Here is a 55,023-nt window from a genome sequence, read left to right on the forward strand (position 1 = left end):
GCGCCCACGCGGTAGCTGCTGCTGCTGTCGCCGGAAAGCCCCAGCCACTGCACGCCGAACTCGGAGGCCTTGGCCGACGTCACTTCGACGATCAGCGCCTCGATGTAGACCTGGGCGCGGCGCACGTCGAGCTGGTCGATCACGGCGCGCAGGTTGCGGTAGACGGCCTCGTTGCACGTCAGGATCAGGGTATTGGTGGAGGCGTCGGCCTGGATGAAGCCTGCCGCGCCGCCCGAGGACAGCTGCTGCGGCCCGTTGCTCAGCGAAGCGCCGCCCGTGGTGCCGCTTTGCGTATTGCCGCCCAGGCCAGTGGTGTTCATGCCGCCGCCCTGGTTGTTCTGGTTATTCGTATTCAGGCTGTTGTTGCCCGGCTGCTGCGCCGAAGCGGCCGTGCCGTCCGACGTCACCACCGAGCGCAGGGTCTGCGCCAGCTTGGTGGCGTCCGCATTTTTGAGGTACACCACGTGCACGTTGCCCAGCTGCGTGGTGGGCTGGTCCAGCTTGGAAATGAGCGACTTGGCCAGGTTGGCGCGCGCCGCCGACGGCGCGCGCAGCACCAGCGAATTGGTGCGCGGGTCGGCCAGCACGGATACCTTGCCCGCGTCGGCCCCTGCGGCGCCGCCCGCATTGCCGCCTTCCATCAGTTTATTCACCATCGAGGCCAGGTCGGAAGCGATGGCATAGCGCACGGGGATCACATCCAGGTCCGTCGAGGCGGGCACGTCGAGCGCGGCGATGATCTTCGCCAGGCGCTTGAGGTTATCCGCGTAATCGGTGATCACCAGCGAGTTGTTGCCCGGGTTGGCATTGATCGTGTTGTTCGGCGAAATCAGGGGGCGCAGCACGGCCAGCAGGTTGGCCGACGATTCGTAGTTCAGGTAAAACACCTGGGTGGCGATCTGGTCGCCCTTCACCTGGCTGCTGCCGTTGCCCACCTGGGTCGGCACGGATTGCAGCTTGGCGTCCGCTTCCGGCACCACTTTCGCATAGCCGTCGCCGGAAACCACCGCATAGCCCTGCAGGCGCAGGGCCGAGGCCAGCAGCGCGAAGGCTTGCGTCTTGCTGATCGATTTTTCCGACACCAGCGTGATCGTGCCCTTGACGCGCGGGTCGATGACGAAATTGATGTTGGTGTAATGGCCCACGGCCTTGATCACGGATTCGATGTCGGCGCCGACGAAATTGAGCGCCGCTTCATCGCCGGGCGCGGCCCAGACGGGCGCCGGCATGCCGGCCACGGAACAGCACAGCAAGGCGGCGGCCGACAGGCGGCGCAGCGAAAAGGAGAAGGTATGGGGGCTCACGGATGGTTTTTTCATTGTCTGAACTCTAAGGCGATGATGTTTTTTTCGCTATTGCTACGGCGCTGTCCCAGCAAATTCAACAAACTCGCCAAGGTCTCTTCATATCCTGCTGCGGCCTGGGCCTGGCCGGAAAACTGCATGCGCCCCTGTTGCAGGCTGCCGCTGCCGTCGAGCAGCAGCGGTCCTTTGATGGAGCGCAAGGTCAACGTCGCCTGCTGCCCCTGCCAATCGAAATCGAGCTCGTAACTGCCCAGCGGACGCAAGGACGACAGGCGCGAAGCCATGTCCGTCATCTGCAGGGTCGTGCGGCCGATGGCGGAAAACTGCTGTTTTTCCAGCGCCAGCTGCAAGGTGCTCCACGACAGGCGCATGCTGCCCGTCGGCGCCACGGTATTCAAGGGCGCGCCCAGGCCGCCCAGGCCGTCGGCCGGCAGCAGCAGGGCCGCCGGGCTGACTTGCCAGTGCGACCACGAGCCGCGCAAATTGACGGCCTGCGACAGCGCCTGCGCATTCTGCAATTCCACGTCCACCGATCCCCACAGCACGGACGGCGAAATGCGCCAGCTGAAGCGCCCCGGCAGCAGCGGCGTCACGGCGCCATTCGCGCTGGCCGCTCCGCCGATAAAGGCCGAGCCGCGCCACAGGGTACCTTGCGCGTCGCCCAAGGTCAAACGTCCGCCCGTCTGCTTTTCCACGAGACTGGCGACCCAGCCGGCCGGGAAAAACACCAGCAGGGTGACGCAGACGCTGACGATGATGGCCAGCAGCCAGCCTAGCAGGCGCATCATCGCGCCGCGCCCGGGCTCTGGTGCAGGGTCAGGCTGGCGTCGACCAGCCCCGCCTTGCCCTGCGCCGTGATCTTCGCTTCCTGCACCGCCACGCGGCCTTCGCGGCGCAAGCCGTCCAGCCACAGCATGACGCTGGCGAACGGCACGCCGTTCAATTGCACGCGCGCGTACTCTCCCGTCAGCGACAGCGATTGCGGCGCCAGGCCGCGCGCCTTCAGGGACGCGTCGAGGCTGTCACGGCTCATGCTTGCCACCTGCACGGGCGCCTGGCGCGCCAGCTCGCCCGCTTCACGGGCCAGCGCCTGCAGCTGGGCCGCGTTCTGGCGCAGCTCGGGCAAGCTCTTTTGCAAGGCGATGCGGCCCGTCCAGGCCGGCTCGAAGAATACGGCGTAGACGAGGGCCAGCCCCGCCACCACGCCGCCGATGCTCAAGAGCTTGCGCTCCTGCGGCGTGCGCTCGGCCCAGAAGGCCTGCACGGCCTGCTGCTGCCCCGCCCACACGGCGCGCGCCTTGTTGACTGCTGTACTCATGTTTTTGCTCCCGTGGCCGGCGTGATCTTCCACACGCCCGGCGCCGTTTCATTCAAGGCCAGCTTGCGCGCGGCCAGGCCGTCGCGCACCTGCGCCTGGGCGCTGGCGTCGACCATGTCCGGTTTCAGCTTGACGATCAGGCTGCGCTCGCGGTATTCCAGCGAGGCCACCACGCCGCGCCCGGCCAGGCCGCCCAGCGCCTCGCCCAGCGCCGCGCTCATGCTGGTGAAGTCATCCATGCTCGCTTGCCCGCCCTGCAGGCGGGCGGCGGCGATATTGCGCCGCATCTGCTCTGCTTCCAGGCCATACACGGGCGTTTCGTTCGGATACGCGGCCTTGAAGGTTTGCTGCATCGAGGTGCGCACGGTGGCGGCCTCGCGCTTCAAGCGCATCCATTCGATATTCATGCCGGCCAGGTTGACGATCACGGCCAGCAGCGCCAGGCGCAGCGGCCAGCGCCAGCGGCGCCATTCGGTGGCCGAGCCCGTCGCCGTACCCAGGGAAACGGCCAGGTCCAGTCCCGCGCCTTTGGCGCCGGCGATCCAGTGCGCCCAGTGGTCCGCTTCCACCGTCACGCCGTCCATGCCGGCGGCCAGTTGTTGATATTGCGCAAGCTCGGCCTGCGCCACGTAGACCGTCAGGGGCACATCGCCGGCAAACGCGCGCGTCGTCAGCAAGGCCTGCTGCGGCTGGGCCGGCAACACCAGCCCCAGGCCCTCTTGCGGCGCCTGGCGCAAGGCCAGTTCCAGGCCATCGCCGCTGGCTTGCAGGGCAGCCGTCACGCTGCCCGGCTGCAAGGGCAGGCACAGCTGCGATGGCAGCAGCGCCACCTTGCGCGCACCCTGCGCCAGCAAGGCTTTCACGAGTACCTCGGCCCAGGCGCGCTGCGCCACGGCCACCGTGCGCATGCCGGCAGCGTCGGGCGCGCCGGCGGCCAGCAGGCAATCCTGGGTGTCGCCGAGAATGTGTTCTTCCACCAGGCCCGGCAAGGCCGCGCGCAAGCGGGCGCCGGCCAGCGGCGGCGTTTTCAGGCGCAGCAGGGTCACGTCGGCCGCCGCCAGCAGCAGCACCACCTGCTTCGCGCCGGCGATCAGCTGGCCCAGGCTGCCCAGCGGCGCGCTGCCCTGCTGCAACAGGGCGCCGCCGTCGCCGGCCAGCACGAAGGAGCAGGCCGGCGCGCTGTCGGTGGAGGCCTTGGCCGGGTGACGGATATACAATATTGTCAAAGTGACTCGCTTTCAGCTGTTAATTTTCCCGCAACCAGACCAGGCTGGTGGTGCGCTGCGGATCCGTTTTTCGATTGATGAGCGCCACGGCATCAAGGGCGGCACGATCCAGCCGCACGCGGATGACGGTAAGGAAATAGCGGCTCTTCACGTCAAGCTCGATACCTTCAATCACTTGCTTCGCATCAATATTATTCTTGAAGTTTGCCAAATCAACAAATTTTTTGCGCGGATTGCTCAAAGTCAGGGCGCTGGCCTCGGACAGCGACATCATCGTCACGGCCGCCAGCACCTCGGCCGGCGCCGTGTTCACGTTGACCCCCGTGATTTCGGGCAAGATGATGACGACATCGCGCAGCTGCTCGATCATTTGCGGCGTATAGCCGGGCACGGCCAGCAAATCCTCGACTTGCGTGAACGCCACCGGCTCGCTGCTGCCACCCGTGGCGGGCGTGGCAGCGGGCGTCTTGCCGTCGGTGCCGCTGGCGGTACGCGGCTTCGGCCGCGCACGCAGCACGGCATCGGCCGTCGCTTGCGCCAGGCCGCTGTCGAGCTTCATGTTGGACAATAAACGCTGGTAGGCCAGCACCTGCTTCGGATTGATGGCGCCCGTGACGTCGACCAGGTTGGTGATATTGAAGCGCGCCTGCGCATCGAGCGCGCGGCCCGAGACGGTGGCGTCGAATTTTTCCGTGTCGACCTTTTCGCGGTCCACGTAATCGTCGAGCCGCGCTTCCTCGATGGGCGTGGCCCATACGCCATCAAGCGCCGTCAGCATGGGATTGTCCTGGCGCAACCAGAAGCGGGCGAAGTCGACCATGCCACGCATGGCCCACTGCGTCTGCAGGCGCAGGCGCTGGTTTTCCATCGAGCGCACCTGCACCTGCTGCTGCCAGAACAGGCTGGCGACGACGGTGATGGCCAGCGCCGTCAGCAGCAAGGCCGTGATGACGGCCACGCCGCGCTGGCGCGAGGGGAACTTGAAGCGCGTCATCCCGGTCCCAATAAAAAGACTTTGGACAGGCCCGCGTCCTGGCCCGGCATTTGCAAGGTCACTTCCAGGCCCGGCACCTGGGTGGAGATGGTGGCGCCCGCCGTCAGCACGTTCCAGGCGCCATTGCTCCAGCCGCGCATGACCATGCTGTCGACGCCCTGCATCAGGGCCACGTCGGCGCTGGAGGTATCGGTATCGTCGCGCGCCGCCTGCCACAGGGTGTCGAGCACGGCCAGGTCGCGCGTGCCGTTCGACTCGCGCCGCGTCAGCACGCCGCCGCGCAGCCGGTAAGTGACCACTTGCAACTGTTGCGGCTCCTGTTCCGAGGCGGCCAGGCGCACCAGGGTCAGGCGGTCGTTTTCCGCCGACAGGTTGATGCGGCCGTTCAGCAGGCTGTTGTTCAGCCCGGCGCCGGCCAGGTGGTCGCAATCGCTCTGCATCTGGGCAAACGCCAGCTGCATGCCGCGCGCCTGCTCCAGCTGGCTGGTCAGCACTTCGCGCGAGCGCATGATGCTGTCCAGGCCGCGCCAGCCCAGCACGGCGACCATGGCCAGGATGCCGATCGCCACGAGCAGCTCGATCAGGGTAAAACCCGCGGCAGGGAGAGGACGGCGCGCCATCAGTCGTTAAAGGAAAGCAAGACCAGGCGCACGATGCGCCGGGCCGGGTACTGTGCGTCATACACGTTGACGCGCACTTGGCGGATGCGGGGATTCGGCGTGGCCACCACTTCCTCCTCGCAAATGAGTTTTAAATCGCCCTGCGGGCAGTCGACCGTGCGCTTGCCCGTCTGCGGGAACGTCTTTGCCAGGCGCAGCCGCACCAAATGGTTTTCCGCCGACCAGGTGGCCATCATGGCGCTGCGCAAGCCGTCGCTGTTCTGCGTCAGGCTGCCGACGGCGCGCAAGGACGCGCCCAGGGCCGTGCCGACGATGACGAGGGCGACCAGGACTTCCAGCAAAGTGAAGCCGCGCTGGCGGCCATGACGTGGGAGCCGCATCATTGCTCGACCGTGAAGTGGCCGATGCCGTCGGCGCGGATGGCCACGCTGCGCTCGCCGCTGGCCAGGGTCAGGACAAAAGGCTTGTCGACCGGTTCGCGGCCGAAGATGATGCGCAGCGGCTGGGCCACGCTGTTCGAGGGCTGCACGCTGAGCAGCATGGGCGTGTTGGCAAACGCGCGCTCGCGCAGCAAATCGTCCTGCGTCACGGGTTGCCACAGCTTTTCATTGAGGACCAGGAAACGGTATTGATTTTCGTCAGCCTCGAACGCCACCTGCCGGCTGCGCACGATGGCTTCATCGCGCGCCAGCTGCAGCAGCAGGGCGATGCGTTCGGCTTCCTTTTGCAAGGCTTGCTGGCCATTCGGCATGGCGTTCAGCGACACCAGGCCCAGGGTCACGCCGATGATGACCATCACCACCAGCAATTCGATCAGCGTGAAGCCGCTGGCGCGTGGCCGGGGCGGTGCGCGACCGGTGGTCATGGCTGGCATGCAATGGAAAACTTACAGTTCCCAGGAACCGATATCGGCATCGTCGCCGCTACCGCCAGGCTGGCCGTCGGCGCCCAGCGAAATGATGTCGACTTCGCCTTTCACGCCCGGCGACAGGAACTGGTACGGGTTGCCCCATGGGTCCTTCGGCATCTTTTCCAGGTAACCGCCCGCCTTCCAGCCATTCGCGGCCGGTCCCGTGGTCGGTTTCTCGATCAGCGCCTGCAAGCCCTGTTCCGTGGTCGGGTAGCGCTGGTTATCCAGGCGATACAGTTTCAAGGCTTGCATCACGGTAGCGATATCGACTTTCGCCGCCGCCACTTTCGACTCGCCCGTGCGGGCGATCAGCTTGGGCACCACCAGCGACGCGAGGATACCCATGATCACCACCACGACCATGATTTCGATCAAAGTGAAGCCGCGCGCGCGGCGCTGGCGTATCGGATGGTTTGCTGCGTTTTGCATAAGAAAGAGAGAAGAAGGTGAGTAATGAGTGCAGAGTATAAAGCGGAAATATGACAAAGCCTGTCATATAGGGAAAAATTTGTGCGGGGGCTGTCAGGCCGGCAAGACCACTTCGCCGCAAACGGCGCAGCCGGGGTCGCGCGCGACGCGCATGCTGCTCCATTCCATGTGCAAGCCGTCGAGCAGCAGCAGCCGTCCGGCCAAGGACTCTCCCACGCCCATGATCAGTTTCAGCGCTTCGGCCGCCTGCATGGCGCCCACCACGCCCACCAGCGGCGCGAACACGCCCATGGTCGAGCACGCCTCGTCCGTGAACTGCTGTTCCTGCGGAAACAGGCAGGAATAGCACGGTTGCGTGCCCGTGCGCGGGTCGAACACGCTCACTTGCCCGTCGAAACGGATCACGGCGCCCGACACCAGCGGCACCCTGGCCGCCACGCAGGCGCGGTTGACGGCGTGGCGCGTGGCGAAGTTGTCGGTGCAGTCGAGCACCACCGTGGCAGAGCAGACCAGTTCGGCCAGGCGCGCGCCGTCGAGGCGCTCCTGCAAGGCGACAATATCGATCTCGGGATTGATCCCGGTCAAGGTTTCGCGCGCCGACAGCACTTTCGGCTGGCCCACGCGCTGCGTGGTGTGGGCGATCTGGCGCTGCAGATTGGTCAGGTCGACCGTGTCGTCATCGACCAGGGTCAGCTTGCCGACGCCGCTGGCGGCCAGGTACATGGCCGCGGGCGAGCCGAGTCCGCCCGCGCCGATCACCAGCACATGCGCGTCGAGCAAGGCTTGCTGGCCTTCGATGCCGATCTGGTCCAGCAGGATGTGGCGCGAATAGCGCAGCAGCTGATTGTCGTTCATGGCGGCGACTACGGTTTTTGCACAGGAATCTTCTTGTCGTCCGCCTTGATGTCGGAAGCGATTTCCGGCTTGGCGCCGATCTTCTCCACCTTCGCATCGACCTTGGCCAGCTGCACCGGCAAGCCCTGGAAGTGGTTCAAGGCTTGCTGCAGCTGGAAATCGTCCTTGGCGCCGTATTCGAGCGGCTTGCGCTTTTTCGCCGTGGCGATCAGGCGCTGCTCTTCTTCCAGCTGATCCTGCATGCCTTCCATCGTCGGCTTGGCCGCTTCCGGCTTGCCATCGTTGCTGCTCAAGTGTTTTTCCAGGTCCGCCTCGCGGATGCGCAGGCTGTTCCAGCCATCGCCTTCGGCCGTTTCATCGACCAGCAAGTCGGGCACGATGCCGCGCGCCTGGATGGCCCGGCCTTTCGGCGTGTAGTAGCGGGCCGTCGTCAGCTTGACGGCCGTGTCGGCCGTGATCTGGCGCAAGGTTTGCACGGAACCCTTGCCAAACGTCTGCGTGCCGATGACGGTGGCGCGCTGGTAATCCTGCAGGGCGCCGGCGACGATTTCCGAGGCGGACGCGGAACCGGCGTTGACCAGCACCACCAGCGGCACGGTTTTCAGCGCGGCCGGCAACTTGGCCAGCGGGTCGGCCTTGACGCCGGGCGCCGCATAGAATTCGCGGCGGCCATAAAACACCTGTTTCGACTCGGGCAACTGGCCCTTGGTGGAAACGATCACGGAATTGCCCGGAAGAAACGCTGTCGCCACGCCGATGGCGCCCGGCACGACGCCACCGGGATCGTTGCGCAAGTCCAGCACCAGGCCCTTGAGCTTGGGGTCTTGCGCATACAGCGCGTTGATCTTTTTGACCATGTCATCGACGGTCGGTTCCTGGAACTGGGCGATGCGCAGCCAGGCATAGCCGGGCGCGACCATCTTGGCCTTCACGCTTTGCACGCGGATTTCCTCGCGCACGATGGGAAAGACCAGCGGCTTGCTTTCGCCCTTGCGCGACATCGTCAGCACCAGCTTGGTGCCCGGCTGGCCACGCATCTTCTTGATGACCTCTTCCAGCTGCAAGCCTTTCAGCGGGATATTGTCGAGGCGGGTGATCAGGTCGCCCGTTAGGATGCCGGCCTTGGCGGCAGGGCTGTCCTCGATGGGCGAGACGACTTTCACGTAGCCGTCTTCCATGCTCACTTCGATGCCGATGCCGACAAACTTGCCTTGCACGCTTTCGCGCATTTCCTTGAAGGCATTTTTATCCAGGTACACGGAGTGCGGGTCCAGGGACGAGACCATGCCGGAAATGGCTTCCGTCAAGAGTTTCTTGTCTTCCACCTTCTCGACGTAATCGGACTTGATCAAGCCGAAGACGTCGGACAACTGGCGCAGCTCGTCGAGCGGCAGCGGGGCATTCGTGATTTTTTGCGCCACGGCCGGGAACTGCAGCGACATGCCGATGCCGGCCAGGACGCCCAGACCGATCAGGCCGATACTTTTGACTTTGATACCCATGTATTCTTCGCAATCTACAAATTCGCTGCCGCAGCAATGGTGGGAACTGAATTAAAACTTCACCCAGGTGGCGGGGTCGAAGGCGCGGCCCTGATGACGCAATTCAAAGTATAGCCCTGATTCCTCGTTGCCGCCGCTGTTGCCCGCGCTGGCAATGGCCTCGCCGCCCTTGACGGCATCGCCCACGCGTTTCAGCAGCGACTGGTTATTGCCATAAATACTCATGTACTGGCCGCCGTGGTCGACGATGATCAGATTGCCGAAACCGCGCAGCCAGTCGGAAAACACGACCCGGCCGCCGGCGATGGCGTGGATTTCGCTGCCTTCGCCCGTGCGGATGAACACGCCCTTCCAGCTGGGGCCGTCACCGCGCTTGCTGCCGAAGCGGGCGGCGATCTTGCCCGCCACGGGGGCGCGCAGCTGCCCTTTCATGCTGGCAAAGGCGCCGACCGGCGCGGCCGGGCCCAGGCTCGGGCGGTCCGGCTCAGGTTCCGGCTTGGGTTCCGGTTTCGGCGTCACCTTGGCCACTTGCGGCGGCTCGTCGTCGTCGATCGGTTCCAGTTTCACGGGCGGCGGTGGCGGCGTTTGCGGCTTGATCTTGCCCGATTTGTTTTGTTGTTCTTTCGCAAGACGTTCGCGCTCGGCCTGCGCCTGGGCGGCCTTGGCGCGCGCGGCCAGCAGGCGTTCGCGTTTTTCCGCCGCGATCTTGGCGTCGGCGGCCGCTTTCGCGGCGGCGCGTTGCTCGGCCAGCAATTGCTGGCGTTTCTTTTCGGCCGCGGCGGCGGCGGCCTGCTCTTCGATCAGTTTTGCCAGCTTGTCGACCAGGTTGCCCATGCGCTGTTCGTCGCGCTCGACATTGCCCACTTCCTTGCGCTGCGCCACCAGGCGCTGCGACAAGCTCGTCAGCAAGGCGGCGCGGCGCGCCTTTTCCTGCACCAGCAAGGCCTTCTGGTCGCGCTCTTCCTGCGCGATTTCTTCCAGCTCATCCTTGGCGTTCTGCACCTCCGCCTGGTTTTTCTCCACGGCCAGCAAGTTGGCGCGCAAGGCTTCCAGCAGGCGCGCCTGCGCCTGCGACACATACGCCATCAATTGCAAGTCGCGGTTGATGCGGTTCGGGTTATCACCCGACAAGAGCAGCTTGATGCGGTCTTCGTTGCCGGCAACATATTGTTCACGCAGCAACTTTGACAGCTGCGTCTTCTGTTTCTCGACGGTGGCCGTCAATTGCTGGTGCTCTTGTCCCAGCGCATTGAGTTTCACGCCCGTCTCGCTTTGCTCCTGCGCCAGGTCGCGCAAGGCGCGGTTGGCGTTGGAAATCGCCTCTTCCGACTCGGCCAGGGTATCGGCCGCGTCATCCTTGGCGCTTTCCGTGCGGCTGATGTCGCGCTTGAGCGCCGTCAGCTTTTGTTGCAATCCAGCACGTTGTGCTTCCGCGGCCGCCTTCTGCTTGCTGCGTTCGGTGGGCTTGGCGCCCTGCGCGGCACCGCTGGAAAGCAGCAGCGCCAGGCACAGCATGGCACCGGCGCGCCACGCCGGCAGGGGTCGTTCAGCAGAGGGGGCGATGGCTGTGCCGCGGAAGAAAGACGACAAGTTACTTGGCCTTCCCTTGGTTCGCCACGGCAGCTTGCGCTGCCGCAATCGCTGCCGGGTCGCCCAGGTAGTAATGACGGATCGGTTTCAGGTCGGCGTCCAGTTCATACACGAGCGGCTGGCCGTTCGGGATGTTCAGGCCGACGATATCGCTGTCGCTGATGCCGTCGAGCATCTTGATCAGCGCGCGCAAGCTGTTGCCGTGGGCCGAAATGATGATTTTCTTGCCGGCGCGGATGGCCGGGGCGATTTCCTCGTCCCAGGCCGGCATCACGCGCGCCACGGTGTCTTTCAGGCATTCGGTCAGGGGAATCGATGCTTGCGGCAAGCCGGCGTAGCGCGGATCGTTGAACGAGGCGCGGTCATCGTTCGCTTCCAGCGGAGGCGGCGGGGTATCGTAGCTACGGCGCCATACCAATACTTGCTCGTCGCCATACTTAGCGGCTGTCTCGCCCTTGTCCAGGCCTTGCAGGGCGCCGTAGTGGCGCTCGTTCAAGCGCCAGTCGTTCTTGATCGGCAAATACATCATGTCCATCTCGTCGAGCGCCAGCCACAGGGTGCGGATGGCGCGCTTCAGGACGGAAGTGTAGGCCACGTCGAACGTAAAACCTTCCTGCTTGAGGATCTGGCCGGCGGCCTTGGCTTCGTTGACGCCCTTTTCCGTCAGATCGACGTCGGTCCAGCCGGTGAAGCGGTTATCGAGGTTCCAGGTGGACTCGCCGTGACGCATGAAAACGATTTTGTACATAGTTCTATCTTCTCAAGGGGTTCAAATCAAAAAAGCAAAACGTAAAAAGACCTCGTCCAGCTTCTATTTTATAATGCGCGGATTGACTTAAACCATTGGACCCTACGTGAAATTCATTATCGACCACATTTTTCTGTTTGCCATCGTCATTATTTCCGGCGGCGCCCTCCTCTGGCCACTGCTGTCGATGCGCGGCAAGCGCGCGACCGTGCTGGAAGTCACGCAACTGATCAACCGTGGCAAGACTGTCATCGTCGACGTGCGCAACGCGGAAGAATTCGCCACGGGCCACTTGCCTGACGCAAAAAATATTCCGCTGCCGGAACTGGCAAAACGCGTGGGCGAGCTGGAAAAATTCAAAACGCGCCCCATTGTAGTGGTTTGCCAGAAAGGTTCGCGTTCGGCAACCGCCGTCGGCCTGCTGGGCAAAGCCGGTTTCGCTGAGGCAACAAGCCTGGAAGGCGGCCTCGACGAATGGAAAAAGCAAGGTTTGCCATTGAAAACCTTGTCGCTGGCGAAATAAGCCGGCCTTAACTGAAGGAATCATCATGACCGTACCAGTAATTGTCTATAGCACCGCCGTGTGCCCGTATTGCGTGCGCGCCGAGCGCCTGTTGGAAGCCAAGGGCGTCGCCGTGCAAAAGATCCGCGTCGACCTCGACCCGGAAGAGCGCATCAAGATGATGGAACGCACGGGCCGCCGCACGGTGCCGCAGATCTATGTGGGCGATACCCACGTGGGCGGATTCGACGATTTGTATGCGCTCGATCAAGCTGGCAAGCTGGACCCCTTGTTAAATGGCACGGCAGCCTGATATAAAGCGGGTTCGAGAAATTGCTTGGTTTTTTGTCGTATTGTTTTGATACAATTGCCCTCGCACCTGATCTGGCCGCGCCTATCCGGCGCGGTTTGAATACCGCAAGCACCATATTTGAACGGTGTGCCGTTCTTGTCCTTTACAACGAAAGCGTTCCATGTCTGACGAAAATCTGCAACCAGTCTTCCAAATCCAACGCGTCTACCTGAAAGACATGTCGCTGGAACAACCAAATTCCCCAGCTATTTTCCTGGAACAAGAAGCACCAGCCATCGAAGTGGCACTGGATGTGGGCGCTGCGCCTCTGGCCGACGGCATCTTCGAAGCCACCGTGACCATCACCGTCACCGCCAAAGTCGGCGAAAAAGTCGCTTTCCTGGTTGAAGGCAAGCAAGCCGGTATCTTCGAAGCACGCAACATTCCTGCTGATCAACTCGATCCACTGCTGGGAATCGGCTGCCCGAACATCATCTACCCTTACCTGCGCGCCAACATCGCCGACGTGATCACCCGTGCCGGCTTCCCGCCAGTGCACCTGGCCGAGATCAACTTCGAAGTGTTCTACCAACAACGTCTGCAAGCTATTGCTGACGCCGCAGCAGCTGCCCCGGCAGCCGACGCGACGACGCACTAAGCTTCAGGCAAGACCCCGCCAGCCGTCAAGGCTGGCCTGACACGGCGGCCTGGCCGCCGTGTTTCGTTAAGGTTCAAAAATATCATGTTGAAAAGTGCGCTCTTGAGCAAGTTCCGCTGGATGGCCGGCGCCGTGCTGCTGCTGGCGACCGCCGCCAGCCACGCCGTCGATTTCAAAACGGTGGGCGCGGCTCCCGTGATCCTGTACGACGCGCCATCCGCCAAGGGCGGCAAGCTGTACGTGGCGCCACGCGGCATGCCGCTGGAAATCGTGCTCAGCTACGGCGAATGGGTCAAGGTACGCGACGCCAGCGGCGAAATGGCCTGGACGGAAGCCAAGGGCCTGTCCGCCAAGCGCAACGTCGTGGCGCGCGCCGCGAACCTCAAGGTTCGCGCCAGCCCCGACGACACCGCCTCCCCCATCATCCTCGTCGACAAGGGCGTGCTGCTGGAAATGAGCGAGCAGCCGAGCTCCAACTGGGTCAAGGTCCGCCACAAGGATGGCCAGAGCGGCTACGTCAAGACCAGCGAAGTGTGGGGCCTGTAAGCACCGCCAGATTCATCCGGGCAGCGGCCAGCCGCGCCGCGCCCCTCCCCCTGCCAGACTGAGGTCGCATGCAAGTTTCTCCCGATACATCTCCCGCCGCCACGGCGCTCCCCCGCAAGATCACCATCCTCGGCGCCGGCGCCTGGGGCACGGCCGTGGCCATGGCCCTGGCCGGCCGCCACGACGTGCTGCTGTGGGGCCGCAACGGCGACGCCATGGCCGCCATGGCCGCCAGCGGCGAAAACAGCTATCTGCCCGGCTTCCCCTTGCCGCCGCAACTGCGCATCAGCGCCGATTTCGACGCCGCCGTCGCGCATGCCGGTGGCGAACACGGCATTTTGATCGCCGCCTGCCCCGTGGCCGGCTTGCGGCCCATGCTGCAGCAATTGAAAGACAAGGCCATCGGCAACCTGGTGTGGCTGTGCAAAGGCTTTGAAGGCGGCACGGGCTTGTTGCCGCACCAGATCGTGCAGGAAGTGCTGGGCGACAATATCCCCGGCGGCGCCCTGTCCGGCCCCTCGTTCGCGCAGGAAGTGGCGCGCGGCTTGCCGTGCGCGCTGACCATCGCCTCGCACAGCGCGGCCTTGCGCGGCGCCGTCGTCTCGGCCTTGCATGGCGGCACCATCCGCGTGTATGCGAGCGACGACCTGGTGGGCGTGGAAGTGGGCGGCGCCGTCAAGAACGTGCTGGCGATCGCCACGGGCGTGGCCGACGGCCTGGGCCTGGGCTTGAATGCGCGCGCCGCGCTGATCACGCGTGGCCTGGCGGAAATCACGCGCCTGGGCACGGCCCTCGGTGGCCAGACGGAAACGTTCATGGGCTTGACGGGCATGGGCGACCTGATTCTGACGTGCACGGGCGACCTGTCGCGCAACCGCCGCGTCGGCCTTGGCCTGGCGCAAGGCAAGGCGCTGGACACCATCGTGGCCGAGCTGGGTCATGTGGCCGAAGGCGTGCCGTGCGCCAAGGCCGTGCGCGAACTGGCGCGCCGCATGGGCGTCGAGATGCCGATCACCAACGCGGTGGCCGGCGTGCTGTTCGACGGCGATTTGCCGCACGTGATGGTGCAGCAGCTGCTGTCGCGCGATCCGCGCGCCGAAGCGGCTTGAGCGCCAGAAAAAACCTAGCGTCCCGCCTTGTGCATGAGTATGGTCAGTAATAACAGGCTGTCTTCGCGCGCTTCCAAAGCGTGCGCCTGGCCGCCGAGCAGGTACAGCATCTGCCCCGGCCCCAGTAGATGCACGCCGCCATGCGCCGTCACCGCCACCTGCCCTTGCAGGCACAGCAAGGTGATTTCGCCGAGCACATGATGCTCGGGCATGGTCTTGCCCTTGGGCATGCACATGCGGATCAGTTCCAGCTCATCCGTCTTGGCCAGCGCGATGGCGGAAAACTGCGACAGGTCGTCGCCGTCCCTGCGCAGCACCTCGATCACCTGTCCTGAACTTGCGTGTTCCAGTGCCATCATGTGCTCCTTCCGCAATTACTCGGTGACTTCCTCCGGCTCTTTCGCGCCGCGCATCCACTCGACCAGCGGCCACGCATCCTTCAAGCCTTCCGCCAGGGTCGGCAGCAGTTTCTCGGGGTCGTTCACGGGCAGCGGTATTTCGGTCCAGACAAAAAAGCTCTTCAGCTTGATGAATTCGATATGTTCGGCGTCCGCCTCGAAGCCCTTGGGCGGGCGCTGCAGCTTGCCCTCGTTCTGGATGGTGCCGAAACGGGCTTTCAAACGCTTATTTTTCAACACTTTGGAAAACCCTGGCGCGTCGTTGACCATGTGTTCGCGCAGCGCCTTCAGGCGGCCTGGCGGCGGCATGTATTCGCCGGCGCCGAACAGCAAGTTGCCCTGGCCATCGATCTGCAGGTAATACGTGGGACCGCCCGCCTTGCTGGGACGGCGCATGTCGTTCGGCGCGATGGCGGCCGAAAAGCGCGTCTTATACGGGCTTTTATCGTGGGCGAAACGCACGTCGCGGTTGATGCGGAACAAGGCCTTCTTCGGATTGCAGTACTTCACGGCCGGGTCGAACTTGCCCAGCTCAGCAATGAGTGACGTCACCAGTGCGAGAAATTCCTCGCGCAGGATGTCGTAGCGGGGCTTGTTCATGACAAACCAGGGACGGTTGTTGTTGTCGCTCAGTTCACGTAAAAATTGGGTCAAATCACGCACATGCATGTGTCAAATTCCGATCAGCAACTATTTGGAAAGCTCTTTCGGGATGGGGCGCTTGCCCACCATCACGTCGAGCGCCGCTTCGCGATTCTTGCGCAGCACCGTCATTTTAGCTTTTCCGCCGGGCGGCAGTTGGGCGATCAGGTTCAGCATTTCCGTCGTGTCGCCCACGGGCTTGCCTTCCACCGTCAGCAGGATGTCGCCGGGCACGATGCCCGCCTTGTCGGCCGGGCCGTTGCGCACCACGCCGGCGATGATGGCGCCGCTGCTGCGCTGCAAGTTGAAGCTTTGCGCCAGCTCGGGCGTGATGTCCTGCGTTTCCACGCCGATCCAGCCGCGCACCACGTGGCCATCCTTGATGATGGCTTCCATCACGGTTTTCGCCGTCGAGACGGGAATGGCGAAGCCGATGCCGACGGAGCCGCCGCTTTGCGAGTAAATCGCCGTATTGATGCCGATCAAGTTGCCGCGCGTATCGACCAGGGCGCCGCCCGAATTGCCGAAGTTAATCGCCGCATCCGTCTGGATGAAATTTTCAAAGCTGTTGATGTGCAGGTTGTTGCGCCCCAGGGCGGAGATGATGCCCATGGTCACCGTCTGGCCCACGCCGAAGGGGTTGCCGATGGCCAGCACCACGTCGCCCACGCGCGCCAGTTCCGACTGGCCCAGCACGATGACGGGCAGCTTGTCGAGGTTGATCTTGATCACGGCCAGATCCGTTTCCGGGTCCAGGCCCACCACCTTGGCAGGCGCCTTGCGGCCATCCGTGAGCACGACTTCGATTTCGTCAGCGCCTTCGACCACGTGGTTGTTGGTCAGCACATAGCCTTCATGGCTGACGATGACGCCCGAACCGAGGCTGTTTTTCAAGTCGTCGTCATCCTCGCCGTCCGGGTCGCGGTCGCCGAAGAAACGCTTGAAGAAGGGATCGCGCGCCAGCGGATGGGCGCCGCGCTTGGGTACTTGCAGGGTGAGGATGTTGACGACGGCGGGCATGGCGCGCGCCGCCGCGTCGCGGTAGGAACCGGGCGCCAGGCTGCTGGACGCCGTTTCCACCACGGGCACCGGTTTAGTCGGAGAGCCCAGTTGCTGTACCCGGCTGGCCGGGCGCAGCGCGCCGTACACAAAGTACAGCGCCAACGCGATCGTCACGGTTTGCGCAAACAATAACCAGAATCGTCGCATAACACTCCACCCAGGTCAGCCGGCCGGTGCCGGAACGACTTATTTTGCCAGATCGTTGCTATTCTGTCCGTTCTGCTGCAGGGAGTCGCGGATTTCACGCAGCAGCACGATGTCTTCCGGCGTGGCCGGTGCCGGCGCCGGCGCGACCGGTTCGCTGCGGCGGGCCTTGTTCATCAGGCGCACCATCTGGAAGATGATGAAAGCCAGAATGACGAAATTGAGCAAAATGGTGAGGAAATTGCCGTAGGCCAGCACGGCGCCCGCCTTTTTCGCTTCCACCAGGGTCAGGGTCGTCGCCTGGCCATTCAGGGGCAGGTAGTAATTGGCGAAATCGAGGCCGCCGAAAATGCGGCCGATGGGCGGCATGATCACGTCTTGCACCAGGGAATCGACAATCTTGCCGAAGGCACCACCGATAATGACACCGACCGCCAGATCGACGACGTTACCCTTCATTGCAAATTCTTTAAATTCTTGCATCATTGCCATGAAATTTCTCCTTCGGATATGTATAAAAAACATGCCGATCATACTATTGATTCCCGGGCACACCAACTTGTGGTTGCCGGCGAGACCAATTCCGGCACAGCCGGGCGCATCTAGTTCGAAAGAACTAGCCACCTCCTGCAAAAGTATATAAATTATGGTACAAGCAACGTTTTTGTTTTATTCGTTGTTTGCTTCACTTATAATTTGCGGTTGCCAGAAGCGGCTTTTTCGCTTCCGGATAATCAACAAGAAACTGGCATGGGCTGCGCCATAGTCCGAAGTTCCGCAGGGATGTTGCCACTTTACCGTACAAAGATGCGGGTTGCGGCAATCAGTGGGAAAGAGCTTCGGCGACGGGTTTTTCGCGGCTGCCACTCATAATAAAGATTCGCATTTTGACTGATTGGGGTTTGCATGAGTAACGAAAAGCAGGTCGATTCAGGCCGTCGCGGCTTGCTCGTCGCCACGTGCGCGGCGGGCAGTGTAGTTGGATTGGCAACCGCGGGAGCCTTGGTAAGCACCTTCCAGCCGTCGGAGCGCGCGAAAGCGGCTGGCGCGCCGGTCGAAGTAGACATCACCACCTTGCAACCCGGCGAAATGCGCACCGTCGAATGGCGCGGCAAGCCGGTCTGGATCCTGAAGCGCACGCCGGAAATGATCGCGTCGCTCAAGCAAACCGATGGCAAGGTCGCCGATGCCAATTCCCAACGCAATCCCGCCGAATTCACGCCCGAATACTGCATGAACGAGGCGCGTTCCATCAAGCCTGAAATTCTCGTCGCCGTCGGCATCTGCACCCACCTGGGCTGCTCCCCTTCCTCGAAATTTACCCCCGGCCCGCAACCGTCGCTGCCCGATGACTGGGAAGGCGGCTTCCTGTGCCCTTGCCACGGCTCCACCTTCGACATGGCTGGCCGCGTGTTCAAGAACAAGCCGGCGCCGGACAACCTGCAAGTGCCGCGCCATATGTACCTGAGCGACACCAAATTGCTGATAGGTAAAGACGAGAAAGGCGAGGCTTGATCATGGCTGCTTTCAAAGAAACGAAATTCCCGGCAGACGCTCCCGTCGCCGAAAAAGCGCTGGGCTGGGTCGATGACCGCTTTCCCCTGACCAAGCTGTGGAACGACCAATGGGGCAAGTACTACGCCCCGAAAAACTTCAACTTCTGGTACATCTTCGGTTCGCTGGCCATGCTGGTGCTGGTACTGCAGATCGTCACCGGCATCTTCCTGACCATGCACTACAAACCGGATGCGGCCCTGGCCTTCAATTCCGTCGAGTACATCATGCGCGAAGTACCGTGGGGCTGGCTGGTGCGCTACATGCACTCGACGGGCGCCTCGGCCTTCTTCATCATCGTCTACCTGCACATGACGCGCGGCCTGCTGTACGGCTCGTACCGCAAGCCACGTGAACTGATCTGGCTGTTCGGTTTCGCCATCTTCCTGTGCCTGATGGCCGAAGCGTTCTTCGGCTACCTGTTGCCATGGGGCCAGATGTCGTACTGGGGCGCACAAGTAATCGTCAACCTGTTTGGCGCCATCCCGCTGATCGGCCCTGACCTGTCGCTGTGGATCCGCGGCGACTACGTCGTTTCCGACGCGACCCTGAACCGCTTCTTCGCCTTCCACGTGATCGCCATCCCGCTGGTACTGCTGGGCCTGGTTGCAGCGCACTTGATCGCCCTGCATGAAGTCGGTTCGAGCAATCCGGACGGCATCGAAGTGAAGGAAAACCTGGGCGCCGACGGCCACCCGGTCGATTCGATTCCTTCGCACCCGTACTACACCGTGCACGATTTGTTCGGCGTCTCGATCTTCCTCGTCATTTTCAGCGCCGTCGTCTTCTTTGCGCCGGAAATGGGCGGTTATTTCCTGGAATACAACAATTTCCTGCCAGGCGATTCGCTGAAGACCCCGCTGCACATCGCGCCAACCTGGTACTTCACGCCGTTCTACTCGGTGCTGCGCGCCACCACGGCCGACTTCATGTACGTGCTGATGGGTGTCGTGGCTGCCTACGTGGTGTTCATCTGGCTCAAGTCGCGCCTGTCGACGACGGTCAAGTCTGCCATCGCCGGCATCGCCATCGTCGCCATCATCGGCATGCTGCCGCAGGTGCTGGACGCGAAATTCTGGGGCGTGGTGTTCTTCGGCGGTTCCGTCGTGATCCTGGCCTTCCTGCCATGGCTCGACCATTCCCCGGTGAAATCGATCCGCTACCGTCCGAACTGGCACAAATATGTGTACGCCATCTTCGGCCTGTCGTTCCTGATCCTCGGCTACCTCGGGACCCAGGCGCCAACGGATACGAAGACCATCGTGTCGCAAGTGTGCACCCTGATTTACTTCAGCTTCTTCCTGTTGATGCCATGGTGGAGTGCAATGGGCAAGTTCAAGACCGTGCCGTCGCGTGTGACGTTTCACCCGCACTAAGCCGCTCTCACGCCACGCTCAAAGGACATACATCATATGAAGATTGCAAAAAAACTGCTCGCCATCCTGGCCCTCGTGCCCGCCATGGCTCTCGCCAGCGAAGGCGGCTTTCCGCTGGACAAGGCTCCTGACCGCCAGACCAACATGGCAGCGCTGCAGCATGGCGCCAAATTGTTCGTCAATTATTGCCTGAATTGCCACGCCGCCGTATCGATGCGCTACAACCGCCTGCGCGACCTGGGCTTGACGGAAGACCAGATCAAGCAGAATCTGTTGTTCTCCGGCGATAAAGTCGGCGACTTGATGACGACGAGCCTGGCACCGCAGGACGCCAAGGCCTTCTTTGGCGTCGTACCGCCGGATTTGTCGGTAATTTCGCGCGCGAAATCATCTTCCGCTGGCACAGGCGGCGACTACCTGTATACTTACCTGCGTACGTTCTATAAAGACGACACTCGTCCGACCGGCTGGAACAACATGGTCGTGCCGAATGTTGCCATGCCGCATGTATTATGGGAATTGCAAGGTGTCCAGTCTGCCAAGTTCGTGGAAGAGAATGATCCGCACGAAGCTGGCAAGAAGATCCACAAATTTGCCGGCTTCGAGCAGGTCAAGCCAGGTACGTTGAACAAGATCGAGTATGACAATGCGGTAGCCGACCTGGTCGGCTACATGGAGTGGATGGCCGAACCGGCACAGCAAACACGCAAGCGCCTGGGCGTGTGGGTGCTGCTGTTCCTGTCGGTCTTTGCTCTGCTGGCATGGCGCCTTAACGCGTCGTTCTGGAAGGAAGTCAAATAAGTGAGGCGCCGGCCATAGGCCGGTTTATGCCTGTTTCTGCGTTGTCCGCATGAGTGGACAAGCGACCTGGGGTGAGCCGTTCGCGGCTTCACCCCCTTTGTTTCTAAGGAACTATAAAAAATGATGGTTCTCTATTCGGGTACAACCTGCCCATTTTCGCAACGCTGCCGCCTGGTCCTGTTTGAAAAAGGCATGGACTTCGAAGTGCGCGACGTCGACCTGTTCAACAAACCGGAAGACATTTCGACCATGAATCCGTATGGCCAGGTGCCTATCCTGGTCGAACGCGAACTGATCCTGTATGAATCGAACATCATCAACGAGTACATCGATGAGCGCTTCCCGCATCCGCAACTGATGCCGGCCGATCCGCTGATGCGCGCCCGCGCGCGCCTGATGCTGTTCAATTTCGAAAAAGAACTGTTCGTGCACGTGCACGTGCTGGAAAGCGAACGCGCCAAGAGCAACGACAAGGCCCACGACAAGGCACGCGCGGAAATCCGCGACCGCCTGACGACCCTGGCGCCGCTGTTCCTGAAAAACAAGTACATGCTGGGCGACGAATTCTCGATGCTCGACGTGGCTGTCGCGCCGCTGCTGTGGCGCCTGGACCACTACGGCATCGAACTGTCGAAGACGGCCGCACCGCTGATGAAATACGCCGAACGCATCTTCTCGCGTCCTGCGTACATCGAGGCATTGACCCCTTCCGAAAAAGTCATGCGCCGCTAAAGATAATCCCGGCAGGCCGCGCCTGCCGGGATATCTTGGGGCATATGTTAAAGTTGCTTTTTGCGCTGTCCCAGTCTTTTGAACTACCGGTGCGCCCGCCTCATGCTGACGGGGGCGCTCCCGCCTCACCGTGCCTACCATGTCTGAAATCTCAACCAAACCTTATATGCTGCGCGCCATCTACGAGTGGTGCACCGACAGCGGCTACACGCCTTATCTCGCGGTCAAAGTCGATTCGCGCACCACGGTACCGATGGAATACGTGAAAAAGGGCGAAATCGTGCTCAACATCAGCTTCGGCGCCACCAGCGGCCTGAAGATGGACAACGACGCCATCCGCTTCCACGCCCGCTTTGGCGGCGTCTCGCGCGAAATCTACGTGCCGGTCGACAACGTGATGGCCATCTACGCCAACGAAAACGGCCAGGGCATGGCCTTCGAGCCCGTGCTGGGCAACGATGATCCGGATGCGCAACCGACGGACAGCCCCGCCTCCGCCGACGTCCCGCCGCCCGTGCTCGCCCCCGCCGCCAGCGGTCCCACCCTGTCGTCCGTGCCGACCGGCTCCCCCGAACAACGCGACAGCGCCACGCCCGGCGACGACGAGCCACCAAAAAAAGGCGGCCGTCCGACCCTGACACGCATTAAATAGCGTATAATTCGCAACGCGCAGTTTTTGCCGACTTAGCTCATTTGGTAGAGCAGTTGATTTGTAATCATCAGGTGGCCAGTTCGAAACCGGCAGTCGGCACCAGAATTCAGCAGTAAATCAAAGGGTTACCCGCTTCGGCTGGTAGCCCTTTTTTCTTTTCCCACGCCTGCGGAAGCCATCCGGAACACGGACACGCATCGTCATCCAGGCTGATGCATTGCTGCACCGCGCCATGACGTCCCGCACATTTAGGCGCAAGATGAGCACGTGCTTGCGCAAAGCAGGCTCCCGATGTCTGGCTTGCCTACCTGGGGAAATATCATGTCCGCACACACTTACAAGCTGATCGAACTGGTCGGCACGTCGACCGAGAGCAGCGATCAGGCGATACGCGATGCCATTGCCAAGGCGGCGCTGACGGTCAAGCACATGGACTGGTATGAAGTGACCGATTCGCGCGGCCATATCGTCGATGGCAAGGTGGCGCACTTCCAGGTCACGCTGAAGGTCGGCTTCCGGCTCGAATAAAGGGATCGAGTAAAAGGATCGAGTAAAGCGAGCGGCGCGCTCAGCGCCGTCCGGCCGCTCCCCGGCTCTCCAGCCACTCCCGGCCGCCGGCCTCCAGCGCGGTCTCGATGACCTTGTCCGGCAAGCTGTAGACGGTCGCCCAGCTGGCGCGGCCATCCTGCGTGTTGGCGGGAAAACTGTGCGTTTCGATCGGCCAGTGGTATTTGCGTTTCAATGCCTTGACGATGGCGGCCAGCGAGACGCGGCCTTGCAGCGGTTCGGCGCCGGACTGGTCGCGGTTCGACAGCAGCACGGCCAGGACCTGGCCGCGGCCCGTGCGCGCGCCGGGGAAGGTGGGGGTTTTGTTTGCCATGGCCTATTTTACCGGGCAATGATCGGACGAGAGGCGATGTGCCGCACCTTTGATACGGCGCAAGCGCCGCAGCGGCTTTGCGTCCACGATGGGCATTTCGCCAGGCGTGCCGGCGCCCCTCCGGCAGCCTGGGCCTATCATCATGGGGCACAGGAGCCTATCATGCACAGCCTGAACATCCACGCCATGCAATGGCAACCCGTCGCCGATATTTCCGCCGTCAATCCGCTGCTGCCCGACGATCTCGCCTGCTTTCGCGAGCTGCGCGACGTGCTGCAACGCTACGGCGCGCTCGACCGCTTCGGCATTTCCCTGATCCACCGCCATTTCGACATCGCCGACGACGAAGAGCTGATGGAGTACACGGATGCGGAAGCACGCATCTTGACGGTCAAACCTGTCAAGAAAAGCGACATCGACTGGAACCACACGACGATTACCAACTGGAAATTGACGGAAGGCGAGGAAGTGGCGCGCATCGGTTGCGGTTGCGCACGCAATTCGGGCGGCCACCTGGGCTATCACCGGGGCACCTGAGGCGGGCCGACGGCGCCCGCCAAGCGGCGTCGGCCTTTCTTACACTTCACTTCATCCAGCTCAGTCCGCTTTGCGCAAGCACTTGATTTCTTGTGATATTTTTGTGTGGCACGCAAGCTGCTTATCCCTGTCTACGAGATGAATCCAGGCAAGTCATTCTGGATTCTTTGTCCCCCGGATTTTCCGAGACTGACCACGACAAGAGGCTGCGATGAACGTTGATCACACACGAAGCAAGACCCTGGGCTGGCTGGGCGCACTGGCGGCGGCGAGCCTGCTGGCCAGCGGCCAGGCACAGGCCGGCGCGTACGGCCTGGCCGTCAATGAGTTGAACAATTTCCGCATCACCACCAGCGCCGGTGCGCTGTCGCTGGCCGGCGCCAACCGCAATGCCAGCGACAGCGCTTTTTTCGAAGGCGGCGTAGCCGTCAATCCGCGCGCCGTCAATACGGGCCCGGCCGCCAACGCCGACGTGCTGCAAGTGTGCTCGGGCGGCGGCTGCAGCGGCTTGCCGCAAAACCACTACGCGCCCAGCCCCAGTTCCACCCTGGAATTTGCCCGCGGCGATGCGCATGCCTTCGGCAACATGCTCAATGGCGGCGCCAGCGTGAGCGCCGTGGCGGAAGCACAGCGCAACACGATCGGCGCCGCCACGGCCACGGCCGGCGACACGCTGACCGGCTCCGTCAACCTGACCCTGTCGAGCGCCGGCTTCATCACCTTCAGCTTCATGGGACGGCGCGACCTGCGCACCAGCGTGACGACCATGGGCGACAAGTCGAACGTGTCGATCATGGATATCTTCAATATCTCGTGCAACAGTTCCAGCCCCGCCGGCTGCCTGTCGCACGCGAACGCCGATGGCGTGATCTTCCAGTTCGCGCCCGATGGCGATGCCAACAATGGCAGCGACATCAATGGCAACCATGGCGCCGGCAGCCTCGACCCGTTCAGCCTGAACATGACGGCCGGCACCAACGACCCCGCCACGGGGCGCGCCTTCACGAATGGCTTCGCGATGTTTTCCCTGACCTCGAATTTCGCCCTGCCGGCCGGCAGTTACACCCTGAATTTTTCCAAGTCCACGCGCACCGATATCGTCGTCATCGATCCGCCGCTTGCGGTACCGGAGCCGGGCACGCTGTTCCTGCTGGGCATGGGATTGGCGGCCCTGGCTTTTACGCGGCGCCGCCAGCCGTAATCATCCGCAGCATGAAAAACACGCGGCGCCCGCCAAGGCGCCGCGTTTTTCTATGCCGCTCAAGACGTTTTAACCGAGCCGTGCCAGCGCCTGGCGCGCCAGCTGCAATTGCTGCACATAGTAACGGTGCAGCATGGCCGGATCGCTCAAATCGCGCCCCAGTACCAGGCGCAGCTCGCTGGCGGGGCAGTCGCCGGCCTGGGTTTCTACTTGGGTTTGCACCTGCGTTCCCAACTGGCGCGCCAGCTGGCGCGCCGCCTGCTCCTGCGCGGGCCGGTACTCGACGCGCGTGCGCGCCACCTGGAAGCCGGTTTCATTGGCCAGGCGCACCACTTGCACGGGAGCGCCGGCCAAGCTGCGCGCCAGGGCGGCGGCCAGGCCAGGCACGCCGTTGCCATTCACAATTTCCAGGCGCGGGCGGGGCGAGACAGGAGCCGGCATGGACCGCCCGGCCGTGACAGCGGGCACGCTGCGCACGGCGGCCGGCACGCGCTGCAAGCGGGCCATGCCGTCGCCTTGCGTGATCTCGATGCGCGCCATGGCGGGCGCATCCGGCAGCGGCGCGGCCGCGGCCGCGGGCGCGCCCGGCGGCGGCGCCGCGTTGCGCAAGACGGCCATGTCGCTCCGTAAATCATGTTCCTGCAGGCTCTGCGCCTGGCGCCGCATGACGGCCGCGCGCGCGTGCTGTCCCAGCCGTTCGAGCACTTGCGCCAGGTGCTGCCAGGCCAGCGCATTGAGCGGATCGAGCAGACACGCCTGTTCCAGCGCAGTCAACGCTTGCGCATCGCGCCCGCGCAAATAGTAGGCGCGACCGAGATTGCTGAACAGATACGCCTGTTGCGGCTGCGGCGCACCGGCTTCCTGCGTCAGGGCCAGCCATTGGGCGATCGCCGCGTCGTGCTCGCCCCGCTGCGCGTACAGCACGGCCAGGCCGTTGCGCGCATTCACATGGCGCGGCGCGGCGCGCAAGGCTTGCGCATAGGCCGCTTGCGCGGCCGGCAAGTCCCCCCGCTCGAAATGCTGGCGCCCCGCCGCATAGGCGGCATCGGCGTCCGGCCACTGCGGCAGCGGCGCGTGGGCCGGCGGCGTGGTACAGGCGGCCAAGCCCAGGCAGGCGCAGGCGGTGGCCAGGCGGGAAATCGTCAAGCGCATGGTAGCTCCTTTCAGCGGTTGGCCATGGCCGGCACGAGCACGCGATAGACTTCGATCACGGCCGGCCCCATGAGCACCAGCATGAGGGTGGGAAAGACGCAAAAGATCAGCGGGAACAGCAGTTTCAAGGCGATCTTCGCGGCAGCCTCCTCGGCCAGCAGGCTGCGCTTGCCGCGCAGGTTTTCCGAGTGCACGCGCAGCGAATCGCCCATGCTGGTGCCGAAGCGTTCCGACTGGATCAGCATGGCGACGAGGGTGTCGACATCTTCCACGCCGCTGCGCAAGGCCAGGTTGCGCAGCGCCTTTTCCTTGGAAAAGCCGGCGCGCATTTCCATCAGCACCAGTTGCAATTCCTGCGCCAGCACCACGCTTTTGATGTGGATTTCGCCCGACACCTTCACCAGCGCGCGCTCCAGGCTCAGGCCCGCTTCCACGCACACGGTCAGCAAGTCGAGCGCGTCGGGGATGTTTTCGAAGATGTCGCGCTGGCGCCGCTTGGCCGTGCTGGCCAGCACCAGGTTCGGCAGGTAATAGCCGACGGTGGCGCTGACGCACAGCAGCAACAGCAGCACGCTGCGCAGCTGCGCCGCCATGGCGCTGGCCGCATACAGCCCCAGCACGGTGGGGAACAGCAGGGCCAGCACGGTCTTCGCGGCGAAGTACAGGCCCGGCGCGCTGGCCTGGCGCCAGCCCGCGTTCATGAAGCGCGTGCGCAGCGGCGAGCGCTCCCAGCCCTCTTCCGGCAGCGACAGCTTGCTGAACGGCTGCGCCACGCGCGCCACGCGCTCCACCCAGCCCGTGTCGGCCACCGCCTCGCTGGCGGCCGGCGCCATGGCACCGAACAGGCGCTGGCGCAAGGCGCCGGGAAAGAAGATCAGCCACGCCAGCAGGGCCAGCGCCACCACCACGGCGAAGACGATCAACAGGAACAGCAGTTGCGGGCCAGTCATGGCATTTCCTCCGATTGATCGACTGACAAAACGTTCAGGGCTAGGCGTGTCGCCGAAGGCAGTACGACAGTACGACAAGGCGACGCAACAACGCCATGGACTTTTTTTCAGGCGATCTCTTAGATGCGGATGCGGATGACGTTGCGCATCCAGACGACACCCAGCGCCACCATGCCGGCCGCATACCACAGCAGCTTGATGCCGCTGGGATCCGTCCACAGCAGGCTGATGTATTGCGGGTTGACCAGCGCCATTACGCCGATCATCACCACCGGCATCAGCCCCAGCACCCAGGCCGACATGCGCCCCTCGGCCGACAGCACGCGCACCTGCCCCAGCAGCTTCAGACGGGCGCGGATGATGCGCGCGATGCTGACCAGCACTTCGGCCAGATTACCGCCCGATTCGCGCTGCACCAGCACGGCAATGACGAGGTAGCGCAAATCCGTCAGCGGAATGCGCGCGGCCAGGTTTTGCAGCGCCTCGTTCATCGGCACGCCGTAATTGATCTCTTCGTGCGCCATCTTGAATTCGCCGCTGATCGGCTCATTGAGCTCATCGCCCACCATCTGCAGCACGTTCGAAAACGAGTGCCCGGCGCGCAGCGCGCGGGCCAGGAAATCGGCCGCTTCCGGCAATTGCGCCTCGATCTTTTTCAGCCGCGCCGCGCGCGCGCGCAGCACGACCATGCACGGCCCGCCGCCCGCCACGCCCAGCAGCAGCAAGGCGCCCGGCAGCGGCATGGGCCAGATGGCCAGCCACAGCAGCGCCAGCAGCAGCAAGCCGCCCGCGCCGCCCAGGAACTGCGCCACCGACCAGGACAAGCCCGATTGCAGCAGCAGGTGGTCGAGCTTTGCCGCCTGCGGCAGGCGCCGCAGCCAGCGCTCCAGGCCAGGCGAGCGCGCATAGCGGCGCTGCTTGAGGATGGAAACCCGCTCGCCGCCGGCCTCGCCGCGCGCCGCCATCAGCCGCAAGCGCCGGTTGATGCGCCGCGCCGCGCTGCCGTGCGTGCCCGCCCACCACAGCCAGGCGCCTTCCACCATCAGGATGCAGGCGGCGAACAGCAGCACGGCAAAGCCGTAGAACACCAGGTCCATGATGCTTCCTTTATTCGTAGATGCGGTCGGGATCAAACACCGTATCGGGCACCGGCGCGCCGAACATGCGCAAGCGTTCCGTGAAACGGGGCCGCACGCCGGTGGCGCAAAAGTGGCCCAGCACCTTGCCTGCGGCATCGACGCCCGTCTGCTCGAAGCGGAAGATTTCATGCATGGCGATGATGTCGCCCTCCATGCCCGTCACTTCCTGCAGGCTGACCAGCTTGCGCGCGCCGTCCGTCAGGCGCGACACTTGCATCACCACCGTCACGGCCGAACAGATCTGCTGGCGCGTGGCGCGCGGCGTCAGGTTCACGCTGGCCATGCCGACCATGTTTTCCAGCCGCGCCAGCGCGTCGCGCGCCGTGTTCGAGTGGATGGTCGCCAGCGAACCCTCATGCCCCGTGTTCATCGCCTGCAGCATGTCGAGCGCCTCGGCGCCGCGCACCTCGCCCAGGATGATGCGGTCGGGCCGCATGCGCAGCGCGTTGCGCACCAGCGCGCGCTGGCTCACTTCTCCCTTGCCCTCGATATTCGGCGGGCGCGTTTCCAGGCGCACCACGTGCGGCTGGCGCAGCGCCAGTTCGGCCGCATCCTCGATGGTGACGATGCGCTCGCTGCCAGGAATGAAGCCGGACAGCACGTTGAGCAGGGTCGTCTTGCCGCTGCCCGTGCCGCCCGAGATCAGGATGTTGACCTTGGCCTGCCCCAGCGCCTGCAGCACCTGCACCATGGGCGGCGTCAGGCTTTTATAGTCGAGCAGATTGGCGATGCTCAAAGGCTGCACGGCAAAGCGCCGGATAGACAGGATCGGGCCATCGACGGCCAGCGGCGGAATGATGGCGTTCACACGCGAGCCGTCCGGCAGGCGCGCGTCGACCATCGGGCTCGATTCGTCGACCCGCCGTCCCACGCGCGAGACGATCTTTTCGATGATCTTCATCAGGTGCGCATTGTCGTGGAAGGTCACGTCCGTCAACTGCAGCCGCCCGCCCCGCTCCACATACACCTTGTCGCAGGTATTGACGAGGATATCGGACACGCTGGCATCGGCCAGCAACGGTTCCAGCGGGCCGAAGCCCAGCATCTCGTGCTGGATGTCGAGCACCAGGCTATGCCGCTCGTGCTGGTTCAGGACGATGCGCTCTTCCTCGATCACGCGCTGCACCAGCAGCGCCAGCTCGTGCTTGAACTGTTCGGCCGTCAGGCGTTTCAGGCGCTCCAGGTCGATACGGTCGAGTATCGTCTGGTGCATGGTCTTTTTCAGTTCCTGGTAGGCGTGCAGCGCCAGCGCCCCTTGTCCATTCGTGGCGGGGCGCACCGTTTCATTCGCCGCCAGGCGTTCGCGTAAAGTCATCTCGGCTCCCATGATGGCTCCCGGCGGGAGCCTTGACATCCATCCCCGTCCTAAGCCTCGCTGCGGCTGAACAGGCGGTCGAACAGGCCGCGGCTTTCCGTCACGCGGCGCGCCGTCACCAGTTCCACCAGTTCGGCCAGGCTGCGCGCCACGGCGCTGGTGCGCGACAGCTGCAGCAGCGGAATGCCCTGGTTGACGGAATCGGTGGCGGCGATGTAATCGTTGGGCACCGTGTGCACCACTTCCGCGCCCAGCGCCTGCTCCAGGTCCGCCAGGCGCAGGCGCCCGCCCTTTTCATAGCGGTTGACGATCAGGCGCAAGCGCTCGCCCGGATAGCCGAGCGAACGGAAGATATCGAGCAGGCGGCGCCCGTCGCGGATGTCGGGCAAGGCCAGCTGCAGCACCGGATAGATGGCGTCGGCGTTGTCGAGCGCGCGCAGCGACAGCGCATCGATCTGGCGTCCCACGTCGAGCACGATGTAATCGTAGTGCTGGCGCGCCACGGCCAGGATGCGGTCCATGTGCTCGGGCTGCATGTCGACCTTGTGCGCCGGGTCGTCGGCCGCCGCCAGCACGCCGAAGTTCGGCGTGATGTGCACCAGGCACGAAGCGAGGAAGGCGCCGTCCATGCGCGCGATCTGCGCGCAGATGTCGGACAGGGTCATGGCTGGCTTCTGATCCGAGACATACAGGGTGGCGTCGCCGAACTGGCCGTGCAGGTCGATCAGCAGCACCTTGCAGCCGGCCAGGCTGGCCAGCGCGTAGGAAAAATTCGTCGACAGGAAGGTGGCGCCGCTGCCGCCCTTGCACGAGATGAAGGCGAGCACTTTGCCGTCGCGCATCTGCGTCACGCCGGCCTGGATATCGACCCGGTCCATCGCTTCGTGGAAGGCCTTGTGCACCAGCGGCAGCTGCAGCACTTCGCGCATGCCGGCGCGCATGGCGCGGATCAGCACATCCTGCTGCTGGCCGCGCGTGAGCAGCATCAGCACGGCCAGCGGATACTGGCGCGCCAGGCGCTCGAGCAGGTCGGCTTCGTCGGCATCGATGCCGCTGGCGTCGACGATCACCAGCTCGGGCGCTTCGGGCAGCATGCGCTCGACGGCGTCGCGCAAGCCGCTGCGCCGGTCCAGCAGCCGCAGCACGGGCATGCGGGCCGCGCCTTGCGCCGCGATTTCATCGTGCAGGCCGGCATCGCGGGTAATCATCAAGGCTTTCATCCCCCCTCCTTCATTCAAGGCACTACATTCGGCTGCGCCGACGCACTGGCGCTCATGGACAAAAGCCGGGATTGTCCGCATAGCCCAGCGACTCGGCCACCGCCATGGTGGTCCCGCTGGGCAAACGTATGGCGCCTGCGCCGGAGGGAAACATCATCCCCAGCAGCGGCAGGATGGGCCGGTACGGCACGCGCTCGCAGCGCGCGCCGACGCCGGGCTGGCACAGGCGCGCGCGCACGAAGCGGATGCAGCTGGCGCCGTGCGGATCGTCCAAGCAATTGATGCGGTTGCGCTGCGGGCAACCCGGCAGCACCGTCACCGGCAGTGCCGCCAGCGCGGCGCCGCCACCGCTCTCCGACAAATAATCGATGCGCACATGCGCGTCGCCGAGGCCGCCGCCCAGCGGCAGCGTGCCCGGCGTGGCGCGCAGCACGGCGTGCGTGCGCACGGCTTGCAAGGCGCCGGCATTGCTGAAATCGGTGACGGCGGCCGCGCGCGCCGCGCGCCGGGTAATTTCATGCACCATGTTCCACATGTACACGGCGCGCGCCATTTCCAGCATGGCGAACAGGAACAGGAAGAACAGCAGCGCCAGCATGGCGAATTCGACGGCGAAGACGCCGCGCTGGCGCTGCCGGCGGAGGCGCGGGTTAATGGACATAGCGCAACGTCGCGTTGGCCCGCAGCGGGATCGGCGCCAGTTGCGGCAGCCACTTGCGGGTCAGCCCCGGCAGGAAATCGACCGGCATGTCGGCGGTGACCTTGATGCGCACCTGCAGCGGCGCCGTCGCGTAGCTGCCGCAGGCATAGGAATCGTCGGCATACACGCATTCCACGTTGACCCACGCGGGATTGATGCCCGGCCAGCTTTCCGCCATCGCCTCGGCCACCATCTCCCGGGCCAGCGCGGCGCCCTGGCTCGCCGCGTCGAACTTGCCCATCTGCGGCAGCGGCATGGTCGCCATGTAGCGCGCCGCATCGTGCGCGCTTTTTTGCAGGGCCGTGTACACCAGCAGCGCGCGGCCGAACAGCAGCACGAAGGGCAGCAGCGCCATGAAAAACAGCAGGATCAGCGCCAGCTCGATGGCGGCGACGCCGCCCTGGCGGCGCGCAGCGCGGCGGAGCGGCCTCATTGCAGCAGCTCCGCGGGGCCGGCCAGCGCGCCCTCGTCCACCAGTCCGGCAAATTCGGCGCTCAATACGCCATTGCTGGCCGGCGCCGTCATGAAGAAGCGGCCGATGCCGCGCACCCGCGCCAGCACGTCGCTGCCGGCCGGCACGGGACAAGCCAGCAGGGGAATATGCAGCAGGCGGCGCTGCGCCACGCCCGTGTTGCTGGCCGGCGCCGTCTGGAAGCCCAGCGTCTGGTAGGGCGGCGTGGCTGGGTAGCCGGACTTGGCGGCCGGCGCGGCCGGGCTGGCCGGATACAGCCTGGGCCAGTCGCTGGTGGCAAACGGCAGATAGCCGCCGGCCGGCTTCGGGTTGCTGTACCTGGCCGCCCGGGAAAACGACCACAGCGGTCCATAGCTGCCGACGGCGGGCGGCGTCGCGTTCGATTCCGGATCGGCCACGGACAGCAGCGGATTGCCCGTGCTCAGGGCGCTCGGCGCGTCGGGCATGTTCATCATCCACCAGCTCGCGGCCGTATTCGGATAGGCGCGGATATTCGTGTCGGGCGGCGCCGTGACGGCATGGCAGCCGCTGCCCGCATGCTGGTTGAAGCGCGCGTTGAAGGCCGTCCACAGCGCGGCGGGAAAAGGCCGGTGCACATGCACCTGGGCGCCGCCGATGCGCGGATACAGCACCGTGCCGCTGCAGACAAACGGCAGCACGCTCGCTTCGCCGACCTGCTGCGACGACCCCAGCACGCCCGGCTGGCCCAGCGGATTGAGCACGAAGTGTTCGGCCGCGGGGCCATGCGGGTTGAGTTTTAACAGGTTATACGCCACGCCGCGGCGAAAGCCATATTCCAGCAACTCGACGGCCGGCAGCAGCGCCGCATTCGTGCGCGGGCTGGCCGCGCTGGCCGACAGCGCGCAGATGGCCAGCGGCGTCAGATACAAGCTGGTGCGCCCCGCCACGGCCCGCGCGCCCGTCTCCAGGCTGCGCAGCGCCGGCGACCAGGCACCGAGGAACGCCGTCGCCACCCGTCCCAGCGAGGGGGTACTGGCTTGCGTATCGACGCGCACGAACAGCGCCGTGGCGGCGTCGGGCACGGCGCCAGCCGCATGCCAGCCGCTGGCAGGCGCGTCGGGCGCGCTGGCGAAGCGGATGCTGGCGTCCGACAAAGTCGCGCCCTGCATGCGGCGGCGCCATGCGCTGCGGTCGGCCGCACTGCCCTTGGCTTTTTCCACGGCGACGAGCAAGCCCTCGGGCGTGCCCACCAGTTCCGCGGCCGCCGCCATCGCCGCATTGTCGGCCAGGTTCTGCAGCTCCGTCTTGCGGCCGATGACTTGCCCCACATCGAGCGCCAGGCCGACAAAGCCCAGCACCACGATGAGCAGGATGGAAAAGGCGATCAGCATCGCCCCGCGCTGGTGCTGGCGTCTATTTACCACTGCCGCCTCCCAGCATGAATTGCACCGGCTGCGGCGCCTGGGCATTCGGTTCGGCGAACGAGGCGCGGTAGCGCTGCATGACGGCGTGCGCACTGGGTCCGTCGAGACCATCGGCCGGCGTGCGATTGACGGCAGCGGCCGGATCGCGCACCTGCTGCGCCATGGACAGGCGCACGGCGTCGCCGAAGCGCCGGTCCAGCTGCGGCGTGCTGCCGTGCGCGCAGGCGGCCAGCTGCAAGGCCAGGGCCAGGGCGGCGCAGCGCCGCAGCGACGTCAAGAACGAGTTCGGCATGGCGTATCTCCCCGTCTCATTTCAACTCGAAACCGTTGGCCGCGCGCGGCGGCGGCACGGACGGCGGCGTGCCTTCCATCTTGCCGCCCAACATCAAGTCCATGCGCGAAGGCGGCGCCAGCTGCGCCGTCGGCAGCACGGCATCGGCCGGCAAGGGTTTGACCAGGTGCGCGGTAATGACGAACAGCAATTCCGTGCGGTCGTGCTGGAAATCCGTGCTGCGGAACAGCGCACCGAGGATGGGCACTTCGCTGAGCCAGGGCACGCCCGTGATGTTGCTCACCTGGTTATTCTTGATCAAGCCGCCGATGGCGTAGCTCTGGCCGTCGTACAGCTGCACCGTGGTCGAGGCGCGCCGCGTGGTGATGACAGGCAAGATCGAACGCCCGCTGACGCCGGCCGCGGAAATGCCCACGCCCTCGCGCGACAGTTCCGACACTTCCGGCGCCACCTTCAGATTGATGCGCCCGCCCGACAGCACGGTGGGCGTGAAGCGCAGGCCGACGCCGTATTCGCGCTCTTCCAGCGTGATCTTGTTGTTGTCCTGGCCGACGGGAATGAAGATCTTGCCGCCGGCCAGAAAACTGCCTTCCTGCCCGCTGATCGCCATCACCGTCGGTTCGGCCAGGATGCGCACCAGGCCATCCTGTTTCTGCGCCTCGATGGTCAGCTGCTGGCGGCCATTCGACTTGCGCACGTCGAGCAAGCCATTCGCCGTGCCGCTGAGGAAGTTCGACAGCAAGGTGGTGGCCCAGCTGCCGGACGCGAGGCGCAGGGTGGCGCCCACTTCCAGCCGCTCCAGCAGGGACTTCGACACTTCGGCAATTTGCACGGCCAGCATCACCTGCTGCGGCGCGCTGACGTCGAGCATGTTGATGATGCGGCTGTGCGCGCCGCCCGCGCCGCTGGCGGGCGCCGTGGCGGCGGGCGGCATGGCGGCGCCATCGGCGGGCTTGGGCAGCGCCAGCGCGACCGTGGCGCGGCGCACGTAGGCGTGCGCCAGCTCGACGGCGCGCAGCACGGCGCCCGCATCTTGCACCGTACCCGACAGTACAAGAGTGTCGGCCACGGCCGTGACGCGGATGGCTTTTTCTTCCGGCATCAGCGCCGCCAGGGTCGTTTGCAGGCCGGCCGGGTCCATGCTGACGCTGACATTCACCACGCTGCACACGCCGCTTCGTCCCTGGATGATCATATTCGTGCTGCCCACGTCGACGCCGACCACGTACAAGGTGTCGGGCGCGACCAGCATGGCTTGCACCACGGCCGGATTGCCGACGCTGCGCTGCTGCACCGCCTCGGGCAAGCGCAGCATGCTCGACTTGCCCACCTGCAGCTGCAAGTGGCCGGGCGAGGCCGCTTCGCCGCCGCAGCGCGGGCCAGGATCGGCCGCCGCGCCGGCAAGCGGCGACAGCAGGCAGAACAGTATCAGCAGGGCGCGGTTCATGAGCGTGTCCATGGTTGAGCAAGGCAAAGGCCAAAAGGCTAAAAACATTCGCGCGACTGGCGCGTCCCGTCGATGACGCCGCTGCACAGGCGCTGCGGTTCCGGCGGCGCCTTCGCCACGCGCACGGGACGCGGCGCGGCGGCCAGCACGGGCGCGGCGGCAGGAGGGGCCGGCTCGGCGTCATGCGGTCCGCCCAGCAGGGTCAGCTTGGTGGCGCCCGCCGTCACGCCCGGCTGCGGGTCGACCTGGTTGCGCAGCACCAGCGACAGGCTGCCCACGCTGCGCGCCAGGTCCAGGTTTTCCGCCTGTTCCGGCGTCACTTCCAGGGTCACGGCATTGACCACGCGCGGCTTGGTCTCGTCGCGCCCCACTTCCTGCGCCACGGCCAGCACGAGGATGCGTTCGAGCACGATCTTGGAAATGTTGCGGCTTTGCGGAAACGCGCGGTCGCCGGCATCCTGCTGGGTGCTCACGATGATGTCGACATAGTTGCCCGGCAAGGCGAAGCCGGCCACGCCGATCACATCGTTGACGCGCACGGTGATGGCCCGCCGCCCTTCCGTGATCAGGGCCGACAGGCCGCCCAGGGTGCCGGCCGGCGCCAGCTTGGCCTCGCTCAGGGGCTCGCCGCGCAGCACGCTGGTTTTCAGCACCCGTCCCGCCAGTGTGGCCGGGTCTTGCAGCGCGCCCTGCGGCAAGCTTTCCGCCGGCCATTCGGCCAGGCGCAGCATCTCCGGCGTCAGGCGCTGGCCCAGGTTGACATCGCTGGCGGCCACGACGATCTTGCCCTTGCCGGCCGGCGTCTGGCGCAGCAGCCAGTGCGAGGCCAGCAGCACGGCCAGCAGGCCCAGCACGACCGCCAGGCCCATCATCAGGAGGGCGCGCCGGTTCTTCATGCGATGCGCTCGCACAGGCTGGCGGCCGGCATGTCGCAGCTGGCGAACAGGCTGCCCCAGGCCTGTTCCAGGGCGGCCACCGTCAGGCGCGCCTCGCTGCCGGCAAAGCCGGCGAAGTCGCCTATGCGCGCCAGCAATTCCTGCGGATAGCTGGCCAGCAAGGGCCGTCCCTGCGCGCCATGCAGCTGCAGCAGATGGTTCAGGGCTTGCTCGTCGATGGCCATGCCGGCCAGCCGGCATTGCTGGCGGAACAGGGCGCGATAGGCGCTCTCGGTCAGCGGCCCCACCTGCACCTTGTAGCCGATGCGGCGCAGCAAGGCGGCGTCAAACAGCTCATCAGGCGGCACGTTCGTGGCCAGCACGAGGGCATTGTCGAACGGCACGCTGATCTGCACGCCGCCGGGCAAGCCCAGCTGGTCGCTGCCGCGCGCCAGCGGCTGCATCAGCCGCGTCAGCAGTTCTTGTGCCCCCAGGCGCTGGCGGCCCAGGTCGTCGATGATCAGCATGCCATTGTTGGCGCGCACATGGGGCGGCGCCTGGTAGCAGCCGCCGCTGGCGTCATGGCGCAGCTCCAGCATGCCGGCGTCGAGCTCGGCGCCCACGTGGATCACGGGACGCTGGCACAGCACCCAGCGGATGTCCGTGCTGCGCCGCTCCAGCGCCTGGCGCGCATGGCTGACGTGCTGCGGCGCGGGCGGCAGGTGCTGGGCCGGATCGTACAACTGGATGATGTCCTGGCCGACGACGATGGCGTAGGGCACGGCGACCAGCCCGTGCAGCAATTGTCCCAGCTGCAGCGCCAGGGTCGACTTGCCGCTGCCGGGCGGACCGTACAGCAGCAGCGAGCGTCCCGAATGCAGGGCCGCGCCGACCACGTCGAGCATGCCCGGCCCCGCATGCGCGCCCCCCAGCACGGCGGCCAGATCGTCGCTGCCGACGCGCTGTTCCTGCGCCAGCCACGACTGGCGCGCCACCATGGCGCGGTACGCTTCCAGGGTGACGGGAGCGGCGCCGATATACGCGCAGCGCTCGAGGAAGGCGCTGGCGCGCTGCTTGCCGGCGCCCGTCAGCTGGTACTGCACGTCGATATCGGATTCGCCGCGCCAGGCCACCTCGGCCATCTGCTCCGTCACCATGAAATCGAGCACTTCGCGCAAGACATTGATCGACAGGCGCAAGCGCGTCGTCAGCGCGGACAGGTGCGTCTTGCCGCCCACAAACATCAGCTTGGCGATCAGCTCGACCACCAGCGGCCGCTCGAGTCCCGTTTCACGCAAGCTCTTCGGCTGCGGCGGCAGGGGCGGCATCAGGTTCGCGTCGGCAGGGCGCGGCGCACTCTCGGTGCTCAGGGAATAGTCGACCTCGGTCATGCTGCGTCTCCAAGCCGGTTAAGAGGGCATTCAACAGAATTCATTCTAGCGAGCGGAGACTGGCGCCCATTGATCAAGAGCAATGAATACCAATCAGAAATAATGGCGCCCCTGCACCGCCAGGCAGCCCAGGGCAATGGCCAGGCCGTACGGCATGTTGCCCACGCTGGCCTGGCTGCCGAGTGCAGTTGGCGCCAGGGGAATGCCGGCCATGCGCGCGATCATCGGCCACAGCAGCTGGCGCAGATTGCCCAGGCAGGCGCGCCACTTGCCCTGCCAGGTGATCATCAGCACGGCCATCACGCCGCCCAGGACGAACGTGGCGAAACAGATCTGCAGCACGGGCCAGGGGCCGGCAAAGGCACCCGCCATGGCGATCAGCTTGACGTCGCCGGCGGCCATGCCGCGCAGCACATATAAGGGTAAAAAGAGGAAAAAGCCCGTCGCCATGCCGCCCAGCCACACGGGCAGCACGCTGTGCGGCCACAGCCACAGGTGCAGGGCCAGGGCGGCGAGGATGCCGGACAACACCACACCATTCGGTATCTTGCGGCGGATCAAATCACTGACGGCGGCCCCCGTCACGAAGCACAACAACAGCAAATCGCACAAGGCGGTTGCAGGCATGGCACACCTCCCGAAAAAAAACCCGCCGCTGGCCGGCCAGCGGCGGGCACCCGCTTAGGGCGTCAACACCAGGTTCGACGAAATGTCGGTGAGGACGGCCAGCAAGTTGGTCTTGATCAGCAAGAAACCGGCCGTGATGGCGGTAGCCATCAAGGCCGCAATCAAGCCGTATTCGATTGCCGTAATGCCATCCTCATCCTTGACAAACTGCTGTACTGCCGACAGGAAGGTATGCATGACAAGCTCCCAAAAGTGAATCACAAGTCCCTGGCGCAATCGGGTGTGAAACATTGCCCATTCCTGCTAATATGTTTCCTGCCGTAAATTTCTGCGCCATTGCATTGACTATAAAGCGTCCACGTTTTGGCAAATTGACGCGCCACAAGTTTCCATATGGAAATTATCAAACCCTGTCGACATGTCGGCTGACGCAAACAAATGTTGCGATCTGGATTGAAAGCCTTCGTCAGGGCAAGTTTTTTGCAATGCAGTGCATGAATCTCATGTATTTACATGAAATATTGCATACGTTAATTGCCTATTAGGCAAAAAGACATTATCCTGCTTAGCTCTTCTTTGGAAAGGCCTCTCGCCCGGCGGTACAGAGCGTCATGCCACCAAATAAATCTTGGCTTCTTGTAGACGGACGCGAACATGCTCTTGCTTGATGCAATGCTGGTATGACGACACTTGTGTGACTACTTTCCAGAGATCGACAATGGATTCCCTACTGAAACACATGGTGGACATGACCGGGCACCGCGACCACACGATGCTCGACATCTCCGTGATCTCGGCGGTCCAGGAACTCGCTGCCGCATCGCAGACCCGTGTGCTGGCCCTGACCACCGTGCGGGGCCAGGTGTTCGTGCGGTCGCGGGCCATCATCGTGGCGGGCAGCGTGGCCCGCATGGAAGAGCACACCGATCCTACCCTGCCGGGCGAACCGCTGTCGGACTACCCGGCCCTGGCCGCCTGCATCAAGCGCCATGAAGCGAGCGCCGACACCCTGTGCGCCGACGGCCGCCACCTGCTGTGGCTGCCCATCTGGATCGGCGACCAGGTCACCACCTGCCTGGAAATCACCAATCCCACGCCCTACACGGGCGCCACCATCCAGGTGATCGGCGGCATCGTCAGCGTGTACCGCAATTTCCAGAACCTGCTCGACTACAGCGAACGCGATTCGCTCACCGGCTTGTTGAATCGCAAGACCTTCGACGACCAGCTGGCAAAAATCCTGCAAAGCCGCGGCGAACCGGAAGCGGAAAAGCCGCGCCCCGTGGATGAAGAACGGCGCCACCATACGGATACGGAACGGCAATGGCTGGCCGTGATCGACGTCGATCATTTCAAACTGGTCAACGATAAATTTGGCCACCTGTATGGCGATGAAGTGCTGATCCTGATCGCCAACCAGCTGCAATCGTCGTTCCGCTCGCAAGACCGCATCTTCCGCTTCGGCGGCGAGGAATTCGTCGTGCTGCTGCGCTCGATCACGCTGGAAAATGCGCAGAAAATCATCGACCGCTTCCGTACCAATGTCGAGGCACACGACTTCCCGCAAGTGGGCAGGGTGACCGTCAGCGTGGGTTTCGTCAGCATCAACGCCTACGAAGCGCCCGTCATCATCCTCGGCCGCGCCGACCAGGCCCTGTATTACGCGAAGAGCCATGGCCGCAACCTGGCGTGCCACTATGACGAGCTGGTCGCCAAGGGCCTGTTAACTACCATTACCTCGAACGATACGGCGGAATTTTTCTAGGCATCCGCCAGCGATAAAAAGCGCATGGGATCGACCTGCCACTTGGTAGCCGACTCATGGCCGACGATCTTGTCGGCGCCGCCGAAGCCGAAGCCGCGCGACAGGTCGACCGTTTCCGGCTTGATGTAGGTTTTGCTCTTCGTACTGAAAAACACATTCACCTTCGGCGCCAGCAGATTGCTCTCGTGCGCCTCGATGACGACGGCCAGGCGGCCCGATTCCAGCATCACCATGGTGCCTACCGGATAGATACCCACGCAACGCATGAAATCCTGCGCGAACACGGGATTGAAGTGGAATTTGCTCCATTCATAGATCTTGCGCAAGGCTTCGGCCGCGGGAATGCCCTTGTGATAGCTGCGGTCCGACGTCAGCGCGTCATACACGTCGACGATGGCGGCCATCTGCGCCAGTTCGCTGATGGCGTCGCCGGCCAGCTGGTCCGGATAGCCGCTGCCGTCGCGCCGTTCGTGGTGGTGCAGGGCGATGTCGAGCGGTATCGCGCCCACCTCGGGCGACTGGCGCAGGATGTCGTAGCCGTCGCGCGGATGGCGCTTGATCAGGGCAAATTCTTCCGGCGTCAACGGACCGGGCTTGTTCAGCACGCTGTCGGGCACCAGGGCCTTGCCCGTGTCGTGCAGCAAGCCTCCAAGGCCCGCCTGGTGCGTGGTCGTGGCATCGATGCCGCGCGAGCGGCAAAACGCCACCAGCAGCGCGCACACGCTGACGGAATGCAAAAAGGTGTAATCATCCTTGGTCTTGATGCGCAACAAGCCGACGAGGGCGCCGGGATTGCGCAGGATCGATTCGGTGATGTCTTGCACCGTGTGCTGCACGCGGTCGAGCTCGACGGCCTTGCCCAGGCGCACATCGGCCATCACCGTGCGCACCAGGCTGGTCGCCTGCCGCCGCACCTGCGTGGCGCGCGCCAGTTCCATGCCCAGCGACACGCGCGTGACCACTTGCAGCGGCGCGGCGATCTGCACCAGTTCGCGCTCCGTCTCGGCGCGCGCCTGCGCCACGGTGGGCGCGTCCTGCACGTCGAGGCCCTTGCCGCTGTCGATCACCACATCGTGGATGCCGGCCTGCATGATCTTGCGGATTTCATCGTCGCTGCGCAACAGGAAACGGTTGCGCACGAATGGATGCGTCATCCAGTCGCAACTGAGGTCATGGATGTACATGCCCACTTTTAATTGAGACGAATCAACTTTCTTGAGCATGCTGTCATCCCACAAATACACGGCTGGAGCACCGAAGGCGCTAGAATGAGTATAACAAAATTGTTATTCTGCTGGCCGCGTTCGGCGCCGTGGCGCAACACCCGGTTTTTTCCGCTCAACGCACCGCTTCTGGGACCCATGGAACTGCGCCAATTACGCTACTTTGTTGCCATCGTCGACCACGGCTCGCTGTCGCGCGCAGCCCTGATCCTGCACGTGGCGCAGCCAGCCCTGACGCAGCAGCTGCGCCAGCTGGAAGAGGAACTGGGCGTGCAGCTGCTGCACCGCTCGGCGCAGGGCGTGCTCAGCACGGATGCGGGCAAGGTGTTTTACGAACATGCGCAGGCGATCCTGAAACAGGTGGCCGACGCCCGCTCGGCCGTCACGCAAAGCGCCACGCGGCCGTCCGGCAATGTCACCCTGGGCTTGCCGCACAGCATATCCGGCGCCCTGGCCCTGCCCTTGCTGCTGGCCGCGCGCGAACGCTATCCCGAAATCACCCTGCAACTGACGGAAGAAATCACGGGCAACCTCAATGAACAGCTCAAATCGGGCCGCATCAACCTGGCCGTGCTGTTCGACGACGGCCAGCTGACGCCCTTTGCCTGCAGCCCGCTGGTGGAAGAGGAGATGCGTTTTATCTGCCGCAACGATTCGCCATTCGCGCCCGCCGGCCATGCCGTGTCGTTCCAGCAAGCCTTGAGCGCCACCCTGATCCTGCCGGGCCTGCAGCATGGCGTGCGCCCGCGCATCGACAGCCGCGCGCGCGAGCTGGGCCTGGAAACGGCGAACGTGATCGAGATCAACTCGATCGCCATCCTGAAATCGGCCATCCTGGCCGGCATGGGCGCCACCATCCTGCCGGCCGCCCCCCTGCTGGCCGAGCTCGACAGCGGCGCCATGCGCAGCTACGCCATCCACAGCCCCGTCCTGTCGCGCACGGTGGCCCTGTGCGCCTCGAAAAACATTCCCCTCACCAATGCGGGCAACGCCGTGAAAAACCTCGTGCTGCAAGTGGCCGCCGAACTGTGCGGCAGCGGGCGCTGGGTGGGGGCGCATGTGCTCGCGCCCATGGCATAAGTATTTCTTATACCCCCATCGGCAAAGCGTATTTGCCCCCTTTCCTGACTCGTTCTACACTGACCACATTAACTATTTTAAATTTAAAATAGTTATGTGCCGCCCACACGCGGCCATCCCGTCTGCACAGTGCGCGCCTTACCGGGCGCGTCCCTTGTACAGCCGATATCTGAAACACCCTTTTGGAGACAGCCATGTCCGTGACCACGGAAAACGGCTCCGCAGCGTTCGCTAGAAACGCCGGTGCCGCGCCATCTACGCCCCCCGACACTTCCCGTTTGACCACCGTCAGCCTCGACGACAAATACACGGCCACTTCCGGCGCCATCTTCCTGTCCGGCATCCAGGCCCTCGTGCGCCTGCCCATGATGCAGCGCCTGCGCGACCAGGCCGCCGGACTGAACACGGCCGGCTTCATCTCCGGCTACCGCGGTTCGCCCCTGGGCGGCCTCGATGAAAACCTGTGGAAAGCCAAGAAACAGCTGGAAGCGCACCACGTGCAGTTCGTGCCTGGCGTCAACGAAGACTTGGCCGCCACGGCCGTCTGGGGTTCGCAGCAAGTCGACCTGATCGGCCCGGCCAAGTATGACGGCGTATTCGCCATGTGGTACGGCAAGGGTCCGGGCGTGGACCGCTGCGGCGATGTCTTCAAGCACATGAACCATGCGGGAACGTCAAAACTGGGCGGCGTGCTGCTGGTGGCCGGCGACGACCATGGCGCGTATTCATCGACCCTGCCGCACCAGTCCGACCACCTGTTCTCCGCCTCGATGATCCCCGTCTTGTATCCGTGCAACGTGCAGGAATACCTGGACCTGGGCATCCACGGCTGGGCCATGTCGCGCTTTTCCGGCTGCACGGTAGCCTTCAAGGCGCTGGCCGACACGGTCGAATCGTCGGCCTCCATCGATGCCGACCCGTTCCGCGTGGAAGTCAAGATTCCGCAGGATTTCGTCATGCCAGAAGGCGGCCTGAACGCGCGCCTGTCGAGCATCCCGCTGGGCCAGCAGGCGCGCAACCAGGAAGCGCTGATGCAGGACTACAAGATCTATGCGGCCCTCGCCTACGCGCGCGAAAACAAGCTCAACCACACCACCATCGACAGCCCGAACGCCAAGCTGGGCATCATCGCGTCCGGCAAGTCCTACCTGGACGTGCTGGAAGCGCTGGAAGAACTGGGCATCGACGAGCAAATGGCGGCCGACGTCGGCATGCGATTGTTCAAGGTGGCCATGCCGTGGCCGCTGGAACCGGACAGCGTACGTGAGTTTGCGCAAGGTCTCGATGAAATTCTCGTGGTAGAAGAGAAGCGGCAAATCGTCGAATACCAGTTGAAAGAGCAACTCTACAACTGGCGCGACGACGTGCGCCCTAGAGTTATCGGCAAGTTCGACGAAAAAGGCGAATGGGTGGCGCCGCGCGGCGAATGGCTGCTGACGTCCAAGGCCGACTTTTCCGTCTCGCAAGTGGCGCGCGTCATCGCCAGCCGCATCGCGCGCCTGATTTCCGACCCCGTCACCTGCGACTTGATCAAGGCACGACTGAGTTTCCTCGACGCCAAGGACGCGGTCTTGAAAAAGGCCGTGAACACGCCGTTCCGTCCCGCCTTCTACTGCTCCGGCTGCCCGCATAACACGTCGACGAAGGTGCCGGACGGCAGCCTGGCGCTGGCCGGCATCGGCTGCCACGTGATGGCCACGTCGATCTACCCGGAAATGAACAAGCTGACCACGCACATGGGCGGCGAAGGCGCGCCGTGGATCGGGCAAGCGGCGTTTTCCGAATTGCCGCACGTGTTCCAGAACCTGGGCGACGGCACGTATTTCCACTCCGGCTACCTGGCCATCCGCGCCGCGCAGGCCGCCAAGGTGAACATCACCTACAAGATCCTCTACAACGACGCCGTCGCCATGACGGGCGGCCAGCCCGTGGACGGCCTCATCACCGTGCCGATGATGGCGCAGCAAGTGGCGGCCGAAGGCATCGCCCGCATCGCCCTGGTCACGGAAGACTTGAGCCGCTACAGCGACCGCAGCAACCTGCCCACCCACCTGACCTTGCACGACCGCAAGGACATGGATGCCGTGCAGCGCGAATTGCGCGAGGTGCAAGGCGTGTCCGTGCTGATCTACGACCAGACCTGCGCGGCCGAGAAACGCCGGCGCCGCAAGAAAGGCGAATATCCGGATTTGCCTAAACGCATGGTCATCAACGACGCCGTCTGCGAAGGCTGCGGCGACTGCGGCGTGCAATCGAACTGCGTGTCGATCTTGCCGAAAGAGACGGAATTTGGCCGCAAGCGCACGATCGACCAATCCTCGTGCAACAAGGATTACTCGTGCGCCAAGGGTTTTTGCCCCAGCTTCGTCACCGTCGAAGGCGGCAACCTGAAAAAAACCAAGACGGGCGCGAGTAAAACGGGCGAGACGGACAACTTCGGCCCCCTGCCGGAACCGGTCCTGCCCGGCTGCGACGCGCCGTACAATATCCTGATCAACGGCATCGGCGGCACGGGCGTCATCACCGTGGGCGCGCTGATGGGCATGGCGGCCCACCTGGAAGGCAAGGGCGCCTCCGTGCTGGACATGACGGGCATGTCGCAAAAGAACGGTTCCGTCACCTCGCACGTGAAAATCGCCCGCTCCCCCGCGCACATCCGCGCCCAGCGCATCGCCACGGGCGAAGCGGACCTGATCCTGGGCTGCGACATGCTGACGGCCGGCGCGCAGGATGCCGTGTCGAAAATGCGTCCTGGCCGCAGCCTGGCCGTCGTCAACCTGCACGAGCAGCCGCCGGGCACGTTTGCGCAGAATGCCGACTGGCAATATCCGACGGCGGAAGTGCGCCAGCTGATCGAGGAATCCGTGGGCGGCGCGGACGCGGCCGACTTCATCGACGCGACGAAACTGGCCACGGCGCTGATGGGCGATTCGATCGCCGCCAACCTGTTCATGCTCGGCTACGCGTGGCAAAAAGGCCGCATCCCGCTGACGGAAGCGGCCTTGCTGCGCGCCATCGAACTCAATGGCGTGGGCATCGAGTCGAACAAGAAAAGCTTCCTGTGGGGCCGCCGCGCCGCCGTCGACGTGCGCCGTGTCACGCAGATCGCCACGCCGTCACAAGCGATCATCGTGCAAATGCCGCAAAGCCTCGATAGCGTCATCAAAAAACGCGTGGAGTTCCTCACGGCCTACCAGAACGCTGCGTATGCGGACGGTTACTTGACCCTGGTCAAACAGGTGCGCGACCGCGAAAACACCCTGGGACTGGGCCAGAAGCTGTCGACGGCTGTCGCCAAGAGCTATTTCAAGTTGCTGGCCTACAAGGATGAATACGAAGTGGCGCGTTTGTACACGGATGGCCGTTTCGTGGAGCAATTGCAACAGCAATTCGAAGGCAATTTCTCCGTGAAATTCAACCTGGCGCCGCCGCTGTTTGCGAAAAAGGATGCCAGGGGCCACCTGGTGAAAGCGGAGTTCGGTTCATGGATGTGGCGCGCCTTCAAGCTGCTGGCGAAAGCCAAGGGGCTCAGAGGCGGCACCTTCGACGTCTTCGGTTACACGGCCGAACGCAAGATGGAACGCGCGCTGATCGTCGAATACCGCGAATTGCTGGCCGGCATGCTGGTCAACCTGACGGCGGACAACCTGGCCACCTGCGTGGAACTGGCGACCCTGCCCGAAAAAATCCGCGGCTTCGGCCACGTCAAGGAAGCGGCCGTCGCCACGTATCGCCAGGACAAGGCGAGATTGCTGGCCAAGCTGGCGGACGGCAGCAAGCACGCGGCGTAAGCCGGCCAGCGGGGCTTGAAATGAAAACGCAGAGCCGAGGCTCTGCGTTTTTTTTCATTCAGGGCAGCGCCCCACCGTCGCCCCCGGCAACAGCACCGGTTGCCAGATTTCCTGCAGCCGTTCCGGCGGCGTGCCGGCCAGCAGGGATTGCAGCATTTCCACCATCTTCGCGCCGGCGCGGCGCAGATCGGGCTGGTCGATGGTGGTGACGTTGATGCCGATCAAGGTGTCTTCCACATTGCCCCAGACGATGACGGAGATTTCCTTGCCGATCTCGATGCCCGCATCCATCAGCGCGCGCACCACGCCCACGCCGGACAAGTGATTGTCGACGATGACGGCCGTGGGACGGGGCGAGCAAGCCAGCAATTGCTGCATGGCCTGGTAACCGCTGCGGCGGTCGAAAGTATTGTCGAGCAAATAGTGGGGATCGACCGGCAAGCCCGCTTGCGCCATGCAGCGGATAAAGCTTTCCTTGCGCTCATAAGCAAAATGCAGCTCCAGCGGCGCGCTCAGCAGGGCGATGCGCTGGTGGCCGTGCGCGGCCAGGAACGACACGGCCAGGTCGATGCCCGTGTCGTTGTCGTAATCGAAATACGCATACGGTGCGTCGATGCGCGTGCGGCCATTCGCGACAAAGGGAAAGCCCACTTTCGTCAAATACGCGATGCGCTCGTCGACCACCTTGGTGCGGCCCACCACGAGGCCATCGACCTGGCGCCCGCGCACCATGGTTTCATACGAGGGCTGTTCATTCTGCGGCGACACGGGGGCGATGATCAAGCTCATCTTCGACGCTTCGACGGCATCCGACATGCCATTCACCACGGAAAGAAAGACGCTGTCGCCCAGGTCGCTGGGCAGCAGCGGATAGATCATGCCCAGCACATTGGTGCGGCCGACGGCCAGGCTGCGCGCCAGCGGGTTGGGCCGGTAGCCGACTTTCTTGGCGGCGGCCAGGACGATTTCACGGGTGCGGGAATTGACTTCCGGATAGCCGTTCAACGCCCTGCTGACTGTCGTTTTCGACATGCCGAGGGCAATTGCGAGGCTCTTGAGATTCATGTTAACTACCTGTCTGTATGGCAAAAGAAACCAACTCTGACCGTCAATTATAGCCCAGAGCGCCAAACAGACCGTGCATTCGCGTGCGCAGACACGGTAGAAAAACAACAACACATTGACTATTTAAAAAGCAACGTTTTAAATGCGACCACTTTTTTCCTCTTCCCGGCACGGCATCCGTGATGGCAGACAAACAAGGGCCACAAGCGACAGCGGGTACTCACTTTGATAAGTGTCTCGCCAGCGCCGGCATGCCGCTGCGGCAACACACAGCGCGCACGATAGCATTATCAAGAAAACATAATTCACTGGAACTGTGCGAGAATTTGTCCTACTCTTGATTCAGGTAAAGATTACCGCCTGGCATGTTCGGACAATGATGCCTGGCACAGCACATCGGTCCGGGCTTCCCCCATCCCTGCACGCCTGGACATACTCTCAAAGGTGAACAATGTGGTCACGCTAAGCTCCGTCAACAACTTGCAAGCCTCGCTGGCCACGGCGCAACGCCGGGTCGAACAAGGCCAGAACCAGGTACAGCGCGACAGCGAACAGCTGGCGCAAAGCCGCCAGCTGCTGGCGCGGGAACAGGAATCGCTGAGCCAGACCCAGCGCAGCAGCCAGCAAGCCCAGGCCGATGCCCCGGCCGCCGTCAAGGCGCCGCAGCTGGACCAGGCGATCAAGGTGGCCGTGCCGCAACAAGCCATCCCCGCCGCGCCGAAAAGCACGCCCCAGCTGAACGGCTATGGCCAGACGGTGGGACGCCTGATCGACGTGACGGCCTAGGGCAAGCTTACTTCGCCATTTCCTCTTCCAGCATCGCCAGCCACCACTTATTTCCCTTCTTCGGCTGCGCCAGGTCGACCGCCTCGCCCATCTGCGGCGTGGCCAGGTTCACGCCCTGCTTGGCCGCCAGCCCCGCGATGCGGTCGAACGGTTCATGCCAGGCGTGCAGCCCCAGGTCGAAGGTGCCGTTATGCACGGGCATCAGCCATTTGCCGCGCAAGTCCAGGTGGGCTTGCAAGGTCTGTTCCGGCTGCATGTGCACGTCCGGCCACAGCTTGTCGTAGGCGCCCGTCTCGATCATGGTCACGTCGAACGGGCCGTACTTGTCGCCGATCTGCTTGAAACCGTCGAAGTAGCCGGAGTCGCCGCTGAAAAACACGCGCACCTCGGGCGCGTCGATGACCCACGACGCCCACAGGGTTTGATTGCCGTCAAACAAGCCGCGTCCCGAGAAATGCTGCGACGGCGTGGCGACGAGTTTCACACCGGCAATCGTCGTGCCTTGCCACCAGTCGAATTGCCGCACCTTGTCCTTCGGCACGCCCCATGCCACCAGGGTATCGCCCACGCCCAGCGGCGTCACAAAGTGTTCCGTCTTGGCGGCCAGTTGCAGCACGGCCGCGTGGTCGAGGTGGTCGTAATGGTCGTGCGACAGGATGACGGCCTTGATCGGCGGCAAGTCGGCGATGCTGATGGGCGGCTGGTGGAAACGCTTCGGTCCGGCCCACTGCACCGGCGAGGCACGCTCGGAAAACACGGGGTCGGTGAGGAAGAATGCATTGTTCAGTTTCAACAGCAGGGTCGAGTGGCCGAGGCGAAACAAGCTGTTGTCGGGCGCGGCCAGCAGTTGCGCCCGGGTCAAGGCTTGCACGGGCACGGCTGCGGCCGGCACGGTACTGTCGGGCTTATCGAAGAAAAACGTCCACATCAGCTTGAGCGTTGCGGCCGTGCCCAGCTTGTGCATTTGCACGGGGTTGCGGAACTTGCCGTCGAGGCGTTGTGGCGATTCTATGGGCGCGGCAGGCGCGGCGCGCAAGGTGCAAGAACTCATGATGATTAGGACTCCCAAGGATAAGAGACGACGTGCGACTCGGTGCAAGTGCATATGCGGCCCGGCAAAGAATTAACAAGGGTTAAATTACACTACACAGTGTAGTTCCTATTTCTGGCAAAGTAAACCAAGAGGTGTAAAATATTGTTTTCAAAGGAGATTTCCCGCCATGGCCGCACCGCAACGCCTCACCGACCGCAAGCGCGTCGCCATCGTCGATGCCGCCATCGCCGAGTTCCGCGAGCACGGTTTTGATGCGACCAGCATGGACAAGATCGCCGCCACGGCTGCCGTATCCAAGCGCACCGTGTACAACCATTTCCCCAGCAAGGACGAGCTGTTCGCGGAAATCCTGCAGCGCATGTGGGAAAGCAGCATGGCCCAGCCTGCCGTGCCCTATGTTGCCGACCAGCCCCTGCGGCCGCAAGTGCTGGCCCTGGTCGAGCAAAAGATGGACTTGCTGTGCGATCCGGCGTTCATCGACCTGGCGCGCGTGATCTTTGGCGAAACCATCCACTCGCCCGCGCGCGCGCAAGCGATGGTGACGCGCCTGAATGAAAAGGAAACGGGCCTGAATATCTGGATCCGCGCGGCGCAGCAGGACGGGCGCATCAAGGCGGGCGAGACGCTGGAAGTGGCGCACCTGCTGATGTCGCCCTTGAAAACCTTTGCCTTCTGGCCGCAGATCACCCTGGGCGAGCCTTTGCTGGGCCCGGCACGCCGGCGCGAAGTGACGGAACTGGCCGTCGATATCTTCCTGTGCTATTACGGCGTGGCAAAACAGACGGCATAAACGGGCGGCAAGTGGGCGGAAATGGTCTGCCAGTGTTCGCCCTCGTCGCCTGAAAACCAGGCGCCGCCTGTCGTCGACGCCATCAACAGACTGCGCCCATCGTCGGCCAGCGCCAGCCCGTGGCGGTAGACGAGGTCGTAGCAATGCTGCTGCGGCAAGCCCGCGCGCAAGACTTCGAAGGTTTTCCCGCCATCGCGCGTGCGCGTCACGGCCAGCGCGCCGTCGATGGGAATGCGCAGCACGTCCGCCTGCGCCGGCACGAACCAGGCCGTGTCGCCGTCGCGCGGATGCACGGCCACGGCAAAGCCGAAATGCGACAGCGGCGCCGTCGTGACTTCCTGCCAGTGCCAGCCGGCATCGTTCGAGCGCCAGATGCCGTTATGGTGCTGGCACCACAGCGCGTCCGGCGCGCCGGCGCTGCGCACGATGCGGTGCGGGTCTTGCACGGCTTCGTTTTCATCGAGTTCGGGCGGCATGTAATCGGCGCGCATGCCCGTCGCGCTCAAGGCCCAGCTGGCGCCGCCATCGACCGTTTGCCACACGCCGCCGCAGGACACGCCCACCAGCACCTTGGCGCTGTCGCGCGGGTCGACGCAGATGCTGTGGATGCCGGGCACGTCATAGCCGCCGCCAAACCACTGCGCCCGCTGCGGCACGTTCCACAGGGATTCCACCAGCTGCCAGCTGTCGCCGCGGTCGCTGGAACGGAACAGGCCGCCAGGCAGGGTGCCCGCCCACAACACGCCTGGCTGGTCCGCCCCACCGGCCGCCAGCGACCAGATCTGGCGCAAGGTCCAGTCCACGCTATCCGTGCTGCCTTCCGGCTTGGCGGGATAGGCGGGCACGGCAACTTCTTTCCATTCGCCACTGCCCGCGTCGCGCCGGTGCAACTTGGCGCCGAAGTGGCCCAGGTTCAGGGCCGCGTACAGGGCGCCGTCGCGGCCGTCGTGCAGCAGCATGGAGACGGGATCGCCGGCAAACTGCACCAGCGCCAGCTGCCAGGCGCCGGCCGCATCGACATCGAACTGGAACAGGCCCTTGCGGGTGCCGAGATACGCGCGCTGCGGGACTGCTGTCATGGCGTCAACCTCCGGAAAGTGCCTGCAAGATATACACCTGGCTGTCGGGCAGCAAGACATCGTCGAGCACGCGCCGCTCGCGGCAGCGGGCGCCGTCAATGAAGATCACCACATTGGGGCGCAAGGCACCCTGCTCGTCGAGCACGTAGCCGCGCAGGCGCGGCATCGAGGGCGGCGCGCAGGCGTGGCGCATCCACCTCCACGGCAGGAACGTCGAGGAAACGCGCCAGTTGTTGCGTAAAATGCAAGTTCGCCATGCTGCCTTCGACGTCATCGGCCTGGACTCATTCTAGTCCCCTTTGCGGCCAATACAATTAAAATAGAGGCAAGCACACAAGGAGGCCAGGCATGACGATTACCCCGGAAGAACTAGCGGTGCTGATGCAGGAAGTGGAAGTGGCCGATCCCATCGATTTTGCCGACTTGCCCTTCGACGAGCAGGAATTGCGCGGACTGATCGCCAATCACCTGTGCGAGATGGCCGACGCGATGGAAAGTTTCAGCCCGGAAGACCGCAACCTGGCCTTGCTGGCCGTGGCGGCCAAGCTGGTGCTGGAAAACCTCGTCTTGCACGTGCAGTTGCTGCGCCGCCACGGCTTGCCCGTCAGCGACAGCGTGGACGCGCTGCTGCAGCGCCTCAAGGGCGGCAAGCCGTCGTGAATTAATTGCCCGTACGCACCGCGCGCGCCTGGATGGTGACATCGCTGTCCGCCACGGCCACGCAAGGCAGGATGTAGCCGTCGAGCCGTTCATCGGGGCTGATGCCGGGCCAGTCCACCGTGTAGCGTATCGTTCCTTCGGGCATGTGGCAGATACACGTGCGGCAGGTGCCGTTGCGGCAGGAGCTGAGCAGGCGGATGCCGGCCAGCTCGGCGGCAGCCAGGATGGTGCTGCCCGCATCGGCCGGGAATTGCCAGCCTTGCGGGACGATCGTGATGGTAAAGGGAGGCGCGCTCATGCCTCCAGTGTAACAGTCAGCTTGCCAGGGTCGTCCAGCGGCCGCCATCCGCATGGCTGCGCAGCACGGCTTCCGCAAAGGCCAGGCCGGCCACGCCATCGGTGACGGTGGGCAGCCAGCCCGCTTCCTCGGGCACGGGCAAGCCCGATTGCAGGGCGCGGATGCGCAAGGCCGCATCCAGGTACAGCTGGGCGAACGCTTCCAGATACCCTTCCGGATGGCCGGCCGGCACGCGCGTGGCGTGGCGCGCCGCGGCGCTGTCGACCCGGCCCGGGCGCAGCAGCTGGCGGTTGCCGCCCTGCGGCGTGAACCACAGTGCATTCGGTTGTTCCTGATCAAAGTCCAGCTGCGCCTTGCTGCCGAACAGGCGCAGGCGCACCGTGTTTTCGCAACCGGTCGCCACCTGGCTGGCCCACAGGGTGCCTTTCGCCCCATTCGCATAGCGCAACATCACCTGCACGTGGTCGTCCAGCGTGCGGTTCGGAACAAAGGTCGACAATTCCGCCAGCACCTGCTGCGGCGTCAAGCCGCTGACGAATTGCGCCAGGTGATACGCGTGCAAGCCCACGTCGAGCAGCACACCGCCCGGCCCCGCCTTCTGCGGATCGTTATGCCAGTTGCCTTCGCTCATGCCGCCCGCCGCGATGGCATCGGCCAGCCAATCCTGCGAATACTCCACCTGCACGAGGCGCAGTTCGCCGATGTCGCCCGCCTCGACCATGGCCCTGGCGTGACGCAGCAGCGGGTAGCCGCTGTAGGTATGCGTGAGCGCAAACAGCAGATTCTGCTGCTGCGCCAACGCCGCCAGCGCCTGGCCTTCCGCCAACGAAATACCCAGCGGCTTGTCGCAGATCACGTGGATGCCCGCTTCCAGGAACGCCGTGGCGACGGGCGCATGTAAATGATTCGGCGTGACGATGGCCACGGCCTCGATGCCGTCCGCGCGCGCGGCCTCCGCCTGCGCCATGGCGCGGTAATCGCTGTAGCAACGCTCCGGCGCCAGGTGCAGCGCGGCGCCGCTGTCGCGCGCGCGCTGCGGGTCGGACGACAGGGCGCCCGCCACCAGCTCGTACTGGTCGTCGATGCGCGCCGCGATGCGGTGCACGGCGCCGATGAATGCGCCCTGCCCGCCCCCTACCATGCCCAATCGCAAGCGTCGCTGCATGTCGTCTCCCTATTTCAAGCCAAGCAAGTGATGGATTTGATCCTGGTCAACCGCACTGCCCGCGAAATCGTCGAACGCGTGCTGCGCCACGTGGATGATGTGTTCGCGGATGAAGCGCGCCCCTTCGGCCGCCCCATCCTCCGGGTGTTTCAGGCAGCATTCCCATTCCAGCACGGCCCAGCCGGGGAAATCGTACTGCGCCATCTTGGAAAAGATGGCCTTGAAATCGATCTGCCCGTCGCCCAGCGAACGGAAGCGCCCGGCCCGGTCTTGCCAGTCGCCATAGCCGCCATACACGCCCTGGCGCCCGTTCGGCCGGAATTCCGCATCCTTGACGTGGAAGGCCTTGATGCGCGCATGATAGATGTCAATGAAGGCCAGGTAGTCGAGCTGCTGCAGCACGAAGTGGCTGGGGTCGTACAAGATGGACGCGCGCGGGTGGCCGTTGACGGCGGCCAGGAAACGCTCGAACGTCACGCCATCGTGCAAGTCCTCGCCCGGATGCAATTCGTAGCACAGGTCCACGCCGGCCGCGTCGAACGCGTCGAGGATGGGCAGCCAGCGCCTGGCCAATTCCGCGAACGCCGTTTCCACCAGGCCGACGGGGCGCTGCGGCCACGGGTACAGATACGGCCAGGCCAGCGCGCCGGAAAACGTCACGTGCGCCTGCAAGCCCAGGCGCTGCGAAGCGGTGGCAGCCCACATCAGCTGCTGCGTGGCCCAGGCCGTGCGGGCGGCGGGATCGCCGCGCACCTGTTCCGGCGCAAAGCCGTCGAACAGGGCGTCGTAGGCGGGATGCACGGCGATCAGCTGACCCTGCAAATGCGTCGACAATTCCGTCACCTGCAAGCCGTGGCGCGCCAGCAGGGCGACCACGTCGTCGCAATACTGCTGGCTGGCAGCCGCTTGTTCCAGATCAAACAATCGCGGCGCCGTCGGCAGCTGCAAGCCCTTGTAGCCCAGGCCGGCCGCCCATTGCGCCAGGTGCTCGAGCGAGTCGAACGGCGGCTCGTCGCCGAGAAACTGGGCCAGGAAGATGGCCGGGCCCTGGATGGTTTTCATGGGTATCCTTTGGCCCCCGGGAATCTGGCCCCGGGGGAGGTTCAGTTTAAAAAGGCGAGTTCGGAAAGTAGAACTGCTTGGCGTTCTCGCGCGTGATCAGCACCGACGGGATGATGGTGTTGGCCGGCAATTTATCACCTTTCAGGCGCGCTTCCGTCGTCAGCTTGATGGCGTCGTACATGAACTTGGGCGAGTACGACACGTCGGCCACGATCAGCGGGTCGGAACCGTCCATGATCTTCTTCACGGCGCCCTTCGCGCCCGCACCGCCGAACACTTGCTTGATGTCCGTGCGCTTCGCTTGCGCGATGGCCTTTTGCACGCCGATGGCCATGTCGTCATCGGCGGCCCAGACGGCGTCGATATGCTTGAAGCGGGTCAGGTAATCCTGCATGACCTTGAAGGCGTCGTCGCGGTTCCAGTTGCCATACTTGGCATCGAGCACCTTGATGTCGGGATGGCCCTTCATCACGGCGGAAAATGCGTCATAGCGCTCGTTGTCGAGCGTCGTCGGCATGCCGCGCAGCGCGACGATATTGCCCTTGCCATTCAAGCTTTTCGCCAGGTATTCGGCAGGCAGCTTGCCGAAGGCCGTGTTGTCGCCCGCGATGTACGCATCCTGCGACTGCGTGTTCGTCAAGCCGCGGTCCACCACCGTCACGTACACGCCCTTGTTTTTCACTTGCGCCACGGGCTGCGTCAGCGAGGCCGACTCGATGGGGAAGATGACCAGCGTGTTGATCTTGTTCACCGTCAACATGTCCTGCAGCTGGTTCGCCTGTTCGGGCGCCGTGGCGGCCGTCTTGACGATGATCTTCAGCCCCGGATGGGCTTTTTCCAGCTCCGCCTTGGCCTGGTTGGCCCACCAGACAATGCCCGAGGTAAAGCTGTGCGTGGCCGTGGGAATGGCCACGCCCACCACCAGCTTTTCTGCCGCCTGCGCACCCGGCAGCGCCCACGCCTGCATCACCAGCACTGCCATCCCTGCTACCCGTATAAAGCTCTTCATGCTGCTCTCCTCCAAGGTTGTGGGCGCCCGGTGGCCGCCCTTTCAGAACGCCGCTCTTGTTTTATTTGCGGCCTCGCTGCAGGAAGGCGACGGCGATGATCACCACGCCTTGCACTGCGGCATTCAGGTAGACACTGATGATGCTGGTCAAATTCAGGATGTTGCTGATCACGGATAATAAAATCGCGCCAATGACGGTGCCGACGATGCGCCCCTCGCCCCCCTTCAGGGCCGTGCCGCCCACGACGACGGCGGCGATGGCTTCCAGTTCCCACAGCAAGCCCGTCGTGGGCGTGGCCGAGCCCAGGCGCGGCACGTACAGCACGGTGGCGATGCCCACGCACACGCCCAGCAGCATGTAGGTGGCGATTTTCACCTTGTCGACGTTGATGGCCGCATAGCGCGCCACTTGCTCGTTGGAACCAATCGCCTGCACGTGGCGACCGAACGTCGTGCGGTTCAAAATGATGGCGCCGGCCGCCGCGACGAAGAGGAAAGTCCAGATGGGGATCGGCGCGCCCAGCACGCTCGTGTAGTAGACGGGGCTGTACAGCTCGGACAGCGTGGCGTCCAGGGTCAGCGCGCCGCCATCGGCCAGGTACGTGAGCACGGCGCGGAAGATGCCCAAGGTGCCCAGGGTAACGATGAA

General features: G+C 64.1%; 60 protein-coding genes, 1 tRNA gene and 1 pseudogene (2 of these 62 running past the window's edge). 20 read left to right on the plus strand and 42 right to left on the minus strand.

The window, feature by feature from the left end; translation table 11 throughout:
- From gspD to gpmA, 13 genes are all read right to left on the minus strand, one after another.
- A protein-coding gene (gene gspD, locus O0879_RS20820; RefSeq protein WP_289918522.1) for a type II secretion system secretin GspD crosses the window boundary here: on the minus strand, window positions 1–1,319 show its 5' portion. Its footprint begins 922 nt before the window's first position; 1,319 of the gene's 2,241 nt are visible here — the first part of the coding sequence; the start codon lies at window positions 1,317–1,319; the stop codon falls past the left edge of the window.
- Window positions 1,316–2,092, minus strand: a complete 777-nt coding sequence (locus tag O0879_RS20825) for a type II secretion system protein N (protein ID WP_099665801.1) — start codon at window positions 2,090–2,092, stop codon at window positions 1,316–1,318. The genes gspD and O0879_RS20825 overlap by 4 nt, the downstream gene beginning before the upstream one ends.
- Window positions 2,089–2,622 carry a type II secretion system protein M gene (locus O0879_RS20830; protein ID WP_289918524.1) on the minus strand — a complete coding sequence of 178 codons (534 nt, stop codon included), beginning with the start codon at window positions 2,620–2,622 and terminating at the stop codon, window positions 2,089–2,091. The genes O0879_RS20825 and O0879_RS20830 overlap by 4 nt, the downstream gene beginning before the upstream one ends.
- On the minus strand, window positions 2,619–3,848 hold the full coding sequence (gene gspL, locus O0879_RS20835) for a type II secretion system protein GspL (protein ID WP_289918526.1): 1,230 nt from the start codon (window positions 3,846–3,848) through the stop codon (window positions 2,619–2,621). The genes O0879_RS20830 and gspL overlap by 4 nt, the downstream gene beginning before the upstream one ends.
- A gap of 19 nt (window positions 3,849–3,867) precedes the next feature.
- A complete protein-coding gene (gene gspK, locus O0879_RS20840) occupies window positions 3,868–4,842 on the minus strand; it encodes a type II secretion system minor pseudopilin GspK (RefSeq protein WP_289905859.1) in 975 nt (324 codons plus the stop codon).
- Entirely contained in the window at window positions 4,839–5,462 is a 624-nt protein-coding gene (locus tag O0879_RS20845) for a prepilin-type N-terminal cleavage/methylation domain-containing protein (protein WP_289912451.1), read from the minus strand. The genes gspK and O0879_RS20845 overlap by 4 nt, the downstream gene beginning before the upstream one ends.
- Window positions 5,462–5,845, minus strand: a complete 384-nt coding sequence (gspI, locus tag O0879_RS20850) for a type II secretion system minor pseudopilin GspI (RefSeq protein ID WP_034783570.1) — start codon at window positions 5,843–5,845, stop codon at window positions 5,462–5,464. The genes O0879_RS20845 and gspI overlap by 1 nt, the downstream gene beginning before the upstream one ends.
- Entirely contained in the window at window positions 5,842–6,336 is a 495-nt protein-coding gene (locus O0879_RS20855) for a GspH/FimT family pseudopilin (protein WP_051959291.1), read from the minus strand. The genes gspI and O0879_RS20855 overlap by 4 nt, the downstream gene beginning before the upstream one ends.
- 12 nt (window positions 6,337–6,348) lie before the next feature.
- Window positions 6,349–6,801, minus strand: coding sequence for a type II secretion system major pseudopilin GspG (gene gspG, locus O0879_RS20860; RefSeq protein WP_035823835.1), 453 nt, complete (start codon window positions 6,799–6,801; stop codon window positions 6,349–6,351).
- 93 nt (window positions 6,802–6,894) lie between these two features.
- A complete protein-coding gene (moeB, locus tag O0879_RS20865; protein ID WP_289899572.1) occupies window positions 6,895–7,656 on the minus strand; it encodes a molybdopterin-synthase adenylyltransferase MoeB in 762 nt (253 codons plus the stop codon).
- 8 nt (window positions 7,657–7,664) lie between these two features.
- Window positions 7,665–9,158 (minus strand): S41 family peptidase, encoded by a 1,494-nt coding sequence (locus tag O0879_RS20870; RefSeq protein ID WP_289918528.1) that lies wholly within the window; start codon window positions 9,156–9,158, stop codon window positions 7,665–7,667.
- 51 nt (window positions 9,159–9,209) lie between these two features.
- On the minus strand, window positions 9,210–10,673 hold the full coding sequence (locus tag O0879_RS20875; protein WP_289918860.1) for a peptidoglycan DD-metalloendopeptidase family protein: 1,464 nt from the start codon (window positions 10,671–10,673) through the stop codon (window positions 9,210–9,212).
- Between the two features lie 76 nt (window positions 10,674–10,749).
- The gene (gpmA, locus tag O0879_RS20880; RefSeq protein ID WP_176381555.1) at window positions 10,750–11,496 is read right to left on the minus strand and encodes a 2,3-diphosphoglycerate-dependent phosphoglycerate mutase; all 747 of its coding nucleotides are present in this window, start codon (window positions 11,494–11,496) and stop codon (window positions 10,750–10,752) included.
- A 106-nt stretch (window positions 11,497–11,602) separates the two neighbouring features.
- Here gpmA and O0879_RS20885 point away from each other — a divergent pair, with 106 nt between their 5' ends.
- From O0879_RS20885 to O0879_RS20905, 5 genes are all read left to right on the plus strand, one after another.
- The gene (locus O0879_RS20885) at window positions 11,603–12,019 is read left to right on the plus strand and encodes a rhodanese-like domain-containing protein (RefSeq protein ID WP_251349454.1); all 417 of its coding nucleotides are present in this window, start codon (window positions 11,603–11,605) and stop codon (window positions 12,017–12,019) included.
- A gap of 25 nt (window positions 12,020–12,044) precedes the next feature.
- Window positions 12,045–12,311 carry a glutaredoxin 3 gene (grxC, locus tag O0879_RS20890; RefSeq protein WP_070220900.1) on the plus strand — a complete coding sequence of 89 codons (267 nt, stop codon included), beginning with the start codon at window positions 12,045–12,047 and terminating at the stop codon, window positions 12,309–12,311.
- Window positions 12,312–12,471: 160 nt separating this feature from the next.
- Window positions 12,472–12,948, plus strand: a complete 477-nt coding sequence (gene secB, locus O0879_RS20895; protein WP_077398684.1) for a protein-export chaperone SecB — start codon at window positions 12,472–12,474, stop codon at window positions 12,946–12,948.
- Window positions 12,949–13,032: 84 nt separating this feature from the next.
- Complete coding sequence (locus O0879_RS20900) at window positions 13,033–13,494, plus strand: SH3 domain-containing protein (RefSeq protein WP_099665810.1); 462 nt, start codon at window positions 13,033–13,035, stop codon at window positions 13,492–13,494.
- A 68-nt stretch (window positions 13,495–13,562) separates the two neighbouring features.
- On the plus strand, window positions 13,563–14,603 hold the full coding sequence (locus tag O0879_RS20905; protein ID WP_289918530.1) for an NAD(P)H-dependent glycerol-3-phosphate dehydrogenase: 1,041 nt from the start codon (window positions 13,563–13,565) through the stop codon (window positions 14,601–14,603).
- A 14-nt stretch (window positions 14,604–14,617) separates the two neighbouring features.
- Here the strand turns inward: O0879_RS20905 and O0879_RS20910 are convergent, their stop codons facing one another.
- The 4 genes from O0879_RS20910 to mscL are packed head-to-tail and all read right to left on the minus strand — an operon-like array spanning window position 14,618 to window position 17,341.
- Window positions 14,618–14,962: a cupin domain-containing protein gene (locus O0879_RS20910; protein ID WP_289899575.1), complete on the minus strand. Its 345-nt coding sequence runs from the start codon at window positions 14,960–14,962 to the stop codon at window positions 14,618–14,620.
- 15 nt (window positions 14,963–14,977) lie between these two features.
- Window positions 14,978–15,670, minus strand: coding sequence for a DUF2461 domain-containing protein (locus O0879_RS20915; RefSeq protein ID WP_289918531.1), 693 nt, complete (start codon window positions 15,668–15,670; stop codon window positions 14,978–14,980).
- A gap of 21 nt (window positions 15,671–15,691) precedes the next feature.
- Entirely contained in the window at window positions 15,692–16,852 is a 1,161-nt protein-coding gene (locus tag O0879_RS20920) for a Do family serine endopeptidase (protein ID WP_289918532.1), read from the minus strand.
- Between the two features lie 39 nt (window positions 16,853–16,891).
- Window positions 16,892–17,341: a large conductance mechanosensitive channel protein MscL gene (gene mscL / locus O0879_RS20925; protein WP_289918534.1), complete on the minus strand. Its 450-nt coding sequence runs from the start codon at window positions 17,339–17,341 to the stop codon at window positions 16,892–16,894.
- 414 nt (window positions 17,342–17,755) lie between these two features.
- Between mscL and petA the strand changes: the two genes are divergently transcribed.
- The 7 genes from petA to O0879_RS20960 all read left to right on the plus strand — a co-directional run bounded on the left by petA (window position 17,756) and on the right by O0879_RS20960 (window position 22,492).
- Complete coding sequence (gene petA, locus O0879_RS20930) at window positions 17,756–18,364, plus strand: ubiquinol-cytochrome c reductase iron-sulfur subunit (protein ID WP_034783594.1); 609 nt, start codon at window positions 17,756–17,758, stop codon at window positions 18,362–18,364.
- Between the two features lie 2 nt (window positions 18,365–18,366).
- Window positions 18,367–19,779: a cytochrome bc complex cytochrome b subunit gene (locus tag O0879_RS20935; RefSeq protein WP_099668284.1), complete on the plus strand. Its 1,413-nt coding sequence runs from the start codon at window positions 18,367–18,369 to the stop codon at window positions 19,777–19,779.
- Window positions 19,780–19,815: 36 nt separating this feature from the next.
- Window positions 19,816–20,580: a cytochrome c1 gene (locus tag O0879_RS20940; protein WP_251349459.1), complete on the plus strand. Its 765-nt coding sequence runs from the start codon at window positions 19,816–19,818 to the stop codon at window positions 20,578–20,580.
- Between the two features lie 120 nt (window positions 20,581–20,700).
- Complete coding sequence (locus O0879_RS20945; protein WP_010394154.1) at window positions 20,701–21,312, plus strand: glutathione S-transferase N-terminal domain-containing protein; 612 nt, start codon at window positions 20,701–20,703, stop codon at window positions 21,310–21,312.
- 139 nt (window positions 21,313–21,451) lie between these two features.
- A complete protein-coding gene (locus O0879_RS20950; protein WP_289918538.1) occupies window positions 21,452–21,964 on the plus strand; it encodes a ClpXP protease specificity-enhancing factor in 513 nt (170 codons plus the stop codon).
- Between the two features lie 26 nt (window positions 21,965–21,990).
- A tRNA-Thr gene (locus tag O0879_RS20955) sits at window positions 21,991–22,066 on the plus strand.
- A gap of 219 nt (window positions 22,067–22,285) precedes the next feature.
- Window positions 22,286–22,492: a dodecin gene (locus O0879_RS20960; protein WP_071325761.1), complete on the plus strand. Its 207-nt coding sequence runs from the start codon at window positions 22,286–22,288 to the stop codon at window positions 22,490–22,492.
- Between the two features lie 40 nt (window positions 22,493–22,532).
- On the opposite strand, the gene O0879_RS20965 is transcribed toward O0879_RS20960, so the two are convergent.
- Window positions 22,533–22,844 (minus strand): hypothetical protein, encoded by a 312-nt coding sequence (locus O0879_RS20965; protein ID WP_077398664.1) that lies wholly within the window; start codon window positions 22,842–22,844, stop codon window positions 22,533–22,535.
- A gap of 162 nt (window positions 22,845–23,006) precedes the next feature.
- Between O0879_RS20965 and O0879_RS20970 the strand changes: the two genes are divergently transcribed.
- Both O0879_RS20970 and O0879_RS20975 read left to right on the plus strand, forming a co-directional pair.
- Window positions 23,007–23,381, plus strand: coding sequence for a hypothetical protein (locus O0879_RS20970; protein WP_099665817.1), 375 nt, complete (start codon window positions 23,007–23,009; stop codon window positions 23,379–23,381).
- 211 nt (window positions 23,382–23,592) lie between these two features.
- On the plus strand, window positions 23,593–24,582 hold the full coding sequence (locus tag O0879_RS20975; protein WP_289912456.1) for a PEP-CTERM sorting domain-containing protein: 990 nt from the start codon (window positions 23,593–23,595) through the stop codon (window positions 24,580–24,582).
- Between the two features lie 69 nt (window positions 24,583–24,651).
- On the opposite strand, the gene O0879_RS20980 is transcribed toward O0879_RS20975, so the two are convergent.
- The 14 genes from O0879_RS20980 to O0879_RS21045 all read right to left on the minus strand — a co-directional run bounded on the left by O0879_RS20980 (window position 24,652) and on the right by O0879_RS21045 (window position 37,784).
- Complete coding sequence (locus O0879_RS20980; protein ID WP_289918540.1) at window positions 24,652–25,734, minus strand: LytR C-terminal domain-containing protein; 1,083 nt, start codon at window positions 25,732–25,734, stop codon at window positions 24,652–24,654.
- Window positions 25,735–25,745: 11 nt separating this feature from the next.
- Window positions 25,746–26,684: a type II secretion system F family protein gene (locus O0879_RS20985; protein ID WP_099665820.1), complete on the minus strand. Its 939-nt coding sequence runs from the start codon at window positions 26,682–26,684 to the stop codon at window positions 25,746–25,748.
- A 119-nt stretch (window positions 26,685–26,803) separates the two neighbouring features.
- The gene (locus tag O0879_RS20990; protein ID WP_099665821.1) at window positions 26,804–27,781 is read right to left on the minus strand and encodes a type II secretion system F family protein; all 978 of its coding nucleotides are present in this window, start codon (window positions 27,779–27,781) and stop codon (window positions 26,804–26,806) included.
- A 10-nt stretch (window positions 27,782–27,791) separates the two neighbouring features.
- Window positions 27,792–29,138, minus strand: a complete 1,347-nt coding sequence (locus O0879_RS20995; RefSeq protein WP_099668285.1) for a CpaF family protein — start codon at window positions 29,136–29,138, stop codon at window positions 27,792–27,794.
- Between the two features lie 50 nt (window positions 29,139–29,188).
- Complete coding sequence (locus tag O0879_RS21000) at window positions 29,189–30,358, minus strand: AAA family ATPase (RefSeq protein ID WP_099665822.1); 1,170 nt, start codon at window positions 30,356–30,358, stop codon at window positions 29,189–29,191.
- Window positions 30,359–30,410: 52 nt separating this feature from the next.
- Window positions 30,411–31,019, minus strand: coding sequence for a TadE/TadG family type IV pilus assembly protein (locus tag O0879_RS21005; RefSeq protein ID WP_289912459.1), 609 nt, complete (start codon window positions 31,017–31,019; stop codon window positions 30,411–30,413).
- Complete coding sequence (locus tag O0879_RS21010) at window positions 31,009–31,491, minus strand: TadE/TadG family type IV pilus assembly protein (RefSeq protein WP_289905871.1); 483 nt, start codon at window positions 31,489–31,491, stop codon at window positions 31,009–31,011. The genes O0879_RS21005 and O0879_RS21010 overlap by 11 nt, the downstream gene beginning before the upstream one ends.
- Window positions 31,488–32,915: a pilus assembly protein TadG-related protein gene (locus tag O0879_RS21015; RefSeq protein WP_289918542.1), complete on the minus strand. Its 1,428-nt coding sequence runs from the start codon at window positions 32,913–32,915 to the stop codon at window positions 31,488–31,490. Before O0879_RS21015 ends, O0879_RS21010 begins: the two co-directional genes overlap by 4 nt.
- Window positions 32,905–33,207 (minus strand): hypothetical protein, encoded by a 303-nt coding sequence (locus O0879_RS21020; protein WP_289918545.1) that lies wholly within the window; start codon window positions 33,205–33,207, stop codon window positions 32,905–32,907. Before O0879_RS21020 ends, O0879_RS21015 begins: the two co-directional genes overlap by 11 nt.
- A 16-nt stretch (window positions 33,208–33,223) precedes the next feature.
- Window positions 33,224–34,654, minus strand: a complete 1,431-nt coding sequence (locus O0879_RS21025; protein ID WP_289918547.1) for a type II and III secretion system protein family protein — start codon at window positions 34,652–34,654, stop codon at window positions 33,224–33,226.
- Between the two features lie 38 nt (window positions 34,655–34,692).
- Complete coding sequence (gene cpaB / locus O0879_RS21030) at window positions 34,693–35,550, minus strand: Flp pilus assembly protein CpaB (protein ID WP_289918549.1); 858 nt, start codon at window positions 35,548–35,550, stop codon at window positions 34,693–34,695.
- Window positions 35,547–36,920, minus strand: coding sequence for an ATP-binding protein (locus O0879_RS21035; protein ID WP_289918551.1), 1,374 nt, complete (start codon window positions 36,918–36,920; stop codon window positions 35,547–35,549). Before O0879_RS21035 ends, cpaB begins: the two co-directional genes overlap by 4 nt.
- A gap of 93 nt (window positions 36,921–37,013) precedes the next feature.
- A complete protein-coding gene (locus O0879_RS21040) occupies window positions 37,014–37,547 on the minus strand; it encodes an A24 family peptidase (protein WP_289905877.1) in 534 nt (177 codons plus the stop codon).
- A gap of 54 nt (window positions 37,548–37,601) precedes the next feature.
- Window positions 37,602–37,784: a Flp family type IVb pilin gene (locus O0879_RS21045; protein WP_034752975.1), complete on the minus strand. Its 183-nt coding sequence runs from the start codon at window positions 37,782–37,784 to the stop codon at window positions 37,602–37,604.
- A 481-nt stretch (window positions 37,785–38,265) separates the two neighbouring features.
- Between O0879_RS21045 and O0879_RS21050 the strand changes: the two genes are divergently transcribed.
- A complete protein-coding gene (locus O0879_RS21050; RefSeq protein WP_099665830.1) occupies window positions 38,266–39,312 on the plus strand; it encodes a GGDEF domain-containing protein in 1,047 nt (348 codons plus the stop codon).
- Here O0879_RS21050 and O0879_RS21055 read toward each other — a convergent pair.
- Complete coding sequence (locus tag O0879_RS21055) at window positions 39,309–40,535, minus strand: HD-GYP domain-containing protein (RefSeq protein ID WP_289918553.1); 1,227 nt, start codon at window positions 40,533–40,535, stop codon at window positions 39,309–39,311. The genes O0879_RS21050 and O0879_RS21055 overlap by 4 nt on opposite strands.
- Window positions 40,536–40,673: 138 nt before the next feature.
- On the opposite strand from O0879_RS21055, the gene O0879_RS21060 reads away from it, so the two are divergent.
- On the plus strand, window positions 40,674–41,615 hold the full coding sequence (locus O0879_RS21060) for a LysR substrate-binding domain-containing protein (RefSeq protein WP_289905880.1): 942 nt from the start codon (window positions 40,674–40,676) through the stop codon (window positions 41,613–41,615).
- A 194-nt stretch (window positions 41,616–41,809) separates the two neighbouring features.
- Complete coding sequence (locus O0879_RS21065; protein ID WP_289918557.1) at window positions 41,810–45,406, plus strand: indolepyruvate ferredoxin oxidoreductase family protein; 3,597 nt, start codon at window positions 41,810–41,812, stop codon at window positions 45,404–45,406.
- A 54-nt stretch (window positions 45,407–45,460) separates the two neighbouring features.
- Here O0879_RS21065 and O0879_RS21070 read toward each other — a convergent pair whose 3' ends face one another.
- Entirely contained in the window at window positions 45,461–46,471 is a 1,011-nt protein-coding gene (locus O0879_RS21070; protein ID WP_077398629.1) for a substrate-binding domain-containing protein, read from the minus strand.
- Window positions 46,472–46,924: 453 nt separating this feature from the next.
- Between O0879_RS21070 and O0879_RS21075 the strand changes: the two genes are divergently transcribed.
- A complete protein-coding gene (locus tag O0879_RS21075; RefSeq protein ID WP_143451403.1) occupies window positions 46,925–47,257 on the plus strand; it encodes a hypothetical protein in 333 nt (110 codons plus the stop codon).
- A gap of 7 nt (window positions 47,258–47,264) precedes the next feature.
- Here the strand turns inward: O0879_RS21075 and O0879_RS21080 are convergent, their stop codons facing one another.
- On the minus strand, window positions 47,265–48,308 hold the full coding sequence (locus O0879_RS21080; RefSeq protein WP_289918559.1) for an MBL fold metallo-hydrolase: 1,044 nt from the start codon (window positions 48,306–48,308) through the stop codon (window positions 47,265–47,267).
- A gap of 169 nt (window positions 48,309–48,477) precedes the next feature.
- On the opposite strand from O0879_RS21080, the gene O0879_RS21085 reads away from it, so the two are divergent.
- Window positions 48,478–49,101 carry a TetR/AcrR family transcriptional regulator gene (locus tag O0879_RS21085; RefSeq protein ID WP_099665834.1) on the plus strand — a complete coding sequence of 208 codons (624 nt, stop codon included), beginning with the start codon at window positions 48,478–48,480 and terminating at the stop codon, window positions 49,099–49,101.
- On the opposite strand, the gene O0879_RS21090 is transcribed toward O0879_RS21085, so the two are convergent.
- Together O0879_RS21090 and O0879_RS21095 are read right to left on the minus strand one after the other, a co-directional pair.
- A complete protein-coding gene (locus O0879_RS21090) occupies window positions 49,074–50,180 on the minus strand; it encodes an exo-alpha-sialidase (protein ID WP_289918561.1) in 1,107 nt (368 codons plus the stop codon). The two genes, O0879_RS21085 and O0879_RS21090, sit on opposite strands and share 28 nt — an antisense overlap.
- Window positions 50,181–50,184: 4 nt before the next feature.
- Window positions 50,185–50,437: pseudogene (locus O0879_RS21095) on the minus strand (MoaD/ThiS family protein).
- A 91-nt stretch (window positions 50,438–50,528) separates the two neighbouring features.
- On the opposite strand from O0879_RS21095, the gene O0879_RS21100 reads away from it, so the two are divergent.
- Window positions 50,529–50,840, plus strand: coding sequence for a hypothetical protein (locus O0879_RS21100; RefSeq protein WP_070258491.1), 312 nt, complete (start codon window positions 50,529–50,531; stop codon window positions 50,838–50,840).
- A gap of 1 nt (window position 50,841) precedes the next feature.
- On the opposite strand, the gene O0879_RS21105 is transcribed toward O0879_RS21100, so the two are convergent.
- From O0879_RS21105 to O0879_RS21125, 5 genes are all read right to left on the minus strand, one after another.
- A complete protein-coding gene (locus tag O0879_RS21105; protein WP_289918562.1) occupies window positions 50,842–51,138 on the minus strand; it encodes a 2Fe-2S iron-sulfur cluster-binding protein in 297 nt (98 codons plus the stop codon).
- A 16-nt stretch (window positions 51,139–51,154) separates the two neighbouring features.
- Window positions 51,155–52,303: a Gfo/Idh/MocA family oxidoreductase gene (locus tag O0879_RS21110; protein ID WP_289918565.1), complete on the minus strand. Its 1,149-nt coding sequence runs from the start codon at window positions 52,301–52,303 to the stop codon at window positions 51,155–51,157.
- 9 nt (window positions 52,304–52,312) lie between these two features.
- The gene (locus tag O0879_RS21115; protein WP_289918567.1) at window positions 52,313–53,365 is read right to left on the minus strand and encodes a sugar phosphate isomerase/epimerase; all 1,053 of its coding nucleotides are present in this window, start codon (window positions 53,363–53,365) and stop codon (window positions 52,313–52,315) included.
- A 46-nt stretch (window positions 53,366–53,411) separates the two neighbouring features.
- A complete protein-coding gene (locus O0879_RS21120) occupies window positions 53,412–54,347 on the minus strand; it encodes a substrate-binding domain-containing protein (protein WP_257219067.1) in 936 nt (311 codons plus the stop codon).
- Between the two features lie 88 nt (window positions 54,348–54,435).
- Window positions 54,436–55,023, minus strand: partial view of an ABC transporter permease gene (locus tag O0879_RS21125; RefSeq protein ID WP_289918569.1) — the 3' portion only. Its footprint extends 438 nt past the window's final position; the window shows 588 of its 1,026 coding nt (coding positions 439–1,026); its start codon lies beyond the right edge, outside the window; its stop codon occupies window positions 54,436–54,438.

The sequence above is a fragment of the Janthinobacterium sp. SUN120 genome, from assembly GCF_030397735.1.
Lineage (GTDB): Bacteria > Pseudomonadota > Gammaproteobacteria > Burkholderiales > Burkholderiaceae_D > Janthinobacterium > Janthinobacterium kumbetense.

Coding starts and splice junctions, on each gene's coding strand:
- O0879_RS21035 (WP_289918551.1), bottom strand. CDS start 36,920: ATGACCGAGGTCGACTATTCCCTGAGCACCGAGAGTGCGCCGCGCCCT.
- O0879_RS21070 (WP_077398629.1), bottom strand. CDS start 46,471: ATGAATCTCAAGAGCCTCGCAATTGCCCTCGGCATGTCGAAAACGACA.
- O0879_RS21055 (WP_289918553.1), bottom strand. CDS start 40,535: ATGCTCAAGAAAGTTGATTCGTCTCAATTAAAAGTGGGCATGTACATC.
- O0879_RS20985 (WP_099665820.1), bottom strand. CDS start 26,684: ATGACTGGCCCGCAACTGCTGTTCCTGTTGATCGTCTTCGCCGTGGTG.
- O0879_RS20855 (WP_051959291.1), bottom strand. CDS start 6,336: ATGCCAGCCATGACCACCGGTCGCGCACCGCCCCGGCCACGCGCCAGC.
- O0879_RS20960 (WP_071325761.1), top strand. CDS start 22,286: ATGTCCGCACACACTTACAAGCTGATCGAACTGGTCGGCACGTCGACC.
- moeB (WP_289899572.1), bottom strand. CDS start 7,656: ATGAACGACAATCAGCTGCTGCGCTATTCGCGCCACATCCTGCTGGAC.
- petA (WP_034783594.1), top strand. CDS start 17,756: ATGAGTAACGAAAAGCAGGTCGATTCAGGCCGTCGCGGCTTGCTCGTC.
- O0879_RS21000 (WP_099665822.1), bottom strand. CDS start 30,358: ATGAAAGCCTTGATGATTACCCGCGATGCCGGCCTGCACGATGAAATC.
- secB (WP_077398684.1), top strand. CDS start 12,472: ATGTCTGACGAAAATCTGCAACCAGTCTTCCAAATCCAACGCGTCTAC.
- gpmA (WP_176381555.1), bottom strand. CDS start 11,496: ATGTACAAAATCGTTTTCATGCGTCACGGCGAGTCCACCTGGAACCTC.
- gspK (WP_289905859.1), bottom strand. CDS start 4,842: ATGACGCGCTTCAAGTTCCCCTCGCGCCAGCGCGGCGTGGCCGTCATC.
- O0879_RS21020 (WP_289918545.1), bottom strand. CDS start 33,207: ATGCCGAACTCGTTCTTGACGTCGCTGCGGCGCTGCGCCGCCCTGGCC.
- O0879_RS20950 (WP_289918538.1), top strand. CDS start 21,452: ATGTCTGAAATCTCAACCAAACCTTATATGCTGCGCGCCATCTACGAG.
- O0879_RS21100 (WP_070258491.1), top strand. CDS start 50,529: ATGACGATTACCCCGGAAGAACTAGCGGTGCTGATGCAGGAAGTGGAA.
- O0879_RS21120 (WP_257219067.1), bottom strand. CDS start 54,347: ATGGCAGTGCTGGTGATGCAGGCGTGGGCGCTGCCGGGTGCGCAGGCG.
- O0879_RS21010 (WP_289905871.1), bottom strand. CDS start 31,491: ATGAGGCCGCTCCGCCGCGCTGCGCGCCGCCAGGGCGGCGTCGCCGCC.
- O0879_RS21050 (WP_099665830.1), top strand. CDS start 38,266: ATGGATTCCCTACTGAAACACATGGTGGACATGACCGGGCACCGCGAC.
- O0879_RS20830 (WP_289918524.1), bottom strand. CDS start 2,622: ATGAGTACAGCAGTCAACAAGGCGCGCGCCGTGTGGGCGGGGCAGCAG.
- O0879_RS20905 (WP_289918530.1), top strand. CDS start 13,563: ATGCAAGTTTCTCCCGATACATCTCCCGCCGCCACGGCGCTCCCCCGC.
- O0879_RS20975 (WP_289912456.1), top strand. CDS start 23,593: ATGAACGTTGATCACACACGAAGCAAGACCCTGGGCTGGCTGGGCGCA.
- O0879_RS20900 (WP_099665810.1), top strand. CDS start 13,033: ATGTTGAAAAGTGCGCTCTTGAGCAAGTTCCGCTGGATGGCCGGCGCC.
- O0879_RS21060 (WP_289905880.1), top strand. CDS start 40,674: ATGGAACTGCGCCAATTACGCTACTTTGTTGCCATCGTCGACCACGGC.
- O0879_RS21045 (WP_034752975.1), bottom strand. CDS start 37,784: ATGCATACCTTCCTGTCGGCAGTACAGCAGTTTGTCAAGGATGAGGAT.
- O0879_RS20980 (WP_289918540.1), bottom strand. CDS start 25,734: ATGCGCTTGACGATTTCCCGCCTGGCCACCGCCTGCGCCTGCCTGGGC.
- O0879_RS20910 (WP_289899575.1), bottom strand. CDS start 14,962: ATGATGGCACTGGAACACGCAAGTTCAGGACAGGTGATCGAGGTGCTG.
- O0879_RS20875 (WP_289918860.1), bottom strand. CDS start 10,673: ATGCTGTGCCTGGCGCTGCTGCTTTCCAGCGGTGCCGCGCAGGGCGCC.
- O0879_RS21080 (WP_289918559.1), bottom strand. CDS start 48,308: ATGAGTTCTTGCACCTTGCGCGCCGCGCCTGCCGCGCCCATAGAATCG.
- grxC (WP_070220900.1), top strand. CDS start 12,045: ATGACCGTACCAGTAATTGTCTATAGCACCGCCGTGTGCCCGTATTGC.
- O0879_RS20945 (WP_010394154.1), top strand. CDS start 20,701: ATGATGGTTCTCTATTCGGGTACAACCTGCCCATTTTCGCAACGCTGC.
- O0879_RS21105 (WP_289918562.1), bottom strand. CDS start 51,138: ATGAGCGCGCCTCCCTTTACCATCACGATCGTCCCGCAAGGCTGGCAA.
- gspG (WP_035823835.1), bottom strand. CDS start 6,801: ATGCAAAACGCAGCAAACCATCCGATACGCCAGCGCCGCGCGCGCGGC.
- mscL (WP_289918534.1), bottom strand. CDS start 17,341: ATGGCAATGATGCAAGAATTTAAAGAATTTGCAATGAAGGGTAACGTC.
- O0879_RS20990 (WP_099665821.1), bottom strand. CDS start 27,781: ATGGACCTGGTGTTCTACGGCTTTGCCGTGCTGCTGTTCGCCGCCTGC.
- O0879_RS20825 (WP_099665801.1), bottom strand. CDS start 2,092: ATGATGCGCCTGCTAGGCTGGCTGCTGGCCATCATCGTCAGCGTCTGC.
- O0879_RS21085 (WP_099665834.1), top strand. CDS start 48,478: ATGGCCGCACCGCAACGCCTCACCGACCGCAAGCGCGTCGCCATCGTC.
- O0879_RS20935 (WP_099668284.1), top strand. CDS start 18,367: ATGGCTGCTTTCAAAGAAACGAAATTCCCGGCAGACGCTCCCGTCGCC.
- gspI (WP_034783570.1), bottom strand. CDS start 5,845: ATGATGCGGCTCCCACGTCATGGCCGCCAGCGCGGCTTCACTTTGCTG.
- O0879_RS21040 (WP_289905877.1), bottom strand. CDS start 37,547: ATGCCTGCAACCGCCTTGTGCGATTTGCTGTTGTTGTGCTTCGTGACG.
- O0879_RS20915 (WP_289918531.1), bottom strand. CDS start 15,670: ATGCATGTGCGTGATTTGACCCAATTTTTACGTGAACTGAGCGACAAC.
- O0879_RS20870 (WP_289918528.1), bottom strand. CDS start 9,158: ATGGGTATCAAAGTCAAAAGTATCGGCCTGATCGGTCTGGGCGTCCTG.
- O0879_RS20940 (WP_251349459.1), top strand. CDS start 19,816: ATGAAGATTGCAAAAAAACTGCTCGCCATCCTGGCCCTCGTGCCCGCC.
- O0879_RS20995 (WP_099668285.1), bottom strand. CDS start 29,138: ATGACTTTACGCGAACGCCTGGCGGCGAATGAAACGGTGCGCCCCGCC.
- O0879_RS20845 (WP_289912451.1), bottom strand. CDS start 5,462: ATGGCGCGCCGTCCTCTCCCTGCCGCGGGTTTTACCCTGATCGAGCTG.
- O0879_RS21115 (WP_289918567.1), bottom strand. CDS start 53,365: ATGAAAACCATCCAGGGCCCGGCCATCTTCCTGGCCCAGTTTCTCGGC.
- O0879_RS20920 (WP_289918532.1), bottom strand. CDS start 16,852: ATGCGACGATTCTGGTTATTGTTTGCGCAAACCGTGACGATCGCGTTG.
- O0879_RS21090 (WP_289918561.1), bottom strand. CDS start 50,180: ATGACAGCAGTCCCGCAGCGCGCGTATCTCGGCACCCGCAAGGGCCTG.
- cpaB (WP_289918549.1), bottom strand. CDS start 35,550: ATGAAGAACCGGCGCGCCCTCCTGATGATGGGCCTGGCGGTCGTGCTG.
- O0879_RS20970 (WP_099665817.1), top strand. CDS start 23,007: ATGCACAGCCTGAACATCCACGCCATGCAATGGCAACCCGTCGCCGAT.
- O0879_RS20965 (WP_077398664.1), bottom strand. CDS start 22,844: ATGGCAAACAAAACCCCCACCTTCCCCGGCGCGCGCACGGGCCGCGGC.
- O0879_RS21025 (WP_289918547.1), bottom strand. CDS start 34,654: ATGAACCGCGCCCTGCTGATACTGTTCTGCCTGCTGTCGCCGCTTGCC.
- O0879_RS21110 (WP_289918565.1), bottom strand. CDS start 52,303: ATGCAGCGACGCTTGCGATTGGGCATGGTAGGGGGCGGGCAGGGCGCA.
- O0879_RS21005 (WP_289912459.1), bottom strand. CDS start 31,019: ATGTCCATTAACCCGCGCCTCCGCCGGCAGCGCCAGCGCGGCGTCTTC.
- O0879_RS21065 (WP_289918557.1), top strand. CDS start 41,810: ATGTCCGTGACCACGGAAAACGGCTCCGCAGCGTTCGCTAGAAACGCC.